The sequence below is a fragment of the Parabacteroides caecihominis genome (assembly GCF_023656785.1).
GTDB lineage: Bacteria > Bacteroidota > Bacteroidia > Bacteroidales > Tannerellaceae > Parabacteroides > Parabacteroides segnis.
In genome coordinates, this window is the sequence record NZ_JAMOKS010000039.1 from 1 (window position 1) to 57,671 (window position 57,671).

At 45.2% G+C, this 57,671-nt stretch carries 43 protein-coding genes and 1 tRNA gene (1 of these 44 running past the window's edge); 21 read left to right on the forward strand and 23 right to left on the reverse strand.

Annotated elements, in window-relative coordinates; translation table 11 throughout:
* From NBH14_RS23865 to NBH14_RS23890, 6 genes are all read right to left on the reverse strand, one after another.
* On the reverse strand, positions 1-1,324 hold a 1,324-nt coding region (locus NBH14_RS23865; RefSeq protein WP_250817804.1), incomplete at its 3' end, for a DUF3868 domain-containing protein.
* A gap of 13 nt (positions 1,325-1,337) precedes the next feature.
* The gene (locus NBH14_RS23870; RefSeq protein ID WP_284705607.1) at positions 1,338-1,904 is read right to left on the reverse strand and encodes a DUF3575 domain-containing protein; all 567 of its coding nucleotides are present in this window, start codon (positions 1,902-1,904) and stop codon (positions 1,338-1,340) included.
* Positions 1,905-2,427: 523 nt separating this feature from the next.
* Positions 2,428-3,666 carry a site-specific integrase gene (locus NBH14_RS23875; protein ID WP_250817806.1) on the reverse strand — a complete coding sequence of 413 codons (1,239 nt, stop codon included), beginning with the start codon at positions 3,664-3,666 and terminating at the stop codon, positions 2,428-2,430.
* A 65-nt stretch (positions 3,667-3,731) separates the two neighbouring features.
* Complete coding sequence (locus NBH14_RS23880; RefSeq protein ID WP_186958872.1) at positions 3,732-5,033, reverse strand: sensor histidine kinase; 1,302 nt, start codon at positions 5,031-5,033, stop codon at positions 3,732-3,734.
* 11 nt (positions 5,034-5,044) lie between these two features.
* Positions 5,045-6,424, reverse strand: a complete 1,380-nt coding sequence (locus NBH14_RS23885) for a sigma-54-dependent transcriptional regulator (protein ID WP_186958873.1) — start codon at positions 6,422-6,424, stop codon at positions 5,045-5,047.
* Between the two features lie 43 nt (positions 6,425-6,467).
* On the reverse strand, positions 6,468-7,952 hold the full coding sequence (locus tag NBH14_RS23890) for a TolC family protein (RefSeq protein WP_186958874.1): 1,485 nt from the start codon (positions 7,950-7,952) through the stop codon (positions 6,468-6,470).
* Positions 7,953-8,850: 898 nt separating this feature from the next.
* Between NBH14_RS23890 and NBH14_RS23895 the strand changes: the two genes are divergently transcribed.
* A complete protein-coding gene (locus tag NBH14_RS23895) occupies positions 8,851-9,126 on the forward strand; it encodes an HU family DNA-binding protein (RefSeq protein ID WP_186958875.1) in 276 nt (91 codons plus the stop codon).
* 103 nt (positions 9,127-9,229) lie between these two features.
* A complete protein-coding gene (locus tag NBH14_RS23900; protein ID WP_186958876.1) occupies positions 9,230-10,729 on the forward strand; it encodes a M20/M25/M40 family metallo-hydrolase in 1,500 nt (499 codons plus the stop codon).
* 136 nt (positions 10,730-10,865) lie between these two features.
* Here NBH14_RS23900 and NBH14_RS23905 read toward each other — a convergent pair whose 3' ends face one another.
* A complete protein-coding gene (locus NBH14_RS23905) occupies positions 10,866-13,634 on the reverse strand; it encodes a family 78 glycoside hydrolase catalytic domain (RefSeq protein ID WP_186958877.1) in 2,769 nt (922 codons plus the stop codon).
* A 37-nt stretch (positions 13,635-13,671) separates the two neighbouring features.
* Complete coding sequence (locus NBH14_RS23910; RefSeq protein WP_186958878.1) at positions 13,672-16,485, reverse strand: glycosyl hydrolase; 2,814 nt, start codon at positions 16,483-16,485, stop codon at positions 13,672-13,674.
* A gap of 232 nt (positions 16,486-16,717) precedes the next feature.
* Between NBH14_RS23910 and NBH14_RS23915 the strand changes: the two genes are divergently transcribed.
* The 11 genes from NBH14_RS23915 to NBH14_RS23965 all read left to right on the forward strand — a co-directional run bounded on the left by NBH14_RS23915 (position 16,718) and on the right by NBH14_RS23965 (position 29,656).
* Positions 16,718-18,364: an alpha-L-rhamnosidase-related protein gene (locus NBH14_RS23915; RefSeq protein ID WP_186958879.1), complete on the forward strand. Its 1,647-nt coding sequence runs from the start codon at positions 16,718-16,720 to the stop codon at positions 18,362-18,364.
* 41 nt (positions 18,365-18,405) lie between these two features.
* Complete coding sequence (locus tag NBH14_RS23920) at positions 18,406-18,915, forward strand: DUF2867 domain-containing protein (protein ID WP_186958880.1); 510 nt, start codon at positions 18,406-18,408, stop codon at positions 18,913-18,915.
* A gap of 163 nt (positions 18,916-19,078) precedes the next feature.
* The gene (locus NBH14_RS23925; RefSeq protein ID WP_186958881.1) at positions 19,079-20,128 is read left to right on the forward strand and encodes an SMP-30/gluconolactonase/LRE family protein; all 1,050 of its coding nucleotides are present in this window, start codon (positions 19,079-19,081) and stop codon (positions 20,126-20,128) included.
* Between the two features lie 21 nt (positions 20,129-20,149).
* Positions 20,150-20,533 carry a Lin0368 family putative glycerol transporter subunit gene (locus NBH14_RS23930; RefSeq protein WP_186958882.1) on the forward strand — a complete coding sequence of 128 codons (384 nt, stop codon included), beginning with the start codon at positions 20,150-20,152 and terminating at the stop codon, positions 20,531-20,533.
* Positions 20,530-21,009 carry a Lin0368 family putative glycerol transporter subunit gene (locus NBH14_RS23935; protein WP_186958883.1) on the forward strand — a complete coding sequence of 160 codons (480 nt, stop codon included), beginning with the start codon at positions 20,530-20,532 and terminating at the stop codon, positions 21,007-21,009. The genes NBH14_RS23930 and NBH14_RS23935 overlap by 4 nt, the downstream gene beginning before the upstream one ends.
* A gap of 16 nt (positions 21,010-21,025) precedes the next feature.
* Positions 21,026-22,549, forward strand: coding sequence for a xylulokinase (gene xylB, locus NBH14_RS23940; RefSeq protein WP_186958884.1), 1,524 nt, complete (start codon positions 21,026-21,028; stop codon positions 22,547-22,549).
* Between the two features lie 20 nt (positions 22,550-22,569).
* Positions 22,570-23,604, forward strand: a complete 1,035-nt coding sequence (locus tag NBH14_RS23945; RefSeq protein ID WP_186959013.1) for a zinc-dependent alcohol dehydrogenase — start codon at positions 22,570-22,572, stop codon at positions 23,602-23,604.
* 12 nt (positions 23,605-23,616) lie between these two features.
* On the forward strand, positions 23,617-24,312 hold the full coding sequence (gene deoC / locus NBH14_RS23950) for a deoxyribose-phosphate aldolase (RefSeq protein WP_128134319.1): 696 nt from the start codon (positions 23,617-23,619) through the stop codon (positions 24,310-24,312).
* Between the two features lie 157 nt (positions 24,313-24,469).
* Positions 24,470-26,959 carry an HzsA-related protein gene (locus tag NBH14_RS23955; protein ID WP_250817808.1) on the forward strand — a complete coding sequence of 830 codons (2,490 nt, stop codon included), beginning with the start codon at positions 24,470-24,472 and terminating at the stop codon, positions 26,957-26,959.
* Entirely contained in the window at positions 26,959-28,761 is a 1,803-nt protein-coding gene (locus NBH14_RS23960) for a c-type cytochrome (RefSeq protein WP_186958886.1), read from the forward strand. The genes NBH14_RS23955 and NBH14_RS23960 overlap by 1 nt, the downstream gene beginning before the upstream one ends.
* A gap of 13 nt (positions 28,762-28,774) precedes the next feature.
* Positions 28,775-29,656, forward strand: coding sequence for an aryl-sulfate sulfotransferase (locus NBH14_RS23965; RefSeq protein ID WP_186958887.1), 882 nt, complete (start codon positions 28,775-28,777; stop codon positions 29,654-29,656).
* Between the two features lie 87 nt (positions 29,657-29,743).
* Here NBH14_RS23965 and NBH14_RS23970 read toward each other — a convergent pair.
* The 8 genes from NBH14_RS23970 to NBH14_RS24005 form a co-directional block, all read right to left on the reverse strand.
* A tRNA-Arg gene (locus NBH14_RS23970) sits at positions 29,744-29,817 on the reverse strand.
* A 66-nt stretch (positions 29,818-29,883) separates the two neighbouring features.
* The gene (tamL, locus tag NBH14_RS23975) at positions 29,884-32,235 is read right to left on the reverse strand and encodes a translocation and assembly module lipoprotein TamL (RefSeq protein ID WP_222622088.1); all 2,352 of its coding nucleotides are present in this window, start codon (positions 32,233-32,235) and stop codon (positions 29,884-29,886) included.
* Between the two features lie 169 nt (positions 32,236-32,404).
* Positions 32,405-37,855 (reverse strand): T9SS type A sorting domain-containing protein, encoded by a 5,451-nt coding sequence (locus NBH14_RS23980; RefSeq protein ID WP_186958888.1) that lies wholly within the window; start codon positions 37,853-37,855, stop codon positions 32,405-32,407.
* A 193-nt stretch (positions 37,856-38,048) separates the two neighbouring features.
* Positions 38,049-39,419, reverse strand: coding sequence for a hypothetical protein (locus NBH14_RS23985; protein WP_250817810.1), 1,371 nt, complete (start codon positions 39,417-39,419; stop codon positions 38,049-38,051).
* Positions 39,416-40,438 (reverse strand): FimB/Mfa2 family fimbrial subunit, encoded by a 1,023-nt coding sequence (locus NBH14_RS23990; protein ID WP_186958890.1) that lies wholly within the window; start codon positions 40,436-40,438, stop codon positions 39,416-39,418. Before NBH14_RS23990 ends, NBH14_RS23985 begins: the two co-directional genes overlap by 4 nt.
* Positions 40,439-40,457: 19 nt before the next feature.
* A complete protein-coding gene (locus NBH14_RS23995) occupies positions 40,458-42,434 on the reverse strand; it encodes an Mfa1 family fimbria major subunit (RefSeq protein ID WP_186958891.1) in 1,977 nt (658 codons plus the stop codon).
* A 23-nt stretch (positions 42,435-42,457) separates the two neighbouring features.
* On the reverse strand, positions 42,458-43,888 hold the full coding sequence (locus NBH14_RS24000; RefSeq protein ID WP_186958892.1) for a DUF3868 domain-containing protein: 1,431 nt from the start codon (positions 43,886-43,888) through the stop codon (positions 42,458-42,460).
* 13 nt (positions 43,889-43,901) lie between these two features.
* A complete protein-coding gene (locus NBH14_RS24005) occupies positions 43,902-44,495 on the reverse strand; it encodes a DUF3575 domain-containing protein (RefSeq protein WP_044214758.1) in 594 nt (197 codons plus the stop codon).
* A 401-nt stretch (positions 44,496-44,896) separates the two neighbouring features.
* Here NBH14_RS24005 and NBH14_RS24010 point away from each other — a divergent pair, with 401 nt between their 5' ends.
* Entirely contained in the window at positions 44,897-45,664 is a 768-nt protein-coding gene (locus NBH14_RS24010) for a TrmH family RNA methyltransferase (RefSeq protein WP_122327208.1), read from the forward strand.
* Here NBH14_RS24010 and NBH14_RS24015 read toward each other — a convergent pair.
* The 5 genes from NBH14_RS24015 to ileS all read right to left on the reverse strand — a co-directional run bounded on the left by NBH14_RS24015 (position 45,587) and on the right by ileS (position 51,292).
* A complete protein-coding gene (locus tag NBH14_RS24015) occupies positions 45,587-45,919 on the reverse strand; it encodes a hypothetical protein (protein WP_186958893.1) in 333 nt (110 codons plus the stop codon). The genes NBH14_RS24010 and NBH14_RS24015 overlap by 78 nt on opposite strands.
* 8 nt (positions 45,920-45,927) lie before the next feature.
* Entirely contained in the window at positions 45,928-46,737 is an 810-nt protein-coding gene (locus NBH14_RS24020; protein WP_186958894.1) for a DUF4296 domain-containing protein, read from the reverse strand.
* Complete coding sequence (locus NBH14_RS24025) at positions 46,738-47,364, reverse strand: lipoprotein signal peptidase (RefSeq protein WP_122327205.1); 627 nt, start codon at positions 47,362-47,364, stop codon at positions 46,738-46,740.
* Positions 47,365-47,745, reverse strand: coding sequence for a TraR/DksA family transcriptional regulator (locus NBH14_RS24030; protein ID WP_007657507.1), 381 nt, complete (start codon positions 47,743-47,745; stop codon positions 47,365-47,367).
* Between the two features lie 118 nt (positions 47,746-47,863).
* The gene (gene ileS, locus NBH14_RS24035) at positions 47,864-51,292 is read right to left on the reverse strand and encodes an isoleucine--tRNA ligase (protein ID WP_186958895.1); all 3,429 of its coding nucleotides are present in this window, start codon (positions 51,290-51,292) and stop codon (positions 47,864-47,866) included.
* A 163-nt stretch (positions 51,293-51,455) separates the two neighbouring features.
* Here ileS and NBH14_RS24040 point away from each other — a divergent pair, with 163 nt between their 5' ends.
* The 6 genes from NBH14_RS24040 to NBH14_RS24065 all read left to right on the forward strand — a co-directional run bounded on the left by NBH14_RS24040 (position 51,456) and on the right by NBH14_RS24065 (position 53,546).
* The gene (locus NBH14_RS24040) at positions 51,456-51,749 is read left to right on the forward strand and encodes a nucleotidyltransferase family protein (protein ID WP_186958896.1); all 294 of its coding nucleotides are present in this window, start codon (positions 51,456-51,458) and stop codon (positions 51,747-51,749) included.
* Positions 51,750-51,790: 41 nt separating this feature from the next.
* Positions 51,791-52,060, forward strand: a complete 270-nt coding sequence (locus tag NBH14_RS24045; RefSeq protein WP_186958897.1) for a DUF3791 domain-containing protein — start codon at positions 51,791-51,793, stop codon at positions 52,058-52,060.
* Entirely contained in the window at positions 52,057-52,548 is a 492-nt protein-coding gene (locus tag NBH14_RS24050; protein ID WP_186958898.1) for a DUF3990 domain-containing protein, read from the forward strand. The genes NBH14_RS24045 and NBH14_RS24050 overlap by 4 nt, the downstream gene beginning before the upstream one ends.
* 7 nt (positions 52,549-52,555) lie before the next feature.
* On the forward strand, positions 52,556-52,765 hold the full coding sequence (locus tag NBH14_RS24055) for a DUF3791 domain-containing protein (protein ID WP_046145136.1): 210 nt from the start codon (positions 52,556-52,558) through the stop codon (positions 52,763-52,765).
* Between the two features lie 110 nt (positions 52,766-52,875).
* A complete protein-coding gene (locus NBH14_RS24060; RefSeq protein WP_007657504.1) occupies positions 52,876-53,034 on the forward strand; it encodes a hypothetical protein in 159 nt (52 codons plus the stop codon).
* Between the two features lie 2 nt (positions 53,035-53,036).
* Positions 53,037-53,546 carry a GNAT family N-acetyltransferase gene (locus tag NBH14_RS24065; protein ID WP_186958899.1) on the forward strand — a complete coding sequence of 170 codons (510 nt, stop codon included), beginning with the start codon at positions 53,037-53,039 and terminating at the stop codon, positions 53,544-53,546.
* 75 nt (positions 53,547-53,621) lie between these two features.
* Here NBH14_RS24065 and NBH14_RS24070 read toward each other — a convergent pair whose 3' ends face one another.
* On the reverse strand, positions 53,622-54,512 hold the full coding sequence (locus NBH14_RS24070) for a HEPN domain-containing protein (protein WP_186958900.1): 891 nt from the start codon (positions 54,510-54,512) through the stop codon (positions 53,622-53,624).
* Positions 54,513-54,748: 236 nt separating this feature from the next.
* Complete coding sequence (locus NBH14_RS24075; RefSeq protein ID WP_186958901.1) at positions 54,749-56,824, reverse strand: BT4734/BF3469 family protein; 2,076 nt, start codon at positions 56,822-56,824, stop codon at positions 54,749-54,751.
* Positions 56,825-57,078: 254 nt separating this feature from the next.
* Here NBH14_RS24075 and NBH14_RS24080 point away from each other — a divergent pair, with 254 nt between their 5' ends.
* A protein-coding gene (locus NBH14_RS24080; protein WP_186958902.1) for an HU family DNA-binding protein crosses the window boundary here: on the forward strand, positions 57,079-57,671 show its 5' portion. Its footprint extends 13 nt past the window's final position; only the first 593 of its 606 coding nucleotides appear in the window; it begins with the start codon at positions 57,079-57,081; its stop codon lies beyond the right edge, outside the window.

Below are 57,671 nucleotides of genomic sequence, written 5' to 3' on the forward strand. Positions count from 1 at the left end.
CTTCACGGTATTGATCCGTCCCGGGACGGTAATAGCGTGCCACGGCATATATCTCCTCCAGGCTCAGCAGGTCAGGATGCGTATAGATCAGTTCTGCCGCTTCGTCGCCCTCCACTTTGCGGACATCGTATTGCACGACAACCTCTATGCGCCGCAGCTTCGGAAAGTAATGGCGCATCATCTCCCTGTAGGGCGTCCCGCCCTCTAAATCCATCAATTGCTTTTCACGCCCGTTGAAGATACCGTAACGGCGGATCACCCGGAGTACGGCATCCTGCCACGAAGTTTTTTCCCGCCTCATAAGATCGGACAGTCCTTCCCAGTCCTCTGCCACCGAAGAGACTTCCACCAGGTCGCGGGGAATGCCGTATGCATTCCGCAGGTAATAGGCAAAAAGCCCTGAACGCGCTTTTGCCAGCCGTTCATTGTCGCCGTAAGGACCGTCGGGGGAAGAATAGCCGCAGATACGGATACGCTCCACCGAGGTAAAGCGCTTATCCTGCAAGGGCACCATGATACGGTTGATCTTATCGATCTCTTCACGGTTGTTTTTATAATCAGGATAAATATCGTCCTTGCCGATCGGGTAATCAAAATAGAGCACGGCACTCTCGGTATGGCGTTTGCCCGACCTCCCGGTTTCAGGACGCAGATAGGATACCATCGACTCGTAAGCGGTCACATCGACGGCCCGTTCCCTCACCCGATGCGGGATCGCAGGGGCAACGGCCCGATCCTTCGTATTTTTTGTCATATTCGCACGGGAAAGAGGGTGCTTCTTCTGCGATCCCGTGTCAGGCACGGGAACGGGATTGTGCTCCGGATAGTCTTTCAGTGCTATATGCCGTACCAGCGTATCGACTCCCAGCAGTTGGAGGTCACAGCAGTCTTTCACCTCCTGGCAGAGTAATAAAGAAGCCTGCTGTATCCACGAGGTGTAAGGGACGGACATCCGGTAAGTTATTTTCTTTGATCCCGTATGCCGGGTATCGCGGATGCGGAGATAAGGGGCGGAAGATTCTTTGCCGGCAGACAGGTACCGTTCGCGGCGGTCCTGACGCTCACGGATACCTCCGCTGATAATGACAGGGGGCAAAGAAAGAAGTTGTTTGGACGGTCCCAGCAATTGAGGGGTAAAAATAACGGCTGTGCTTGCGGACACATTCACCGCCTCCAGGTCCATATCAAGCAGCAGTTGCAGGCTGTCGTTACGCACAGAGACCTGCTGCGGCACGACACGGATATGCTGCGCGCCGGCAGGCAACGCAAAAAGAACCAGGCAAACGGCCCATACATATATATTATAGAAGAAGGTATGTTTCATCGGACAAGTTGTTTTAGCGTAGAAAATAGATGACTGAAAAACCGATACGCGTCGGACCGAAATAGCTACGGCTGTAAGAGCCGGATGCCTCCGCGCATTCGGCGCATTTATATTTGGTGTATTTCATCGAAACATAACCGCCGCCGATCATCGCCTCCAATCCCCAGCGGCTGCCGACCGCCCAGTGGTAGCCATAGGTTACGCCGCCGCCGTAAAGGTCGCCTCTCAACACATGGTCTTTCAGACCGGAGATAAACGGGATCATGCCGATATTGAAATACCCGTAATGACCGTGCACCCCGAAGAAATGCCCTTCAAACTTGCGGCACGGCCAGAAGCGGACTTCCGGCTGTATCAGGTACAGGTTTAGACGCATATCATCCGGAAACTTCCAGGCGTTATAGGCACCCCAGATATCCATGGTGAATTGACGTCCCATCCCGAACTCCACTCCGGCATTCGGGGTCGTGGTCGCCCAGAACAGGAGATTCGTTTTCAGTGCGGTTTGTTGTCCATACATATTTGTTGTCAGCAACAAACAACCGATATACAGCAGCGATAAGTAAAGAACCCTATACATTATATTAATACTAGATTTGGTAACTATCAGTGGGGTTCTGTCTCTTAGGAAGAGACGGAACGGGGATAAACAAAAGGCACAAGAATCAGGGATTTCAGCTGCTTTTATGATACCATCCTGCAAGGAAAGAACACTCCGGGGCAACATCCGGAAAACAAAAAAGGATGATATGATACGGGAACAGTTGAAAAGTGCTTGTTTTTCAAGTTATATCATTTAGCATCCTTGCCGGGAAAGAGAGAAACAGCAGGAAAACAAAACGTAAACAACAGATAATCAATAGGTAACAGACAGAAACAGAAGCAGAAAGACAGACATAAAGAGACCCGAGAGAGGCATGAACAACAGGCCTTCTTTCTTAAAAGATGTAACAATATTCAGTAAATACATGAATATTAAGGCTAGTCATGTGGAAAAACACCGTACTAAATGGTGCAAGTATAAAAAAGAGTTAGTACATTTGCCAAGTTTTAACACTGACTGTCACCGACGGACCGTCTCTTCCTAAGAGACAGAACACACCTCACAATACCACTTTATAAACAGGCTTTGATTTACAATTCTTCTTATGTATCACGATTTCATTGGCACGGTCCACCCGCGAGGTATCAAGGAACGCCATATAGATACGGGTCGTTTTAACAGACTCATGTCCCATGCCCTGTGAGATGAGTTCTTCCGGTATCCCTTTCTGTGCGGCAACGCTGGCCCAGGTATGACGGGCGATATAGGTCGAAAGGTCGGCTCCGACCATCTTCCCCAGCTTCTTCAAACGCTTGTTCTGAACACGCAGCGCACTCTGATAGCCGATATAGTCCGGGCGGGAACCCGTAAGGACAGGAAACAGGAAAGGGCCGGATGCATATTGGTAACGGGCAATCAGTTTCCTCATTTCAGGCAGCAGGCGTATCTGCAACTCCTGCCCGGTCTTGCGCCGGATATAGACGATCTTATCCCCCACGATATTCTTTTGCGTCAGATGGGCCAGATCCACAAAGGCCATTCCACGGGCATAATAGGAAAACAGGAACAGGTCGCGTGCCAGCTGCAACGCAGGCGACAGGAGTTGCAAAGCGACAAGACCCAGGATCACATTTTCCTGCACCGCACGTTTGCGGGTCTTTTCGATACTGGTATGGACATTGCTGAAAAGCAGCGGGCTGGGTTCGACCAGGTTATCCCTTACCGCCCGGTTACGGATAGCCCGGAGCACGCGGAGATAGAAAGAAACGGTATTGGCACAAACTCCGGAGTTGAACAGGTAGGTCTCAAACTCTTTCAGAAGCGGCGCGTCGATCTCGTCCAACCTGAGTTCGCAGCCACCCCGGAAAAGCATAAAGGCATTCAAGGTACTCTGGTAATGCCGGGCCGTTTCATCCTTGCCCTCCCCTTGCAGCACACAGATCTGTTTCTCCACATACTTTGTCAGGTTGGCCACCGCAAAACGTTCCTTACACGCCTCCACTATTTCATCCGGAGTAAAGGAACTCTTTTTCTCCTTCAAATAGATCACAGACCGGACTGTCCGGCAATCGCGGGAAAACTGCTCACGGATGGCATACAATTCTTTTGACCGTTCGGAAGTGCTTTCACCCGGGATATTGATTTCCTCCCTGGCCCCGTCCCACTCTTCTTCGGATAACTGGTACGGCAAAGCCATCTTCCGGACCTCACGACGATAGATTATCTGCACATAGAGCGGCATCTGCTTCCCCGCCTCTATCGACTTACGCCTTTTTACTTTTACTGATACGTTATACATACTGGTTTCATTTTGTTACACAATATAACAAAATGAGAACAACTATAGCCTACTGTATTTCAGACTTATTCAAACAATATACGGAACCTTGTCAAACCGTCCGTATAAGTACGCAGGGAAAAAGAGCAGTTCTGTTTCTGCAATACTTCGCGTATAAAGATCAGGCCGATCCCCTGCCCGTTCGGTTTGGTGGAGAAGAAAGGACTGAACAATTTCTTTTCAGTTTCTTTGTCTATTCCTTTGCCGGTATCTGCTATTTCCAGGCAGACAGGGTTACGTGAAGTACGTATGTAAATCTTGCCGTCGCGCCCGATCGACTCGGCGGCATTCTTTATAATATTGACTAGCACCTGTTCAAAAAGCGAACTATCCAGCCGCACGACAGGAGACACTTCATCCAGCTCCATAATGATTTGGATGTTGCGGTTCTGGCAGACTGTCTCCATAAACCGCTTGCAGGAAGTCACCACCGTATTTAATTCATAGTTACGCATTTGCGGTTCAGGGATGCGCACCACATCGGCAAAGTTTGTAATGAAATGACTCATGCTGTAACAGCGTTCGATGGAAACACGCAACACGTCGCATATATCTTCCGTATTTTCCATCTCGCTGAAAGTGGATTCCAGCGTATCCAATGTAGATGTAATACCGGCAGTTGTATTATTCACCTCATGGGCAATCATGCGGATCACCTTTTCATAGGCTTTCTTTTCTGCCTTAAAGACTTCCTGCGTCAGTATTTCCACCAGATAGAACGAGTGATGGAATCCCCGGTCGACAAAAGAAGAATGCGTACATTTATATATATTGGCATCATTCAGGCGAACAGTCTGCGATTCATACAAAGGAATACGCGCCAACTCCACTGCCAACGGGGAATCTATCTCTGTAAAGGATTTTCCGGCGAAATCGACCGACAAAGGTTGTCCGAACATCTTGCGGGCAGCGGGATTCAACGATATGATCTCGTTATCCAGATTCAGCATAATCACTCCCATAGGAGAAGCATTGATCAGCAAATCCAGGAAATGATTCTGTTCCCTCAGATGCAGACGTTCGTTTTTCAACTGTTCCATCATCTTATTGAAGATGTCCACGATACGGTCGGCCTCCTTCTGCCCGACACGGCTCAGGCGGGAACTGAAGTCCTGCTCTTTCAGCAACTCCATACCATTGCCGATAATATCCAACGGCTTGATGATACGCCGGTAAAAAAGGAAAAGGTACAAGATAGTGACCAGGACAACACCTTCCACAATAAAGAACATGAAGGAAGAATAATTATAGAAGACATGGTAAGTGATAACTGCCAGAATAGTCAGCAGCAACCCGGTCAAGATCCAGAACAATCCTTTTATCCTCATTCGAATATCATTTATTTATCGGTAGGTATTCCGTATTTCTCCAACCGGCGGTATAAGGCTGCCCGGCTGATTCCTAAAGCGGATGCGACATGCGAGAGATTTCCCTCATGTGTATCCAAAGCCTGAAGGATGGTCTGTCTTTCAATCTCGTCCAGCGTCATACCCTCAAAACTGACGGCTCCGCCTTTTCTCACGACCTGTTTGTTCCCCAGATTCAGGCATTGTCCTTCAAAATCGGACACATCCAACAACGACTTACCGGATACCAGCATCGTTCTTTCCACCAGGTTTTTCAATTCACGGATATTTCCGGGATACGGAAGACGTTGCAGGTAACTTACAGCATCCGAAGAGAAAGTGACTTTAGGCAAACCGTTGATTTCCGACTGCTTATCAGCAAAATAACGGACCAACAGAGGAATATCGTCTTTCCGCTCGCGAAGAGCGGGCAGATGGATCGTGATCAAATTGATACGGTAGAACAGGTCTTCGCGAAACGTACGTGCGGCAACCATTTCCGGAAGGTTGCAGTTGGTAGCACTCACCACCCGGATATCCACTTTCCGGGGACGGCTGTCACCCAGCACTTCAAATGTCTGGTCCTGCAATACACGCAATAGTTTTACCTGGCAGGATAACTCCAGGTCACCTATCTCATCCAGGAAGATGGTCCCTTTGTTTGCCATTTCGAAACGTCCGGTACGGTCTATATAGGCATCCGTAAATGCACCTTTCTTATGACCGAACATCTCGCTCTCAAAAAGGCTCTGTGACAATCCTCCCAGGTTGACCTTGACGAAAGCCTCTTTCATACGGGGGCTATTGGCATGGATCGCTTCCGCAATCAGTTCCTTGCCTGTCCCGCTTTCACCGGTAATCAGCACCGAAGCATTAGTCGGTGCTATGCGGGAAACGGTTCCCAGCACATCCATCAGCGCATCACTCTGTCCGACAATCTTCTCAAAATGGAATTTACTGTCCGCATCGTTCCGGTTCAACGGAGATTTCTGCATCTTCTTCTGCTCATTCAGTTCCAGAGCCGTACGGATCGACTTCAGCAACACCAGGTTGTTCCAGGGTTTGGTCACAAAATCGAAAGCGCCGGCCTGCATACCCTGCACAGCCAGCGAAATGGAACCCCAGGCGGTCATTAAGATCACCGGGACATCCGGCTGAAATATCTTTACTTGTTTTAATAGCTGTATCCCTTCTTCTCCCGTCGTAGTCAAGGTAAAGTTCATATCCATCAGAATCAGTTGGGGCGCTTCCCGGCGCACAATACCCAACGCTTCTTCAGGCCCCGGAACAGCTTCCGGTTCAAAGCCTGCCCGCTTCAACAAAAAAGTAAGCGAAGAACGGACAGCTGCGTCATCATCAATAATTAATATCATATAGGTTTCTTTAATTGGGTTTGTAAAGATACGAATAAGTTACCTACTTTCTGACAATTTCCTCAAAATCGGCATCCAGATTACGGTCGTTCAGAAAATCGTAAAGCGTCACGCTGCGGACATTATAGAAATAACTCCAGAAACCGTACAATTCCTGTATATGCTTCTGTTTGGCATCATCTTTCGATTGCTGGGCATCATTCAGGTCGAGAATATTGATCTTGCCGATCATAAATGTTTCGATAGATGTCTGATAGCGTTTCTGGGCGATCTCATCGGCTTCTTCCGCGATTTCCAACTGGGCAGCCTGGTTGTTGAAGTTCTCCACCAGCAAGAAGATATTCTGGTTGAAAGTCATCTGGTCCTGACGGTTTTTAGAGAGTACCACTTCGCGGTTGGATTCGGCGACCTTAACCTTTCCCTTCCGTTTTCCCCAGTCCAGCAAAGGGATGCTGAAACCGACTTCCACCACCTGGTTATCTTTCAGCGGATTGTAAGCACCACTGAAATCACGGTCTTTTCCCGTATATCCCACGGAAGCAAACAGGTTGATATCGCGGCGTTTCCCTTTGGCCGTCGCTACTGCATAATCGGCCTCGAGTTGTTCGCGCAGTATGCGTTTCGCAAACGAGTTGTTTTCCTGGGCTTTCCCCAGTACTTCCTGATAGACCAACCGCATGTCGGGGACAGATTCGGGGATGACCGGTTCTATCACATCATCTTCGCTCAATCCCAGGAAAGAACGTAGCTGGAACATTTTGGCGTTCAGGTTCGACTGCGCTTCCGTCAACTTACCTTTCGCCTGTAAAGCGGATAATTTCAATTGCATCAGTTCACTTTCAGAGATATGACCGATCTTGCGTTTCGCGATAGCGATATCATACAGTTTATTTGCGTTATCCAGATTCTGCACAGACGTTGCCAGGTTTTCTTTCGCCAGCAGAAGATTGAAGAAGTAAGCGATCGTTGAGATGGTTACCCCCTCTACGCTTTCAATATAAGCGGCTTTTGCTTCCTGATAGCGGACTGGTTCGATCCGGCGGTTCCATTTCTGGTCGTTCACGCCGAAGATAGGTTGCGTCAGGGTCAGGCCGACCGGGACACTCATATATTCATTGAAGGCGCCATGTCCCAACTGGCGGGAGAAATTAAGAGAAGAGTTCAACGAGATCTTACCACCTGTCAGAGCGATATTCTGGTCGATAGAGATCGCTCCGTCCATCGACAGGTTATTGTCCTGCACAAAAGCATAGGTTCCGTCCGATTGCTGGTAACGCGAATATTGCTTGCTGTAGCTGGGGAGCGTTCCTTTAAAATTAACCTCCGGCAACTGGTCGGCGACATGGGTACGGTATTCCCAGTAAGACGTCTTTAATTCGTTCAGGGCCACAGCCGCATCGACCGACTGGTGTTGTGCCAGCGTAATGGCATCTTTCAAGGTCAGACGGACTACATTATCTTGTTCTTCGGCCTGTAAACCAAAGCATGTCAGCAATAAATAAGTAATGGCTATATAGATCTTTTTCATCGTAATATATGTTTTGCCATGCTACAGGCAAAAGCTATGCCAAAAACATATATCATTGATTTTCTGAGTATAACACAAAAGAATAGTGTCCGATAATGAACAGTATGTCCGATAATGGAGTTGTGAAGGGAAAATGGACAGAGTTCGTTAAGAACTTTGTTATTAATGGAGGCAAAGATAATAAATACAAAGGATACGCAATCAAACATGCGATAAAATTCATCTTTTGTCCTCTTTTTCTCCTCTTTCACCAAGGATAATGCGATAAAGCCGGGTTCCGTAAAAGTACCACAAGAGAATTGGCTGGGGAGGAAACAGAGGGAAATCTGGCCGGAAATAAGCAGTTTTTAATCAAGTGGCTTGGCTGTTACAGGTTTATTTGCCGTCTGCTTTAGCTGACGGATTAGTAAAGGATGTATATCTTTGGACTTTAGTCTCATTTTATATCTTTCTATTTAAGAGAAATGTGGCTAAAGCCAAAAGAGAGAAATGCCTTGTAAACCGTCAGCTAAAGCAGACGGCAAATTAACCTGCAACAATTAAATCTTTCTGTTTCATGGATAACTCCATTATTTCTATAGCAACATTCATTTTCCTGAGTTCTTAACGAACTCCATTAAATCAGAGGAAATGGCCTCCTACAAATTATCGAATACGCTGTATTTCCGGTAATACGGTAGTTAATCCACTGATTGAGGGTGAAGAACAGAGAGTGAACAATTTATATTAACTAATATCAGAGAACAAAAAGAAGTAAACCATACTCCCGAAAACGGAGTATTTATACCGATTTAAAGGATATTATGCTGAAAAGTTATACCCTGCTTCTACCGCAGAACTACGTCTCCGGCCAAGTATCCCGAACACTTGTTTTAAAAACGATTTAAACCTGTAGTATATGAATAAAAGTAAATTGATCGGACAAATAGCCGTAGACACCGGCATGACGAGAGCAGCGATAAAGGCGGTACTCAACTCCTTCATCAACAATACCACCGAAGCCCTGCAAGAGGGAGATACGGTCGTATTCCAGGGATTCGGCACCTTCCTGCCCTGGGAGCAGACCGAACGCCCCGCCCGGAATCCACAGACCGGAGAGCCTGTGATGATCAAGCCGCGTACCTCCGTCAAGTTCCGCGCCGGCTCAGACCTGATAAAGGCGCTGAACAAATAATTTTGCACATTCTCAGGCAATCAGCTTCCCTGAAACACAGATTTACTATCTTTGAAGAGCTTATCGGCAGATAATACTTATGTGAAACTTTAAAGAGATAGAAATGAGAAGCTTATTGATTGTTTTGATGATCGGGGCGTCATCCGTTATGGCTCAGAATGAAAAAATCGACCTGTCCATCGCCCAAAAGATCAAACAGGAAGAACGGTTGAACTCCGATATAGAGCGGCTTTCCTACCGTTTGCTGGACTATGCCGGTCCACGCCTGACCGGTTCCGACGGAATGGAAAGAGGCTATAAAGTGGCAAAAGAAATGATGGAGGAATACGGGTTATCCAACCCCCGCATTGAATTTGCCCGCGACTGGCCCCGGGGTGGCTGGGACATACTAAAGGCTTATGCCGCCATGACCGTCCCCTACTATATCCCGATCTTCCCCGCCCCCGTTGCCTGGACCAACGGCACCAATGGCCCTGCCAAAGGCGAAGTGACGCTGATCACAGCCAAAGACCGACAGGAGTTGCAGGCTTTGAAAGGAACACTAAAAGGCAAAATCGTATTGATGCCTTCCGTCACGGAATACCAAATCAGCTTCGAACCGATGGCACGCCGCCACACCGAAGAATCCCTGAAACAAACCGCCGAGTATCCGATCACCCAGGTACAACCACGCCGGCGACGTCCTGCCCCAGCCATCGAAGGCAGCGAACTGTCTTATGCAGAAATACTCAGTTTCGTCCATCAGGAAGAACCGGCTGTTATCATTCATGAATCGGGTAGTTACAGCGTACCGGGACTGAATTTCCACAAACTGGAAGAAGTCGGTCCCGTCCCCTGCGAACTGAATATCTCCTGCGAGAACCACGGCCTGATGGAACGCCTGATCAAAAACGGCGAAAAGGTGGAAATGGAAGTCGACATTGCCGTCAAATTCGAATCCGACCGCAAAATATATAACGTCATAGCCGAACTACCCGGTACCGACCCCAAACTGAAAGACCAGTTGGTCATTATCGGAGGCCACCTCGACTGCTTCCACATGAGCCCGGGAGCCGGCGATAATGGTGCGGGCTTTATCGCCATGCTTGAAGCCATGCGTATCCTCAAAACAATCGGTGTCCAGCCCCGCCGGACCATCCGGGTTGTTTTCTGGGGTGGCGAAGAAGTCGGATTGCACGGTTCTACCGGATATGTGGAGCAATTCGTACAAGACCCGAAAACATTGGAGAAAAAGAAAGAATATGACAAAATATCGGTCTACTTCAATTCAGATTACGGTCCCGGTAAGTTTCGCGGGATATTCACCCAGGACAACCTGATGGCTCACCCGATCTTTATCGACTGGATGCAACCTTTCCTGGATACAGGTTTCACCACCGTCTCAAACCGGAGCGTGGGAAGCACCGACCATGTGCCTTTCGACAATGCCGGAATCCCTGCTTTCCAATTCATCCAGGACCCTATGGAATGGGGACGCCATTCCCACCGCACACAGGATTTCTCCGACCGTCTGGTGTTGGACGATATACGTCATAATGCGGTGATCGTAGCCTGGTTTGCCTATAATGCAGCGATGAGGGATGAGAGGATGCCGAGGAAATAAGTGAATATAGAAATAATTGAGCTATCTGCTAATTATAAGATGAACCAATTAGTGACGGTGCCTTCAGCCTGTAAGGGCGGTTCGCGAACCGCCCTTACCAACGACGCTACATTCAAATTTGACAAATTCTGTACTATCACTTATCCCCTACTACAAATGTATAATCACCCGATCCGACCTCTAAACAGGTAAAGCCATCGACATAGCCGAGATTTTTTATATCCTGTATAACATTCAACGAACAACCGCTTTCCATTATCTTTGAACCGGTCGACGAGGGAAGGCATATCTGCGCTGTTGTATTGGCCGGAATTTTTACCCGAAGTTCAAAGGTATCTCCCTCCTTCTTCCAGTTACTTACGATTGTCCCGTTTACAGATTCATAGCTGCAATTCACCCAGTTCAGATCGCCAGCCGGCTGCGGCTTGATGATGATTTTACTGAAACCGGGGGCCGCCGGGGTGATTCCGCCTAAAGACTGGTACATCCACTCGCCCACACTACCGAACATCGGATGGTTTTGTGAAAAGACATTATCCGAATACCTCCAGGTTTCCCACAATGTAGTTGCACCGGATTCCAACATATGGCCCCAACCCGGAAAGTCTTTCTTGGTTACCATTTCATAGGCTATATCATTCCGGTTGTTCAGACGCAGGACTTCAAGGACAGCGGGAACTCCGAAGATGCCCGAAGCGACATGCCCGTCCCACTTATCAATTGCCTGCAACAGGACATCGAAAGCTGCCGCCCTTTCATTTTCCGGAATCAGGTCATAGAACAAGGCGAAAGCCTGTGCTGCCTGGGTACAATTACCTACTTTCCCGGTTCCGGCTTTTAGGAACTCTTTTATGAAAGCCTCTTTTATCTCTGAAGCCAGTTGAGTATATATCCGTACATCTTTTGTCTGTTTCGTCAGGGAGGCAAACTCTGCCAGTAAAATCACATGATGATAATAATGGGCCGTTGCGAACAGGGCCGGAATACGTTCCTCCAGACTTTCATGGTCATTGATACACATCCCTATCCTGTTCCCTTCCGCTTTCGAACGGAGAAACTCCACCTGTTTACGTAAAGCCGGGTAAAAGGCCCTAATAGTTCGCAGGTCACCGTAATATTCGTATAACTGCTTCTGCATGAAAGCAAAAGCCAATTGCCAACCGACCGGACCGGAATCGTCACCCAATCCCTCAGCAGCAATCCCGTTATAAGGAGCTGTTTCCGTCATTCCGCCTTCGGGACGCTGATCGTTCGCAAAATCCTGAATGGCTTTCCGATAGAAATTCTCCATATCATAGAACCAGCAGAATGTCCTGGCAGTACCGACGATATCACCGCCATAACCAAACTTTTCACGTGCCGGACAATCGGACTGCACACTGAACAGATTACTGTGAAATGTATAATCGAGCACTTTGTCCAAACGGTTCAACATCGGATTGGAACATTCGAAACGCCCTGCCTTCTGCAAATCCGCACTCAAACGAACTCCTTCAATATCTGCCAGAGACGGCCGGCCGGGCCACCCGGTTACTTCAATATACCGGAAACCGTGGAATGTAAAGCGGGGCGACCATATTTCCTCGCCTTCGCCTTTCAAAGTATAGACATCTTCCTGCCAGGCCGTCTGAGGCTGTCCGGGCATGCTCCAGTCGGCATTCCAGACTTTCTTCTGTTGCCCGGCAACCGAGGTCATGACATTCAGGCTACCATCCGAATAGACATCTTCCCCGTAACGGATTTTCACGGTTGTTCCTTTCGGACCTCTTACTTTGATACGTGCTACACCGGCAAAGTTCTGTCCCATATCGAATATAAACTCTCCCGGACGACACTCCGTCATCCTGACCGGTTTAATGACTTCAAGAACCCGGACAGGCGGCTGCATCTGGGCACTCAGTTGCCCGGCCGGTATTTTCGGTACCAGTACAACCTGTTTCCAGCGGCTGTCGTCGAATGTTCCGGTATCCCAACCGGGAATCTCGCTACGGGCATCGTAATGTTCCCCCAAATAAACATTATTGCGCATAACCGGACCGGTAGCCGTCTTCCAGCTTTCATCGGTACAGACAGTCTCTACCGAACCATCCGTATATAGAACACGAAGCTGCGCCTTCACACAAGGCCGGCCAATAGTCAGGTATTCTCTTAACGGCTGAAAAATGCGGATAGGCAGTGGGTTATAGAATCCGTTTCCCAACATAACGCCGACTGTATTCTTTCCGGAGGCGATCAACGGGGTAATATCATATGTACTATATAATATTTGTTTCCCGTAATTGGTCCAACCCGGATCGAGAACATGGTCACCGACACGTTTTCCGTTCACACTGGCCTCGTAATATCCGATACCGGCTATATATAAACGGGCTTCGCGTACCGGTTTACGCAATTGGAAATCCCTGCGGAAGAGCGGGGCGGGATCATCCTTATAGAAATCCTCTTCCTTTTCCGGCGCATTCGAGCCGTCTGCGATCCATTCGGCTTTCCAGTCTGCCGGAGACAACATAGCTGTCTCCCACCAGGCTGTCCGGCTCCAACCGGAAACTTCGCCGTCCTGATTATAGACACGAACCCGCCAGTAGTAACGGGTGAAAGGTTTCAACTTCTTACCGGCATAAGTGATATTCACATTCTGCCGGCTATTAACCTTTCCACTTTTCCAAACCAGTCCTTTTCCATTCAGAAGGTCGTCTTCATTCAAAGAGACCTGTATCTCATAAGCCGATTGCAGCTGATTACGGGCTTGCGACTCCAACTGCCATCCAAGCACCGGGGTAAGAGCATCCGTTCCCAGCGGGTTTTCCGCATACTCGCAGGTCAGTTTCTTCAACTGTAAAGGCTCGGCACCTGCAAGCCATGCAAAACCGGCCAGAAGACAGATCAAAAGTCCTGTTCTTCTCATTATAGAGTTGTTATTCATTATTCGTTTATTCCTGATGTTACATTAATTTAACGGGGCCCAACATACCTGTCGGTGCCCATTTCTGATGATGGGTCCATGCCTGCCCTATTTTGTTTTCGGGCGTAGCTTTCAGATAATTACCGACGGTTGTCGTGATCTTTATTTGTAATGATTTGACCGGTGCCTTAGCCAAATGTTCCGGCAGCTGATACACACGGTTTCCATACCATTTGCATCCCAGGTTCTCCCCATTCAGGGTTACTTCCGAAACGCCATATACTTTCCCTAAATCCAGGTAATTGAATCCTGCAGCATTATCGACCGTCTTTTCATAATACAGGTCGCCGGAAAACGATTGTGTTTCCGGGTTTGCAGAGAAGTCCACCAACGTATCCAGCTCACGTTTGGCCGACTCGCCATTGATATGTGCCATTCTGACCGTCCATCCGTTCAGTTCGACCGGAGACGAACTCTGAAGCGGCAAAGCCGGAATGGAGATCTTCGCGCCTTTCGTTTCCTCAAAAACAATCAGTTTGGATGCGGCCGGCCCCAGGTCGATCTGTAAAGTGGAGCCGGAAGAGACCGGATAAGGTGTCCGTTCGCCTGTTTCCGGATTCCATAACCAAGGTGTTCTGCCATTCGCTTCAAATGTTGCCTGTATCCGTATTTCATCCTCCGGATTACAATTTGTAATAAAGTAAATGTCTTTATCTTTCGTCTGGTGACGAATCTGGCTGATGTAAGGGCTCGGTGCATCGATCTTCATATAAGGGACAATGCCGCATTGCTGCTGTACTTGACGGAACCACGGGATCATCTCTACCGGAGCCTCTACGGAAAATACCTGCGAAGGATTAGATTCCCTGATCCTACCGATCGCCTGTCTGACTCTTTCATCGTTTGCCTGATGATCTTTAAACCCGGGAGATTTATAAGGTTCTTTACCGACAAAGATCAGTTTACCTCCGGCTTTAACGAATTCAACCAGTGTTTCTGCTGTCGTCGGCATCATCGACTCAACTTCCAGCAGCATCAATGTATTATATTTCCTGTTATTGAAAACAAGATTGCCTTTCTTGAAACTACTTTGCTGAATGATATTCTCACTTATGTAGTCACAACTATTTCCGTTCTGATGAATTGCTTCCCACACATGATATTGATAAGACGGATAATGCAGGCTGGGGAACGGATCACGCTGTGGTCCGTGTATCGTCCACATATCAGCCAGCGGATGCATCACGGCAATATCAGCAAAGAAATCGGATTCCTGAAGGACAGTCGATACACGGCTTTTATAGGTTGCCCACAAATTGAAATAAGGCCACCAGCTATTCCGTTCGTTCAGAAATGCACCGTACATGATCCAACCGGGGAACGGCACTTCCAGCGGACTATAATTAAAACCGTGCAGGATCGAATGGGTCACACCGGAAAGGTTACTCTGGTCGCCCGTCATCTTTATTTTTTCCAGCGAGGCATTAAATGCATTGTTGGTATTGGTTATCTCCTCGCAGCTGACCAGTCTCTTACCGGAATAATGTGCCGCCGATGCCACAAATTTATTCACATTCGTATTTGTCGGTGACTTCACAAAAGCATCCTTATCACAACTGTCCGCATTCCAGAACCAAGTCTCGCATTCGGGAATATCGACTTCCAGAGAGGCTTCCAGAGGATGGAATTCACGGCCGTAAGCCTGAACCCTGGATTTAAAATTATATTTATTACACCATTGCGTATAAGGTTTCAGGAAACGGTCCCTGACAATATCCATACAGGTGACAAAAAAGTCATAACGAACGCGATCGACTTCTTCTTTCGCCTCTCCGGAGAGGGCTGTTGCAGCCGCTCCTTCGATCGCATGTCCCATATGCCCGACTTTATACAAGATAAAAGGCAGATAAGGAGTTACATCGTATCCCCTACGCCGTTGAAATTCTTCTGCAAAGTCATGACACCAGTTCGCTCCTTCCAGTTCCATACTGTCACAGAACATAGCCCTGAATCCTTTCAGACCCTGAATCGCCGGGAACAGATGATCCGACATACGATTCAGAAATTTCTCTACCGCAACCTGGTTATAATGGTTCAGAACAGGTCCGGCGGCACCGGGAGCCCCATTAATCACAGCCTGGAAACCAGTGACCTTGACCAGGGCATACAGAATATGTTCGCCTTCCGGCAATTCGACAGTGATCACTTCCGCTCCTTTTTCAAAAGGAATGTCTTTACCCGGAGAGAATGTATTCATTTCCACAGGGGCCAGGCACAATGAATGTAATTCACTGGTCGATCCTTCATACTTGGAACCGACTTGCGGAGAAGCATCTTTCAGCAAATCGGCTGTCTTCAACTGAATTTTACCAGGGCCTTTTACTTTCTGGGCCGTCTGTGTCATTAATTGGGTTTGCTCCTCCGGTTGCAGAAATTCTCCACCAAATGGCCAGCCGGATCCCACGATAATATCGCAGATCATCCCACGCTCTTCAGCCCCTTTCAGAGCTGTTTTCACCATTTCTATCCATTCGGGACTCAGCCATTCCAATGACGGGATCCCCAGGTCGTCTCCGCCAGGAAACCTGATCGGATTGATCTCGACACCACCGATACCGGCAGCTTTCATTATATCCAGTTCACGGAGAATCTCTTTAGCTGTTACTTTATCCCCGTTCCACCACCAGCGGACAAACGGCTTGGAAGTAACAGGAGGGTTCCGGAACAGCATAAACAAACTGTCATCTTCATTTTCTCCACTGTCAATAAACCGGCATCCTTGCATAAAAGGAATTCCCAACACTGATATCACACTCGACTTGATAAAGGTTCTTCTTGAAAGGCTCATATTCATCTGTATATTGATTAGCAAAAAGTTAGATTTGTAAATGTAGAAAAAAACTTTATTATAAATACATAATCCCAACACGAAAAAGATAAAATAATTCAAACCTTACCATTGTGTCATTTTTGTAACATTTAATATCAATAATACAACATACATCCACCCGGTAAATAGTAATTTTACCAACTATTTATAAGAAAGAATACTTTTGATAAAACACTTATTCATATTTTATAGAAACATGAAAACGACCTTAAAAACACTTATATTAAACTGTTTACTTGCCAGTTGTTTTATAACAGTCCACGGACAAGATTTTTATGCCAGCCAGCGGGCATCCTGGTTACAAAAAGCAAAAGAAAGCATTCCTCAACTGACCGTTACAGAAAAAAAGCCGATCGGTTTAGTACATATCATAAAAGATGAAAATGCTTTCCAGCAATACAAAGCAGAGCAAACAGCACCTATAAATACACTCTACGATAACTCTTTTAAGGAGACAAAAGCCGTCATTGTCGATTTCGGAGAGCACATAACAGGTAGTTTCAGTTTCAGCACGGAGTTGCTAAAAGCCGAAGCAGACGCACCGGCACGCTTCAAACTTACATTCGGAGAAGTTCCTTCTGAACTGGTAACACCTTTCGATCCTTATCAGGGAGGACTCAGCCGTGCGTGGTTACAAGATGAAATAGTCACCATGATGACAATGCCGTCAACGATCACCATTCCACGCCGTGTATCCTTCAGATATGTAAAAATAGAACTTATCGCGACTCCTCCCGGATATGACTTCTGTATTTCCGGAATGAAATGCGATGCTGTTACTTCTGCCGTCAATACGCCCGGAAAATTATCAGCCGCCACACCACAGATATTTAAAGATATAGACCGGGTTAGTTTAAATACCCTGAAAGAATGTATGCAAACCGTTTACGAAGACGGTCCCAAAAGGGATCAGCGTCTGTGGTTAGGCGACTTGTATCTGGAAGCATTGGCTAACAACTATTCCTTCAAACAATACAATCTGACCAAACGCTGCCTCTACCTGCTGGCCGGACTAAGCGAGTATAACGGAAAATTAAACGCAACTGTTTTTGAAACCCGGGAGCCCAAGCCCCAGGCAAAACAACATTTATATGATTATTCTTTCCTGTTTGGCGTTACCCTCAAAGACTATTTGCAGGAAACGGGAGACAGAGAGACAGCTGAGGACCTTTGGCCCGTTGCAAAAAAACAATTAGAATCAGCTTACCAATACCTACAAGATGACGGAACAATGGATTACGAACGGGCATCCCGTGAATGGTGGATATTCTTCGACTGGAAAGACGGATTACACAGAGAAGTCGCTTTTCATGGCATTACTGCTTTTGCTTTCAAAGAGACCTACGAACTGGCTAAATTACTGAACAAAGAAAATGAAGTCGCCCAACTTCCGGGACTCATCAAAAAGATGAAAAAAGCTGCCCGAAAGCATTTCTATAATCCTAAAACGGGTTTATTCACAGGCAAATTGAATGATCAGGTTTCTTATGCTTCCCAGATATGGATGATACTGGGAGAAATACCTACACAAAAAGAAGCTCAACGATCTTTAAAAGCCTTGAAAACAACAGAGAATGTCTGCACTCCAGGAGCACCTTACCTGTTCCACTATTACATTGAGGCCCTGATCAAAAGCGGAATGTCGCAAGAAGCCCGAGATGAAGTAGCGGAATACTGGGGAGGAATGATCCACAAAGGCGCTGATACATTCTGGGAAGTTTATGATCCTAAAAATGAGTTTTTATCTCCATACAACTTTTTCCCGGTCAATAGCTATTGCCATGCCTGGAGTTGTACGCCAACGTATTTCATCCGGAAATACCCTGAGATATTCCAGAAATAAACTTATATTTGTCTCTGTTCTAACTGAAAAACAGAGACATTATGAAAGTAAAAGATTCTACTATTCCTCCTGGCAGCCTGATAAACAAATATCTCCCGGCAAATTATTCGGACTCATTCGAATGCGAAATAGACTCGGATAAAAAGATCACACCGGACGATATTCAGATATCATTCTGGACAGATATGCCTGATTGGGTTAATCAGCTTTTCAAACTACGCAATCTCTTGGTAAAACCATTCGGTCTGAAAGGCGGAGAAGGGAAGATACAGGAGTTTAAAGAATGTATCCGGTCAGGAGGTAGCTGTAGTTTTGCCCGTGTTACGGATAAGTCGCCGCAAGAAACAATCGTTTTTCTAGACGATAAACATCTGTGTGCTTATCTATCTGTCCATATAGAAGACCTTGAAGGGAATCGTAAAAAGGTCAGAAGTATTACAGTTGTGCATTTCCATTACTGGCTGGGATATATTTATTTCTATACAATATGCCCGTTTCATTATCTGGTGGTCAGGAATATTCTCAAATACACGTTGAAAAAGTTCATCTAGATTTATTCCAGCATATAAAAGCCAGATTTTATCACCTACTAAATATCAACACCTTACAAGAACACGAATCATTCACTGACCGAATTTTGAAAGATTTTGACCGATAGCTGAAACTCTTTCAGGGCAGGATTATATTTCTTTGCCAATGAAAAATCTATATATCATGAAGAACGTGTTTTTAATATCTGTTTTATTATCTGCATTACTGGGAGCCTGTACACCAGCAATGCAAAAAAGTGAACTATTCATGGAATTGCCGGATGATTGTCCGACACCCGACGGAATGGCAATTGCCCCGGACGGTGACCTGATCCTGGCCTGTCCGAACTTTGCCGATTTATCGAAACCCGCCTGCCTGATGCGGATCACTAAAGACGGGAAAATCAGCAAATGGATGAATGTACCCGTATTAGAAGAAACAGGTTGGGCTGCTCCCATGGGAATCACCTTCGATGATGAAGGGGACTTATTTATTTGTGACAACCAGGGATGGAGCGGAGCTGAAAAGGCCAGGAACAAAGGCCGAATCTTATGCTTAAAATTAGATGGCTACGAACTGAAAGAAGTTATCGAAGTAGCCACCGGTATGGAACACCCCAACGGCATCCGCTTCAGAAATGGGAAATTATATGTAACACAAAGCTCCCTCTCCTCCATCCAGGACCCGTCCGGATTACTGGTAAGCGGAGTCTATTGCTTCGACAAGAACGATATGAATATAAAAGTAACCAATACAAAAGCAGATAAGAACCTGCTCACAACCGTCATTACGAAAAACAAAGCAGTTCAGTACGGACTGGACGGAATCGTATTCGATAAAGAAGACAATTTATATGTAGGAAATTTTGGAGACGGCACCATTCACCGAATAACCATGAATCCCGATGGCAACGTGATCGGAAATGAGATATGGGCACAAGACCCGTCACAACTACGCACCACCGACGGAATGTGCATGGATGACGACGGAAATATCTGGGTAGCCGACTTTTCTGAAAATGCAGTAGCCCGTATAGACAAAAACGGCCGCATTCAGCGTATTGCCCAAAGTCCGGACTGCGACGGCAGCGACGGCGGTCTGGACCAGCCGGGAGAACCGATCGTCTGGAACGGCCAGGTGATCGTTTCCTGCTTCGACATCGTGACAGGTCCCGACAAAGTAAATACCAAACACGACAAGCCTTTTACACTGGCTAAATTACAATTGAACTAACAGATCATAAACCTAAATAACATGAAACACTACTTATCTACATTTGCAGGTTCGGCAATATGCGGAGGATTTGCTTTCGGCATCTGGCCGGAACTCTGGAAAACATACGGTTTAATGGGAGGATGGCTGGCAGCTACCCTTATTATCGGGATCATGTGGTACATGAACCATTATAACGGAGCCATATTGAACCCGGAAGGAAAAATATGGCTGGATCAGGGATGGTGTATCGGCTCTGCCGGCATAGCCTGGGGAATCGTCCGTTTCCAGGGCGATTTCACTCTGTTTTTCCTGGCTGCCCCCACTTTGCTTTGTTGTCTGATCGGAGGTGCTTTAGCCGGAATAACCATCTGGATGATGCGCTCATGCGGTAATCGCCTGTCAAAAGAGGAGGATGCAGTATGAGCGAATGGTTACAAACTTACAATGAATTGTTCGGCATGTACAATGCCGGTATCATAACCAGTATATTCGGTTCTTTCGCCGTCACTTTTACAGTTATATTCTGTTGGCCCAAACTGGTGAAAGATTTTGGAGCAAAAGGCGGATTTATTGCGGCTGCCTTAATTATAGGAACATTCTGGCTGGTGAATCACAAATTGCCCGGTTTCGGTTTCTCTACCGGTTTAGCTACCGATGTAAACGGATTACCCATGCAATTCAGCCTCATCCATCAGGGAGCCCGCGGAAGTGCTCCCTGGGTGGATATGGGATGGGCTATCGCTATGGGATTTGTCGTATGTGATACACTCTGCGCTCCCAAAGGGAAACGTTTGGGATTATTGAAAGAGGCTTTCCCACGTTGGGCCGTCATTATTGCCGGCGGGATAGCAGGAGGCATTCTGGTCGGACTGACCGGATATACGAATGCTGCATTATAAATAAAATTCAAAGACCATGGCAAAATACGTCATTGCACACGATTTAGGAACAAGTGGCAACAAAGCCACTTTATTCAATGAAGAGGGCATGCTGGTTGCATCCCGTGTCGCCTCTTACCAGACCGTTTATGCCGCCGGTAACCGGGCGGAACAAGATCCGTCCGACTGGTGGAAAGCCATAACAGAAACAACAAATGCATTACTCCAACTCGTATCACCCGAAGAGATCGCCGGAGTTGCCCTGAGCGGCCAGATGATGGGATGCTTATGTATCGATAAAAAAGGGAATCCGCTTTCTCCCCACCTGTTGTACTGCGACCAGCGTTCACAGGAGGAAGAAGTTTTCCTATGCGAAAAAATAGACCCGCTTCATTTCTATGAAATAACAGGACACCGTATCAGCGCCTCCTATTCAATAGAAAAATTAATGTGGATACGGAAACATATGCCGGAAGTTTTTGCAAAAACGTACAAAATGCTGAATGCAAAAGACTACATCAACTTCCGCCTTTGCGGTACGATCGCCACCGACCCGTCAGATGCTTCCGGAACAAATGCCTACGATCTGAACAGATGGTCATGGAGCGAAGAGATCATAGAGGCAGCCGGACTGGATATCTCCCTCTTCCCGGAAGTCCGTTCTTCTATTGATGTTATAGGAGAAGTAACGGAGGAAGCAGCCAAAACCACCGGACTCCGTAAAGGTACACCGGTTATCTGCGGAGGAGGCGACGGCAGTTGTGCCGGAGTCGGCGTAGGTTGCGTAGCCCCGGGGACATCCTACAATTATCTGGGGTCTTCCTCATGGGTTGCCCTGACGGTGGAAAAGCCGGTTGTAGACGAACAACGCCGTACTATGAACTGGGCGCATGTCGTGCCGGGCATGCTGCATCCGTCGGGAACTATGCAGACGGCAGGCGCTTCCTATAACTGGATGGTGCAACAACTCTGCCTGTTTGAACAGGAAGAGGCCAGAATCAGGAAAGGGAATGTGTACGAACTGATCGACGAACAGATACGGAAATCTCCGGTAGGCTCCAACAAACTATTGTTCCTGCCTTACCTGATGGGCGAACGTTCTCCCCGCTGGAACGTAAATGCCAAAGGCGCTTTTATCGGACTAACGGTAGGACACACGCATGGCGATATGCTTCGTTCCGTCATGGAAGGCATCACCCTGAACTTGGGACTTATCGTCAATATATTTCGCAACCACGTCCCCGTAGAAAATATGACGGTAATAGGAGGCTGTGCCAAAAATCCGATCTGGCAGCAGATGATGGCCGATATTTATCAGACTGAAATAAAAATCCCGAACTATCTGGAAGAAGCGACCTCCATGGGCGCCGCCATCTTGGCAGGGATCGGAGCCGGCTTATTCAAAGATTTCAGTGTAACCGACCGGTTTATCCATATCGACAAAAAGATCAGCCCTATCCCCGCCAATGTTGAGAAATACAAAGAATTAATTGCTGTTTTCGACCGGACGTACAATCATTTGAAAGATGTTTATACAGATCTGTCGGATTTAAATCTATAAGAATGAATATGAAAGGAAAAATGAAAAGCGTAATCGCAACAGCTCCCGGCGTAGTAGAAATCCGGGAAATAGATATACCTGTTATCACTCCGTACCAAGCCCTGGTAAAAACAGAAATGGTCGCTTTGTGCAATGCCACCGATAGCAAACTGATAGCCGGGCATTTCCCGGGGGCAGATCGGTTCCCGATGGCTTTAGGCCATGAAAATGTCGGCATTGTAATAGAAGTCGGAAGTAAAGTTCGAAATTTCAAGGTAGGCGACAGGGCGATCGGCGGATTGAATGCCACCTTTACGACACCGGGGCTGAACAGTGCCTGGGGCGGTTTCAGTGAATATGTCATAGTAAACGATTTCGAAGTTTTGCAGGAAGAAGGCCTTGCCACTCCGGAACAAGGCTGCTGGGACAGCTTCGAAATACAGAATGCAATACCGGCCGATATACAGCCGGAAGAAGCGGTCATTGCCTGTACCTGGCGTGAAATAGTGGGTGCATTCAAAGACTTCCGCCTGGAACCGGGAAAGAAAGTGATGGTATTCGGTGCCGGTCCTGTCGGGTTGAGTTTTGTGAAACTCGGCAAACTATTCGGTCTCGGACAAGTGGATATTGTCGACATGCTACCAGACAAACTGGAACTAGCCAGACAAATGGGTGCTGATAATGGCTATACGCCGGCCGAGATCGCGACACCCGAATTTATCGCTACCGCAAATCGTTCATACGATACGGTCATCGACGCTGTCGGCCTGCCTTCCATCGTCCATTCGGCCCTGCCCCTTATAAAAATGGCCGGAGATATTTGTGTATATGGGGTAATGACAAAGAATCCGACGATCGACCTGGACCAGGCTCCTTACAATTTCAACCTGTTCATCCACCGCTGGCCGACCCGTTCGGAAGAGAAACGGGCAATGATAGCGCTGACCGAATGGATACGCGAAGGCCGGCTGTCCGCATCCGATTTCATCTCCCACCGCTTTAAGATAGAACAAATAAACGAGGCCTTGGAAGCCATAAAACGTAACGAAGTTATAAAAACAGTTTTAACATTCTAAACATCATTTATCATGAACGAAATAATAGCGAACTTATCAGTAAAACAATTGGCAGGAATGATCGACCATACTTTCCTGAAACCTTTCGGCACAGCAGAAAACATTGAGAAACTATGTGCCGAAGCACGCAAATACGAATTCGCCATGGTTGCCATCAATCCGGCGGAAGTAGAAACCTGCGTCAAACTGCTGGAAGGTTCGCCCGTCCGTGTCGGTGCAGCCATCGGCTTTCCGTTAGGACAGACCACGACCGAATGCAAGGCTTTCGAAACACGCGACGCTATCGCTAAAGGAGCAACAGAAATAGATACAGTAATAAATGTACGCGCGTTACAAAAAGGCTGCCTGGATATTGTAAAGAAAGAAATCGAAGAGATGGTTGCCATCTGTAGACCGGCAGGCGTTATCTGCAAAGTAATTCTGGAAACCTGCTATCTGTCGGATACCGAAAAGGAAACAGTCTGCCGGATAGCCAAAGAGGCTGGAGTTGATTTTGTTAAGACCTCGACAGGTTTTGGAACAGCCGGTGCGACAGTAGAAGATGTAGCCCTGATGCGCCGTGTAGTTGGTCCGGAAATCGGAGTAAAAGCGGCTGGCGGTATCCGCGACCTCGATACTGCTTTAGCCATGATCAAGGCAGGAGCAACCCGCATCGGTACATCCAGCGGAGTTACTATTGTGGAGGCTTATAAAAGTGCTATTAAGTGAAAATCCCCACTAGCATGGGGATAATTCCCCATTGCAAAGGGGATTATTCCCCACTCTAGTGGGACTTTTTCCCCACAAATAAAAAATAAGTGGGGAAAAATGACTTCCGTTTGCCAATTCCGGCAAACCAATAATAACAAAGAAGGGAGTAATAGATATGAATAACTTACACAAAATAGGATTAGGACTTATGCTTCTCATTCTGGCTGCTTGCCAGAATAAGGAAAAGGCATGTAAGGACCATCACCCTGCCGACAAGCAGGAATTTATAACAGACATACAAGACCGGTTTAATAAAATAAAGGCAACCGAAAGTCTTGTTTCAAAAGACAGCACTGCCACCCTGATCCGGGAGGCACATCTGCATTTCTATCACCACTATCCGGTTTACTACGACTGGTGGTTACAGGATGGAAGCGATGTAAAATGGTTTGACAAAACATTGCCCGAACAAATTTCAGAGCGCTTACAAAAATTGCAGCAGGAAAGCCAAGTCACCGACACGCCGGAAAGTATAACACAGGCTTTATCCGCCTATCTGGATGCCTGTAAAACAAGAAGGGAACAGCGGCTGGCATCCTTTATTAAAAACACTCCCGAAATCGTGTTTACCAAATTCCGCACACTTCGCCCTTCCTTTTTCGCTTATACGGAAGGTCTGTCGGATGCCCGTGCAGAATGCAACTTCTTTGCTGGTGGCGAGCTGGCTTATTTCAAAATGGACGGGATCTGGGCAAAGGAAGAAACTTTATTGAAAGATACAGCCGGCGTCTTCCGGGATCCGGATGTTCATTTCGACGGTAAACATATTCTCTTTGCCTGGAAGAAATCCCAAAAGGAGGATGACTTTCACCTCTATGAAATGGAAATGCCGTCGCGGAAACTGAAACAGATCACTTCCGGTCTGGGATTTGCCGATATAGAGCCGATCTATCTGCCCGACGAAAATATCCTGTTCAATTCGACCCGCAACGGAAGTGCAGTGGATTGCTGGACTGTAGAAGTCAGCAACCTCTATCTCTGCGACCGCGAAGGACGTTACATGCGCCAGGTTGGTTTCGACCAGGTACATACATCAAACCCGACACTGCTCGATGACGGACGGGTGGTCTATACCCGCTGGGAATACAATGACCGTGGCCAGGTATTCATGCAACCGCTTTGCCAGATGAATCCGGACGGTACCGGACAAGCGGAATACTATGGCGGGAACAGTTTTTTCCCAACCACACTCACCCACACCCGGCAAATCCCCGGAACACGGAAAGTGATGGCGACAATCCTGGGACATCACACTCCCCAGCATGGCAAACTATGTATCATCGACCCGGAAGCCGGACGTGACGAGAATGAAGGCGTCATGCTGGTTGCCCCTCTCCGGAAACCGGAAGCCGTAAAAATCGACGCTTACGGGCAGTTCGCCGAGCAGTTCCAGCATCCTTACCCATTGAATGAAAAGGAGTTTTTAATATCCTATACCCCATTAGGTTACCATGTAGGTCATCCGATGGAATTCAGTATTTACTGGATGACACCGTCTGGTGAACGGGAGCTGCTGGTTTCAGACGCCAGCATATCCTGTAACCAACCGGTCTTGCTGTCCGAACGTGAACGTCCTTTCCAGCGCGTAGACAATGTGGACTATACAAAATATGAAGGTGTCTATTATATGCAAAATATCTACGAAGGCAACGGCTTGAAAGGTGTTCAGCCCGGAACAATCAAAAAACTAAGAATTGTAGAACCCATCTACCGGGTAGCCAGTATCGGTGCAGCTTACGGTTTTGATGCGGGTGGCGGCGGACATGCCTTCTCCCCGGTAGGTGTCGGCAACGCCAGCTGGGATGTAAAACGTATATTGGGAACTGTCGATGTTAATCCCGACGGTTCGGCTTTCTTTAAAGTACCTTGCCGTACTCCGTTGTATTTCCAGGCATTAGACGAAAACAACCGGGTTGTGCAAACCATGCGTAGCTGGTCGACGCTGCAACCGGGAGAAACGCAAAGTTGCGTAGGCTGCCATGAACATAAAAACACCGTTCCGATAGCCTCGCATCCGGTATCTATGGCAATGAACACAGGTATCCGTGAAATCGAACCGGAAGGTATCGGCGACCGCTGTTTCAGTTATATCAAAGAAGTGCAGCCCATCTGGGACGCTCATTGCATTTCCTGCCACGACGGGGTAAAAAGCAAGCTAAGCCTGAAAGGTGAGTTAAAGGTAGTAGACCAGCAGACGAAGCGTAAATTCTCAGACTCCTACCTGAACCTGACTCATGCCCGTCAAATGACCAGAGATAACGACTCCTGGCAGGGAGACGCCCATCATCCGGAAGTGAACTGGATCAGCAATTTATCGGAGCCGACTTTACTTGCCCCTTATTTTGCCGGTTCCAATACAAGTAATCTGATCAAGCGACTTGAAAACGGGCATGGCGGCTGCAAACTGAGCAAGGAGGAAATGGAAACGATCGCTTTATGGATCGACCTGTGTGTTCCGTTCATCGGAGATTACCGGGAAGCGAATAACTGGACACAGGAAGAAAAAGAGTATTATACTTATTATGAGAAGAAACGGGAAACATCCCGTGCTGCGGAAAAAGAAAATATCCGCCAGTATCTTCAATCGTTAAAAGCTAAGAAGTAATGATCATGAAAATAAACTGGACCTATATAGCCTGTCTCTCCCTGACCATTCTGATCGGATGCAGCGGAGATGATATTTTTGCTCCGGACCATATCTGGAATGCCGGAAAGCAAGGTGGACTCCTGGTGACAAACCGGGATAAAAAAGAAATATACCTCATCGACGCCAATTTCAATAAAACCGGGACAAAAGCGGTATTACCTGCCCCGGCAAACGATCTGGCGGAAACACCCGACCAGCATATCTGGGTGGTGTGTGACGGTGCAGACGGCTCTCTGTGCGAATTGAACGGAAAAGATTTATCCGTCATATCGGATACCCGATTGGGACATACGCCCTCCGCCCTGTTATTCAATAAACAAACCGCATCCTTGTGGACTACGCAGCGTTTCAATAATGAACTTTGGGAAGTTTCTCCGAAAACAAAAGAAGTACTGAACCGGATTCCCGTTGGACGTGAACCGGTAGACCTGGTCTCATTTGCAAACGACAGCATGCTGCTGGTAGCCAATAACCTGCCGGAAATGTCGTCGCTTGCTTATCCGGTCGCCTGTCAGTTGGATATTGTGGATGTGAACCATAAAAAGGTTGTGAAACGATTACAACTCCCAAACGGTTCGACTGATGTAAAAGCCCTGGCTACAGACAGTAAAGGCGACTATGCATATGCCGTCCATTTGCTGGCACGCTACCAGCTCCCGACCAATCAGGTGGACCGGGGATGGATGAGTACCAACGTTTTATCTGTCATCAACCTGCATTCACAGGAAGTGGAAAACACGGTTTTACTGGATACTCCCCAGAAAGGAGCCTCAAATCCCTGGAATGTCGTTGTTTCACCGGACGACAGCAAAATATGGGTAGCAATTTCCGGCACCCACGAACTGGCCTGTATAGACAGAGCGATGTTGCATAACCGTCTGGCACAGGTAAAAGAAGGAGGAAAAGCAACGCCTTCGACAAAAGATTATGCACATATCCGGGATGATGCCGGCTTCTTATACGGTATCCGCGATTTTTACAAGACACAAGGTAAAGGTCCCCGAGCCTTACACGTCACTCCGGATAAAGTATATACGGCAAATTACTACACCGGTGAACTGGTAGCTTTCAACCAAAGTGGGAAAGAGATGGTTTCTTCTTCATTGGGAACTCCTCTCGTTTCCACTCAAAAAGGCAAAGGCGACATGTATTTCCATGACGCATCGATTGGTTTCCAGGGATGGCAGAGTTGCGCCAGTTGTCATCCGAATGATGCCCGGATGGACGGACTGAATTGGGATCTGCTGAATGACGGAATGGGGAATCCTAAGAACACCAAGACGTTAGTCCTCTCCCACCAGACACCGCCCTGTATGGTTTCCGGAATCCGTAAAGATGCAGAGACCGCAGTTATTTCGGGAATCAAATATATTTTATTCTCGACTTCAACCGAAGAAGTGGCTCCGGCTATCGATGCCTATCTGAAATCGTTATCCCCGGTTCCCAGTCCCCGACTGGTGAACGGCAACCTGTCGGAAGCGGCAAAGAGAGGCAAAGCTCATTTTGAAAAAGATTGTTCTTCCTGCCATTCCGGAACCTACTACACAGATATGAAGCAATATAAAGTGAACTGGACCAACGGACCGGACGAGCATGTCAAAATGGATGTTCCCGCCCTGAACGAAGTATGGAGAACAGCCCCCTATTTATATGACGGACGTGCTTACACAATGCAGGATATGCTGAAAATACATGCTCCGGCAGAAACATTATCCGAAAGCGAACTGAATGACCTGGCAGAATACGTATTATCTTTATAATCAATAAAAGATCATGAGAACCATTATTTATACACTCATTCTTTCCTGTATCTGTTGCCTGGCAACCGTGGCCCAGTGCGGGAATTTTGCCGGAGCAGACTATTCACAGGGGATAGTGTTCATTATGGAAAACAACCGGATCGTCTGGCAGCATAAAGCCCCGGAATCGAATGACATCTGGGTATTACCCAACGGTAACCTGTTATTTTCTACCGGTAAAGGTGTACTGGAAGTCACCCGTCAGAACGACACTGTTTTCCATTATGCTTCCGAAAGTCCGATCTTTGCCTGCCAGCGGTTGAAGAATGGAAATACATTTATCGGAGAATGTAATGCCGGACGTTTGCTGGAAGTATCTCCCGAAGGAAATATTGTCAGTGATATATGTATTTTACCGGAAGGCATTTCAGACGGAACATTTGCTTTTATGCGCAATGCCCGGAAACTGGATAACGGACATTATCTGGTCGCTCATTACGGCGATGAATGTGTCAAAGAATATGACCAGGCTGGCAAAGTTGTATGGCAGGTAAAAATACCCGGTGGCCCTCATTCCGTAATCCGGCTGCGGGATGGACACACATTGGTCGCTGTTGCCGATAAGACACAAAATCCCCGCATCGTGGAGCTGGACAAACAAGGTAAAACCGTTTGGGAAATATCCAACAAGGATATTCCCGGTAAACCGTTGAAGTTTCTGGGAGGTATGCAATATTTCCCGGACGGACGCTTGTTGTTTACCAATTGGGTAGGACATGTCAACCCTGAACAACGGAACCACCTGTTTCTTGTAGACAGGGAGAAAAATATTCTTTGTACAGTAGAGAACCGGGAAGGAATACAAACCATGTCATCTGTATTCAGCCTCGATGAAAACGGGAAATCGTACCATTAAAGCATATCTTGTTCCAAATACGTTCCAACAAAAAATAAAAAAGTCTTATAAACATTTAGTTTACAAGACTTTTTTATTTTTACTAAGTGATTCCGGAGCGATTCGAACGCTCGACCCACGCCTTAGAAGGGCGTTGCTCTATCCAGCTGAGCTACGGAACCATCCTTATTTGCGGTGCAAAGGTAATATTATTTTTTATATCTGCAAACTGTAACGCCTTTTTTTCATCAGAAGGGATATCCTACTGCAAAATGCCAAGCAAAATTATTCTTTAAATTAGGATTCAGAATAGCCCACCGGTCTTTTCCACGTACCTGTGGATTATAGGCTTTCATACCTGTATCAAAACGAATCAGGAAGAAATCGAAATCCAGACGCAATCCCAAACCGTAAGACACAGCTATCTCCTTATAGAAACGGGAAAAATCGAAGTTTCCATCTTCACGCCCCTTAATCGGCCTCATCGTCCAGATATTTCCGGCATCGACATACGCTGCCAACTCAAACTTCCAAAACATCTTTGTCCGGTATTCCAAGTTCAGATCCAGCCGGATATCCCCGATCTGGTCAGCAAACGATTTGACAGAATCGGCTAACATTCCCCCCGGCCCCAATGTCCGGACAGACCATCCGCGAAGACTATTTGCTCCACCAGAGAAATAGCTTCGTTCAAACGGCAATATTTTAACATTTCCGTAAGGATAACCGACACCTACCCCCACATGAAAAGCAATCTTATTACGGCTATCCAATACATAACTTTTACTGAAATCAACATCTCCCTTTACAAACTGTGAATAATTGATCCCAAACAGGTTATACATTCCGTCCTTATCTTTCTTTGCATCCGTTATCTTTGAAAACGCATACAACAGATTTCCGGCCATCTCAAAGGATACACGCAAAGAATGTGTATTCCTCAAACGGTTCTGAGGATTATAATTCGTAAATGAATATGTATAACCGGAACCAACAACAAACTGGTCCGTAAAATTATATATCCGGGTAGAATTAGGCAAACTCTCTTCAAAATCATGATCGATCTTCGGCAAATGCACATAATCGATATCCAGTAATTTAAATACATGCCGTGCCTGTGTATTCGAGCGTTCCTGCCAGATATAACTCCATCCGCCGGAAAGGATCGCACGTCTGTACTCCGGACGTGTCTGAATACCGTAACTGACCTTCAACTCCGTAGAAGCACGCACCCTTCGTTTGAAACTTTCATTGACAAAAGGAAACAGAAAACGGGGAAACAAAACAGACGCTTCCGCTCCAACTTCCCAATAGCTGCCGCCCGCCGAACTCTTGGATAAGGCCTCATAGGCTCCACGCACTTTCGTTGATAAAATTTCCGAACCTCTGAACAGATTCCTGTGCTGATAATTCACACTGGAGGCAAAACCGAAATCTCCGGCCGAGTTCGTTCCTTCCAGATCAACACCAAAACCTTGTAGCTTTGCCGGAGAAGTCAGGATGGTACAATTCAACATCATCGTGTCGCGTTCTTCCACTTCCGTAAAACGTATATTTACATTCCTCAATGCGCGGAGAGCGGCAAACGAAGAGTAAGTTTGTTCAACAGCCCGTTCATTGAATAACCTGCCGGGAGTTATATAAGTACTTCTACGTAAAACATTTGGGCGGATAGTTCTACCATTCTCTCCGTAGAGAATCTGTAAATCTCCTGCTTTCACCGTATCGGCAGAAGCAAACGATAAATCACTCTGCGTCTGATTCAGCGGATCATAATCTGTCACAATCGTTACATCTTTGATATAATATTGACGATGCAGGGTATCGACAACAGAGCCGTCCGGCTTTAATTTACGGTAAGGTTTAAGCACCATATCCAAATCTACAATATTCTTATTGTAGGAACTATCTGCCAGATAAGCCAGGTAATCACGGTTAAACGCATAATATCCTCTTCTACGGAGCAATGTCGTGATGCGTTGCCGCTCTTTATCCAGTATATCCCTGTCAAACAGGGAACTGTCTTTCACCAAAGAGGTATAGTCTTCCGGATATACCCGAAAAGCCGAAGAGGCAGCCGAACGCTTGGGCGCTTTCAGATGGGCAATACTGTCAATTTTCGAATCATCCAGTTCCATCGTATAATTATGTATCCGGTAAGGCTCATTCGAATCAATCTTATAAATGACAACCGCCTTCTTCTGCCGCGAAGTATCTATCTCGGCCGAGACCTCCGCATTCACGTATCCTTTATTGATAAAGAACCGCCTCAACTCATCCGTCGATTGCTCCACCAATGTAGTATCCAGAATGACAGGCGGCTCCCCAATCCGACGGAGCTGCTTGCTAAGCCAACGTTTTTCATTCCGGCCCGACCAGTCATAAACAAAAAGCTGCCATTTCATCAACCCGAACACTTTAAAGTTCGGTTGCTGTCTGAGATATGGCTTCAGCTCATTTGTTTTATATGATTTATTATCGGAGACAATCTCTACTTTATCCAGCAGATATTCACCGTCACCGACATATTTCGTCGTACTACAGGCGGCCAGTATCCAAACAAGGCATATGAAATATAATATATGGAGGATTCCCTTCATTATTCGAGCTTTTACGCAGGCAAATGTAGCTGAAATTATTCAGAAAGCCAACTAGTCGATACAAGATACAATAAAGGGGATGCCTTTTTGAATAAAAAAATGGCGGCCATTAATAATATGACCGCCATTCAGTTACAAATATCTATGAAGATTTATATTGTATCCACAATTACTTAACCTCCATTTTTTCCGAATATACCTGTGTTACACTTTCGGCTTTGACGATATAAATGCCGGGAGCCAAGTCTTTGACATAGACCGTCTGCATATTCAGATTATCCAAATAACGCAAACGTTGTCCGGAGACGCTATAGACGGAGATCCGGGTAAGCGGATCAACCGATGAAACCACAATCTGACCGTTTCCATTGGCATAACATACAATCTCGTTGCGAGCGATCACCTCGTTCGACGTAGCGATCGAGCCATTCAGAAAGTAGCGTCCGGAAGTATTGCCGGAGACAGTCAGGGTCAAACCGTCAGTCACCGGATAGACCTTGCCACTCTGCTTGTCTACTAATGTAACATTCTGCATATCTCCCGACAGCTTGAAACTCAGCTCTACCGGAGAAGCATCTTTACCATAGATGCCGACCGGAATATCTTTCAGTTCCGGAGTCACGTTGATAGCTGTCATCTGATTACCGGCAAGTGTATAAACTTGCGGAGCGGCAACTTCCTCATTGATCAGCAAGGCTGCATCTTCACCTTCTATATAGCTATCTGATGCTGTAACAAGACCTGCCACAAGCGCAGTGTTATGTACACCGCCACGGCTGGCAGTGATACGCAATTGAGGCAATGTCTTTTCTGATGCCGCAGCAGTAGCGGAACGCAAGCCGACTTTCTTTCCTGAAGTGGGGGCCTTGGCTATCATAGCAGTAGTAAATACAGCATTTTTCAAATCATTTTTAATAAATGATTGAAGAGGAGCTACATAGTTTGGATCGTCACTTTCTGTGGATAATTTATACTCGTCACCTGCAATATTGGTTATCGTAGTATTGCCACTCATAATATAATATGTATTATTTGTTGAATGGTTAGCATCGAAGAACTTTTTCATATCCAAATGCGACATAAACGGATTACCCAACATACCAGTTGTTGTAACATTCAAACTTGTTGTATCGGGACTAAAATAAAAACGTCCATTACCCTGTCGATTTTCACTAGTTATATACTTTTCATCTTTGCTTGTCTCATTGTCGTCTTTATAATAACTATATGATACATCAGCTTTAGGTAAACGGAATAATACACTCTCCTTTTCAGGCTTCAATGGCGTCTTTGTTCCGATAGAAAATCCGGAACCCGAAACAAACGGAACATCTACATCATTATACAAATTCGACCAATTGATTAATTCTCCATAATTAGCTACATCATTCGGATAAATAACTTTTACAGAAGTACTATTCCACCCACGCATATAAACAGCAGGTTCCCAACGAGTATAATCTGTTGTATTATATTTGATATCTTCAAATGCAGGAGTCTCTTGCCGTGCATATTTACCGATACCATTATTACCTGTCGGCAAATACATATCTCCCGAAACAACACCTTTCAAAGGTGAAGCAAGCATATACCAACGGTTCGGAGCCATTTCGTAGTCTACATGAGCTTTGTTGTAAGTCAGGTATTCCGTATGCAGGATTTCCGATTCGGGTTTGATATAAATTTCATCGCAAGTGTTACCGTAGAAACGGACGCAGGCGTAATGATGTTCTCTCAATTCATTGACCGGATTGCGACCTAATTCCACTTCATAATCCGGATCGGCCAACAAGTCATATTCGATGTTTTTGGTGGCGGCACCGATTTCATCTGATAAGTTTGTACCCGGATCCATATTCAACAAGACGTTTTCAGGATCTTTTTCCAAATTACCTGTATTCTTCTCCAGTTTGTACAGATGAGGATAAGCAGCATAGGAAGTACCTGTTGCTTCATCTAATGTAGCCTTTCCGTGAATTGTCACTTTCGTGAAACGCATCGGGGTGTAGGCTTCTGGATGTGTGCCATTGGCCTCGGCTCCTACCTTATCGCCCGACATATAAAGTTCTGCATTTGTAGAACGTCTCCAATGGTTCAAATCGTCGTTGTTCCAGTTGTGCATTTTCTCTTCACGACCTACCCAAGTCACGTATTCAGGTACGATTTTAAGGGTGAGTTTAAAAGAATTTTCGTAAGCTATTCTGTCTTTATTATTCTTATAAACTACAGCGTATGGTATATCAACCATATACCAGAAACCTTCACGGAAGTTATTGGCAGCCTCTTTTTCAAATTTAATCTCAAAATAATTCTTCTTCCAATTAGCTGTAGTGTTTTCATCTACAAGTTTATTCAATCTCGCAATTACAAGACTCGGATCATTTTCAAACTCCTTATCAGTAGTTTGGACTACTTTTATATCCACATTGTTTTTATTTTCTGAGAATATTCTATCCTCCTTTCCTGAATTCCGGATATGAATAGGAATACGCAATGTCCCATCATTTTTCACCATCTCCTGAATCTGGATCAAACCGACACGGACCGAACGGACATACGAACCGGTCTCCGGATCTTTATCAGGTTGAGGATCATCCGGATTTTCTGGATCTTTAGGATCGATTTCCGGTACATCCGGATCGCCCGGCGTAATTGTCGGAGGATTTCCACCCAATTTGATCACTACGGGATCTGGACAATATAATTCTTCATCAATTTCCTCACCGGTAGTTAGATCTTTTTGTTTAGCTCGTACCAAACCAACTACAGATTGGTATCCTCCAACCATCTCGTAGTCAAATGAAGAAACTTCTAAAACAAACAAACCGGAAGGGGTATCCTTGCTATAGAAACCATATTGATCTCGTAAAGCATTTTCCAAAAGTCCTCTATTATTCTCATCACCAGTTGCAATCTCATTTAAAGCTTCCTTTATCGAATAAATTTTTCCTTCTACTTCCACCGTCAATTTCTCAGCCTCTTCAGGAGTCCCTATAAACCAATCGAACAGGGCATTCTCCAATGTGTTCCATTTGTCGTCTTTGAAATATTGGAAATTGCCGGTAATATGATACACATTATCTTGTTCAACTTCTTCTTCCGAAATTTCAGTTTTTGTATCATCCGAACCATATATTTTAAAACGATCCTCCGCTACCGATATTTCAAAAGGATCTCCGGTCAAAGCACAAGCATCACATTTAAGTGGCAGTTCATTGGGACCATTTCCTATCGGTTGTGTTGAAATTCTGGCTATATATTTCTTGCTCTGGAAATATTTCCCAATCTCTAAAGGCATGGAATAGATTTTATCTGTTTTGTCTTTTTGTTCAGTAGCAAAGGATGAATAATCAACCCATCCCATGTCTTCCCTACGTGTGGAAAGATAAGAGACACGGCAATATTCCAATTCTCCATCACCGTCATAATCTATTTGAAGAGGCTCATTCGTATTTTCAGAATCGTAAATAGAATAATAAATCTTTGTAAAGTAATTTTCTACAGCACTTTTAGGATCATCGTAGTGTGCTTTTATGTATTCAACTAACGCCTTCGGCAATGATTCTTCATCCCATACGACATCTCGATTCACACCCGATACTGGTTCACCTTTCGTCAGTCCCATTACATCTATTATATTGCTATAACTTGTCACAAACCGGACCTCTTTTAACTCCGTATCACACAAATCCCCAGCTTGAACAATTCCCACTTCCGGTTTTCTTTTGAAGATACGGATATCGTCGATAGCATAGTCTGCCCCATCAGTATGAGGCTCGTTGTTCTGAACTTCCAAACGAAAATCAGAGCATCCAGCGATCTTCTCTTCTGAAACAACGAACTTATAATGAAATTGCTGCCATTCCATCAGGTACTCATTTACCTCAGTTTCTTTGTTATTAGAACCTGTGCTTGAGACATAGTGATCTAATGCATCACCTGTTGTAAATCGATGAAGTACAACTTCTTCCCCATCTTTAGTTGCCTTAAAAAGCAAATTCAAATTAGGACGTAAAGGTCTATTCCCATCTGCATTACAAGGACGCGTCATATCCGCAAGCCACCCCGTCACTGTCAACTCCGTATTTCCGCAAATAGTGCCATCTATCGGTACAGCCACCAATGTTCCCGGTTCATCCGTTGCATCAATATAATAAAAAAAGCCATATTTTTCATCATTTGTACCTTTCGTTATTTCATATGTTCGATCATACAAAGGCTTTTCTTGATACATCTGAACAGTATGATTATGCGCTTTTTCGATATAAGGAGTTATCCACTTATAAACTCTATTCACACCGGCTTCTGTCGAACATTCATTGTCATTTCGGGAATGTCCAAGAGCATTTGCACTTCTGAACAAGCCATATATACCCGGAGCTGAAGTAAAACACTTCCCATCTTTATCCAATAAAGACTTACCGTTTTTTGCTAAAAATCCGTAAGTCGTATAAGAGTCATTAAATGAGCCTAATGGTTCATCTGACATATTATCTCCCACTCCAATTTCTTTTGTTGCTCTATCTTGGTCAAAATCAACCAATCCGATCAGCTCATATTTTTTTGTATTACCTCTAGGCCACCTTACACTTTGTTCAGTTTTATCTATATCTTTTTCTAGCAAAAAATTTGCATTTTCAATCGGACGAAAAGTAAATCGGTTGATAATAGGACTTTCACCCGTATGCCCTTGCGTTTCACATACAGCCCGAACCTCCACCGTGAAATCTTCAGTTACATTTTTCACATCTAGTTTCTGATTTTGCTGCAAAGTAAGAGAAGCTGTTTTCGTTATCAGTTTAAAATCTTCAAACGTACTACTTTCTCCTACTATCCTGTACTGAAATTTCGCACCTTGATGTGTGAGGTCTCCCTCTTTCCAAAAATAATTATCCGGAGCATAAGGCATCGAGAAATTTATAAACTCAGAACCCTTTGGAAAATATATTGAATCTGGATCCGGATTACCATTAATTTGAGAAATACATTCTTCTGCCGTTTTGATTTCATAAATATATCGCTTCAACAATGTTGGTTCCTGATAATTATTATTTGATATTTTTTTCCCATCTTTATAAATACTCACATCACAATAGACTATATCATTCCCGGTATAACCATTGGGTAATTCATAAGTTATAGTAGAAGCATCAATACCCAATCCGCCAGTCACTACATTATCTTCTTTTAATCTATTTGACCAAATCAAACCTTCTGTTTCTTTTACTTTTGCAAAGTAATCTTTTGTAACATAGGTGTTATCAGTTTTTACCCCCAGAAATCCTCCACGTGCTTGAGCCTGATCATTGGTAACAGTTATTACCTCATGTCGAATAGTTCCTTCGCCTTTTACATACCAATGAACAAACCAGTTATAAGAGACATCACTACCAGATCTGGTGTTGATATTCAATTCAGGAAGAGATAACTTACGAGGTTTTAGAGGATCGACATAAATTGTCTTTACTTCATAATGAACATTGTCATGATTTTCTGAAGGAACCAAACTAATTTCAGGTCGCTGCTGCCCCCATGCAGTCATTCCCCCCGCCATCAGCAAGGCGAATGACAAAGCCAGCGTTCGGAGCCACCTGTCATATTTTATTTTATTTCGTTTCATCGTATTCTAATTTTGTTGTTACATCTGTTGTTTTTATATTTTTAACTACTTAGTAAGTAAGCCGAAATCTACTTAGTAAGTAGACCCTACCTCTACTTATTAAGCAGACGAGCGTCTACTTATCGAGTAGATGAACCTCTACTTAATAAGTAGATTTTGCCGGCCTCGATAACCAGTAAAATCCAGCTTAAGGTTACAGATTGGCCTGCTCGAATATCTCCGCAAATTTCAACGTAACGGGGAAAACGGATATCGTCCGACCACCGCTTGTCGCTTTCAACTTAAAGGTAAGTGGGCCTGCTACACTTATGGCATAACCGGCCATACGTCCTGTTATTGTTGTACTTGTTAATTCCAAATCACCTATCAGCCAATCTGAATTCTCAATATCTTCAATAGACCATTCAACATTTTCCGGTACAGGTGTCCCTTCATTCAACGATTGCAATTTTCCAATTTCTATCGTAAACGGACCGCCACCATACAGCGTACCGTTCAAACCATCCATCTCCTCCAATGTCATCACAGGATAACCACCGATCGGCGGATTTTCACCTTTTAATGCCAAAGTCAAAGTGTAACCACAAACCCACAAGTTCAGACTCCAAATATGATTTCGTTTGACTTCCGTGTTTTTAGTATATCTTGTTCCACTATGCATATTGGCTGCATGAAATATCTCTCCCTTACTTATCGTGTTAAAATCAAGCAAAAAACCTTTTGCCTGAGTTGTCTCAAAAACATACATCCAGTCGGAGATATATTCTTCCGGCTCATTCTCCATCGGTTGCAGTGTTTTTGTCTCCGCAGCAGGTAAAAAATTCACATAACTTTTTTCAGACCAATCCTTGATAGAGCCTCCAAACAAAAGCGTTCTATTATTAAAAGAACCAAATGTAAGAACATCCAACTGCAAACTATGATTTGTGGCATTAGCCACCTTCACCTGCAAACGACTCACTAAACGGGTAAGTTCGATTCTTTTCTTTACCGAAGAAACCTCCCACGTCTCAGCGTAACTCATCGGAAGATAAACTCCTTTCTCCGGGTCAAAACCACTTTCAGGCCAAGAGACCTCTTCCGGAAGCTTCGGCATCTCGTTACCCTCTTCTGCTGCGATAACAGCATTTAGCATCTCATCTTGTAACGACTCCCAATTGGCAAAAGCATAAATCCGTTTCGTACCTTTAGGCAACCGGAACTCTTCGGAAGTCCAACTTGTCAGTTCACCCTCTTTAGCCTTCTCATCATTCGTTAAATCGGGCAAAAACTTCTTCTCAATCTTTTGGGTAGAATTATTGACAATCAGCACGGCCAGTGAATGAATCTGTTCACCCGGCAAAGCATTATCGTCTTTCTTTTCTACCTCCTCGCCTTCGTCAGCTTTCGTTTGCAGCGGGGACATAACATCTGCTATGCCCACTTGCAAATCCACCTCCACCATTTCGGGAAGGTCCAGGTCGCCGGAGCCACCCTTCTCGCCACTCACACAACCGAAGGCGAGAAAAGCAAGCAGGCAGACAACCGCTGACAGGTTCCTATATGGATTCAATCGACCTTTCATAATGCCATCTCCTCATTTCCAAGTGTCAAGTCTTCCAAACGAACAATCCAGTCATCAACAATCACCTCAAGACAGTGTGCCCGTCCGCCGACAATGTCGACGTATGCTGTGATGACATACTCGTCTTGCCGATCCAGATACTCCTGCCCCGGTAGTTTATGAGATGCGATCTGTGTTAATTTCAGGAGTTCCGTGAGACTGACGTTGATAAACGGCGTCTTCTCGCTCGCATAACGGATACGAAGCGTACCGGTGTTGTTGTCGATCAAACGAAGCATATTCAATTCAGTGCAAACAGCCTCATACTTAGTCGTTTCGTTACCGGAGGCTTTCACTTCCTCTACTTGTTGCAGATAAGGCAACCAGGTGATCCGCGTAGGAGAAACCGGTTCATTGTGCGCATCAAGATCGCCGTTTGTAGTAGTAACAGCAAAGTCGAATGCATCCGACGTCAGTTTCGTTCCCCGGTTGGCATCAATCAGTATAAAACGGATCTTATTGGTATTCTTTACCAATGGGAACTCGGTATCGGTAGTACCTCCGACAGGTATCGTATATTCCAATTCCCCTTGAAAAAGACCGGACAATTCGCGGTCGACACGATTTTCCACCATTTGTACCGACATACGGAAGTCATCGATAGAAGAACCGGGGGCCGGTTCCGTCCACGTATAATCCTGAGCGTTCAAACCGGCCCAAGCCAACAGGCGGTAATCGCCCGGGTCAAGTTCGCTCAGATCCACTTCGTTCTTTTTTAACTCTTCCCCCTCGATCAGGCGAGATGAAAGAAACTTGCCTTCAGCACTATAAATATACAAACGAACATTTTTTGCAGCCTCCTGATTCTCCATTTCATAGGCAAATGCATCGGCATGTTTGATATTATGCCGGTAAACAAAACGGAGTGTATGCCGACAAAGAGGCAATTCGTCATGGATATAATCGCATGAGGCCAACCCGGCCAGGCACAACAATACCAGTACCGGGAAAAAGATATATTTTGTTGTTATTGATTTCATCGTTCTCTTATTTTAACGGTTAGAAATAAAACGTTTCAGGGTCGATTATCAACCAAGGCTTCACAACCACCTCGATCTGGATAAGCGGATCGGTATCGGGATCATCCGGATCATCTGGTCCGGGTGGCGTTGGATCGTCTGGGTCATCAGGTCCAGGAGGTGTTGGATCGTCAGGATCGTCAGGGTCGTCAGGACCAGGAGGCGTCGGATCGTCAGGATCGTCAGGATCATCCGGGCCAGGAGGAGTCGGATCGACAGGTTCCGGATCAAACGGTGGTTCGTAAGGAATATCCTTTCCCAAACCGTAAATATCACTGATGCGCAGCTTATAAACATTGTTGCGCACAATAGCATACTCCATAATCCCCTTTGAAGGGTCGTTGTTGTTAGAATGACGAATCCAATGAGTATAATAGCAAACTCCGTCAGCATACGTATGTAGTCCGTAACGCGCCAACAATCGGCGAGTGTCCTTACCATTCAGATTTATAGTCGGTATGCTGTTCGTACCCAGCGAGTACCCAAAAGTGACATACATATAATTATTCCAGGACAACAGGGAGGCTTCAGCTTCGGTCAAACGATCGGTTGCCGTTTTACCTTTTGCCTTCCGGGTAAGAAAACGACAGTAACCCACCGGATCGTTTTCCTTTAACACCTTTGTCAACTTCTCGACATCGCCCCAAGTCTTACCGGCAAAATCATAGCCGACCACATTTGTACCGTTGCCTGCAAAGGCAGCCATTGCAGCTTCCGCTGAACCATATATCACGCCATTGAATGCAAAGAAAGTAAAAGGCGCACCATCCAAGCCCGTCCGTTCGACCGCTTTACCGGAAACCGGATCATAAACAATGCATTTCTTAGGTCCATAGGAAGCTTTAAATACGACTCCCGTATTGATATAAGGCGATTGTTCCGCCTTGGCCACCGCATTTTCTTTCGTGTACCCCACCCGGTACCAGTCACCCACACGTTCACCCAAACCAGGAGCAAACTTCCAGTTGGATACTGATGTACCGTAGCTCGTAAAATAATTTTCGTAAAGCGAAGCAAGCGGTTGTCCGGAACCGGAAGGCTGTTCCGGATTAAAAACACGACGATCCACATTTGCCAGCGTCTTCTTGCGACTCCACGGATCCAGCACGTAGTTGGTCTGGTGATCGCCCCATTCAGGCAATTCCAAGCCGAGGTATTTAAGCGTGTTTTCCGCACCGTACGAGCCATCCGATGCCGCACCTATCACTCGTTTGAGCATATAGGAACCGGCATCCAGCTTGTTTACAATCAAGGCTCCGGTAATGGAAACCTGGGCCTCGCCAGCTGTCTTGTCCGTCACATCATAATATTTGTGTACCAATTGATAATCGATACGTGCCGCATGACGTTCCACCTCGACTGTGGCCGAAGCCGGATTATCGATCGTATTCTCACCACAGATATATACTTGTGTGTCCAAGTGACCATCCGAAGCCATCACAAAACGAGAATATTTTCCTCCATTCTCCGTCCAGGCGCGCTTTTGCAAATAGTCACGCACACCGCCAAGCGTCATTCCCTGAAGCTGCGAACGTATGTTGCCGGTGTTAGTAATAACCAGCAGGTCATACCAACCACCCGGAAGCCCCACTAGTACCGGTTCGGTGCGATTGTCACCCTCCATGGCATTACGGTCCAGATACATAATTTTATCTATCGGGGTCGATGCAGGAGAATTCACCCCGTCTGTCCCTTGATAAAAGAGCAGCATCAAATCGTCGATGCGCGTCTCGTAGTCTTGTCCCGGCTCATAGCCGTCACCATTCTCGCCACCGGTGGGGTTTGAACGGGTAAGAAGTTTGGCTTCCGGACTGCTGATAGTCAGACGAAGGTAGTTTTTCACCACCACATCCTCCTCTCCGTCATCACGGATCAAATGAACTTCGTCAGTACAGCCAACCTGCATAAAACAGGTTGCCATACAGGCGTATAAAAGATATTTATAGGCTATGTTCATAATCAATCATTTTTTGAAGTTCTTTATTCTTCACGTTTTGCTTTGATCTGTTCGAGGTTTGCCTGGGCCGATTTACCTGTCACCGGGCTATTCTGCAACGTATTCAAGATCTTTTCCGCACCGTCCAAATCACCGCGAAGCATCAGAATAGATGCACGTGCCAACTGTTTCTCATCTCCTTCGGCTGCTTTCTGAAGGTAACGTTCGGCTTGTTCCAACTGGCCTCTTTGAATAGCTGTGTTAGCGGCATTCAGATTCGACACAGGATCATCAGGGAACATGCGGACAGCAATTTCGAACACTTCGTTATATTTCTCGCTTCCAGCCTCATAGCTTTGAGCCACCATAAACATTTCATTCAGACTCAACTGCTTCGGATCAGTATAGATAAGCGACCGGGCTTCTTCGGCTGTGAAATTGCGGATGTTATACTTCACCACATAGTCCGAATGGCGTAACGCCGGATAAACATCCCTGAGTAGAATTCTATAAGAGTTACCACCATTCAATACTTTCAACTTCTGCTCCTTCTTATCGAGGTCGCGTGGTTCCTGATCACGAATAATAGCCAGCAACTCAGCTTTGTCCGGTAAATTCATTTCTTCCAGACGTTTTTCCAATCCTTCCCAGTCTTCCGGTTCGAAATCTACACTGAATGTGGCATGCTCGAAACGATAGAGGCTTTTCACGTAGTCGCGCAAGGCCTTGGCACGATTTTCCGCTAAATATGTATTATTGGCGTATGAGCCTTCGGGAGACGCAAAACCTTTGATCCATACTTCCGTGATGGTGGCATACGGATCGTCTTTTACAGACTCAATCGTCGCACGAATAGCAGCCAGCTCACGCGGATTGTTACGGTAGTCGGGATAAATCGTTATTTTGTTAACCGGGAAATCCAAAAACGCTTTTCCCTCGATCGAACGCGCCTTGACCGCCTCAGCTTCAGGTGTACGGTAAGCGAGCAACGGTCTCAAAACAACCGGATCTGACAAATTGATCGGAAAGAGTGGAGAACGGTCGTTCTGCAACGCTTCCCAACCACAACCGCAGAGGTCGGTTACGAGAGCCACTTCCGACTTCTTCATCCAAGGCGCCATTGGTGTGCGAGTGGTGTATTCAAAGAATTGCTCCTCACCATTATTACGACGCAGTTCATATTCCCCGTGTGTTGAATAAGTACGTCCTGTGCGATCGTACAAAATATGGCGATCGCGACCATTGAGAATAACCGGTGTCAAAGGGCGGATACTATCACCCGAAACAACCACCGGTGTACATACCAGACTACGATCAGAAGGAACTTTCACTTCACCAAAATCGAACGTCACACCAATAATCAACGCACTGTCCGATTTCTCTACAATCTTATCCTTTACTTTAATCTCCTGTGCCTGCAAAGCAGTTGCCGCCAGCAGACTTGTTACTATAAGTATATGTTTGTTCATTTTCATAAGGCGGCGAAAATTAAAATTGATAAATCAGATTAATTGCTGCTTGTGTTGGACCGAAATAATGTTTCTTGACGTATTCCTGACGACGACCGCAGTTTGTACAGGGATATTTCTCCGATTCGAGATAGAGATATCCCACACCGACCGTCGCTTCCAGATTCCAGTGCTTGGAAAGCAACCATGAATAACCGTAGCTAACGCCTACTCCTGCTCCCCAACCTTGATGGCGCTCATTCTCGGTACCCAATATTTTGATGTCCGATACATTATATAATATGTAAGGGACATGCAGACCAATGAAATGTTTGTAGGAAGTTTCACAAAACCAATAACGCAACTCCGGATGAAGTCGCCAATGCTTAAGAGATTTACCATAGCTACCATCTTCTTTCTTTCCGTCGAACGGGTTCAGACCGGTCTCTATATCCAATGACCAATGACGTGCCAGACGGAATTCAACTCCGGCATTGAAAGTCGCCATCGCTCCCCAATACGGGATATTCGTTTTCAGACCGACGACTGATCCTTTCTGACCACTCAATCTATCCTGTGCATAAAACGACAATGGAATCACAAACAGGAAGATCATGATAATAAGTTTTCTCATCATACTTTTTGTTTTTTAGTTATTTTGTTTTATTCATATCAAGACTACACGCACTAGATTTACATGTAAGTACCAAAAAAATTTTATATAAATAAATTTGTTTGCTGTATATACAGCAAACAACCCTCATGAGGGTTGTTTGATTTACCGACTAATACTCGTTTTTCGAAAACTTCGCCCTAAAATTAGATATTATTAAAGAAGATTATTCCAGATACCGCTCAAATCAAGACATATGGTATAATAATAGAGAAATTTGTTCCTCCATTACTTCACAAAGGTAATAGGCACAATCCTCATAAAAGGAGAATTGTAATGTATTTACCTTATATCCACTTTTCAATGAAATGTAACTGAAATTAAATAAATTCCTGTACTTTTGCTTTGTAAAAAGAGTAAAGATGCTGAGTAAGTCTAAAGTAAAACAGATCCGTTCACTGGAATTAAAGAAGTTTCGTAACGAGTTAAATGCATTTGTTGCCGAAGGAAATAAGTTGGTGGCAGACATGTTACATGCATTCGAATGCGACCTGCTGATAGCCAAACCGTCATGGATGGCAACACAAGGCGACATTCCCGCTAAAGAATTGCTGGAAGCCGATGATGACGATATACGGAAAGCCAGTTTCCTGAAAAACCCGCAGGATGTACTGGCCGTCTTCAAACGTCCGGCCTGGTCATTGGAAGATGCCGACCCGAAGACCCAGTTAATCCTTGCCCTCGACGGGATACAAGATCCGGGCAATCTCGGTACGATCATACGGCTGGCAGACTGGTTCGGCATCGAACATATTGTTTGTAGCCAGGACACCGCCGACGTATTCAGTCCCAAAACGGTACAAGCCACCATGGGAGCCCTCGTCCATGTAAAAGTACATTATACGGATTTACATGGCTACCTGAAAAAACAGGCAGAACAACAAATCCCGTTATACGGAACGTTTCTTGACGGAGAGAACATGTACACGAAAGAATTATCGGAAACAGGTATCATCATCATGGGAAATGAAGGAAACGGTATCCGTCCCGAAATAGAAACACTTGTCAATGAAAAGTTGTATATACCTAATTACCCTCAGGACAGGGAAACATCAGAGTCGCTGAACGTAGCAATCGCCACTGCTGTAGTCTGCGCCGAGTTCAGGCGTCGCCGGGGAAATGCGGGGTAAATGACAGACTTGTACCAGAGAGTCTACGGTTACTGAATCCGTAACAGCCAGCCATTCCGCTAAAGAAGAAACTCCAACCGGAGGAAAAGTAAGGTCTGACGGTACCGGCAATAAAGTACCGTCATAAAATTCTGTATTCGCAATCTCCTGTTCCAAAGGATACGCACCGGTCAAACGTCCCTCCGCATCTAATTCGAGATAATGCATACGGTACCATTTACGCCAGTATATATAATGCGAAGCAATCCTGCGCATATTTTGATCTAATTCTTTATGGAATCCTTACGTGCTACTTGTATGGAGTCGTTTTCCGGTAACCGACCGTAGTTATACCGCATCAGATTCAAACTATCCACATAAACTTTTAAATAAGAGGTGGAATCATCTTTTCCGTTCAGGCGGATAAAACCATACACGCTCTTTACCTGTTTGGTAGGCAAAGTCCTTAACGTTGTTTCATGATAACCGTCGCGAAGAATTTTGTCGTTTACGGTAATAATCGTATCTCCCTGATTAGCGCTCAGACGGATCTCCGGACGATTCTTCATCGCATCGTTCAATCCCCAGACGCGCATTCCCAATACAAACGTACTGCCGGACGGATAGTTGGTTTCCGGTTTAATATCGACCGCTATCCCGTTAAACAAGGCATTCGGTTCTAAGGTAAGATAAGTAAGACGCGGCCAGATATCTACCGAATCCTGTTTAGATACAGGGGCGGCATTTGCCTGCACATCTCCCAGCGCCTTTTGCCGTTCATTCAGTTCGGCCAATACCAGATCGTACACCTGCATGTACACATCCAGGTTGCGCCCATACCAGACCAGCGAACTGTCATAAACAGCCTGTTCTATTTTATGCTTGCGGAATACAGACTGGTAAAGCGCATCTTTCTCAGCATCGTCGCTATACTTTTTATAATCCGTGCTGATCATAGCTTCAGCCAGTTGCATATCGATCAGGACAGCCTTCATTTCCTTTTCCGACAAAATACCATCAGGCACCTTACTACAGGAAACCAACAAAGCTGCCGTCAACAATGCGACACCATATCTGCGCAATTTATTCCGCATTTATTTATTACTTTCTTTTTCTTTAGAGAGACTGGCCGACAAGGTATGCCGGTAAAATATCAATAATAAGAAAACACCCACGCAGATTGCTGAATCCGCCAGGTTGAAGATAGGACGGAAAAAGACAAACTCCTCCCCTCCCCAGATAGGAAGCCAGTCAGGCAATACCGTCTGAATCAACGGGAAGTAAAACATATCCACTACTTTCCCGTGCAGCCATCCCGCATACCCTCCGCCCGCAGGCATAAAAGATGCGATCTGACCAAAACTATGATCAAATACCACTCCATAAAATATAGAGTCGATAATATTACCGATTGCTCCTGCAAATATCAACGAGACACAAGCAATAAAACCGAAGTTATATTTGTCTTTTACAAGCTTATACAGGTAATAACCGATAAAGCCGACCGCCACAATACGGAATATCGACAAAAACAACTTACCTATTACTTCTATACCGAAAGCCATTCCCGGATTCTCGGTAAAATAGAGATAAAACCACGGGGTAATCTCTATACTCTCATGCAACTGCATGTGTGTCTTGATCCAAATTTTGAGAGCCTGGTCAAGAATAAGGAGCAGCATTATAATCAACACTGCTCCCCAACCTTTAGAAAATTTCATTTATCTCTTACCTCCTTGTTTTGCTTCGATACTCAAAGTAGCATGAGGAACGGCACGCAGTCTTTCCTTTGGGATCAGTTTACCCGTTTCACGACAAATGCCATACGTTTTATTTTCTATACGGATCAAAGCAGCCTGTAAGTTCTGTATGAACTTCATCTGGCGTTGTGCCAAACGTCCGGCCTCTTCCTTCGACAAAGTTGCGGCACCTTCTTCCAACACCTTAAATGTTGGTGATGTATCAGCCACATCGTTACCATCAGAATTGGTTACACCCGATCTCAACAACTCGTAATCCTTCTTGGCTACCTCCAACTTCTCTAAAATAATGGCGCGGAACTCCTCGAGTTCAGCATCCGAATATCTAGTCTTTTCTGCCATGGTTCATTTAATTTTAGGTTCCACAATTCATAATATATATCAGGCGACCAAGTCGCAGTCCAAATATACGATAATATTTATATGCGGCAAGGGACGCCTTTCTTTTTTATAGAAAAAATCACTCTTTTTCGATTCGTACCGACAGATTGAAATCTTCGAAATCAAGGACAGTCGCATCGCTTATGGCATGTTCCGTTATTTCAACAGATACAGCCAGCACTTGGTTCGCAATGTACTCATTAAATTCCTTAATTGCGTCATCCATTTCATCGGTCGAAAGAATAGTCACATTGATTTTATCCGTTATATCGTAACCGTTGCTCTTACGCAAGTTCTGGATACGGTTTACCAATTCGCGTGCCAAACCTTCCTTACGCAGGCTTTCGGTAACTGTAATATCAAGAGCTACAGTCAGACGGCCTTCATTGGCAACCAGCCAGCCCGGGATATCTTCCGAGATAATTTCAACATCCGTACGTTCAACGGTTGCATCCTGTCCTTCCACTTTCAGCGTGAATGTTCCGGCAGCTTCGAATGCAAGGATATCCTCCTGACTCATGCTTTGAATAGCGGCAGCCAGACTCTTCATGATCTTACCGTAACGCGGGCCTAACTTCTTAAAGTCCGGCTTGATACGTTTTACCAGGATTCCGGCAGCGTTATCGACAAACTTCAGTTCCTTCACATTCACTTCGTTCAGGATCAGATTCTTCACAGCTTCGATACTTTCCTGCTGATGGGCATCCATAACCGGCACCATTATGGTCTGAAGCGGCTGACGAACTTTGATATTCACTTTACGACGCAAAGCCAGCACCATGGACGAAACATCCTGAGCCATCTTCATACGTTCTTCCAGATCTTTATCGATCAATGCTTCATCATATTTCGGGAAATCGGATAAGTGAACAGACTCAACCGTCTCACGTCCGGTTACGGCAATCAAGTCACAGAACAACTGATCGGCATAGAACGGAGCAATCGGAGCCATCAACTTGGCTATCGTTTCCAGGCAAGTATATAAAGTCTGGTAAGCCGACAACTTATCGGTTGTCATACCACCACCCCAGAAACGGCGACGGTTCAGGCGTACATACCAGTTACTCAGGTTATCGTTTACAAATTCGGAGATAGCACGTCCCGCACGGGTCGGTTCGTAGGTATCATAGAATCCGTCCACATCTTTCACCAATGTATTCAGCAAAGAAAGAATCCAGCGGTCGATCTCCGGGCGTTCGTTCAGAGGAACATCCGGTTCCGAATAATCGAAGCCGTCCACATTGGCATAGAGCGAGAAGAATGAATAGGTATTATATAATGTACCGAAGAACTTACGGCGTACTTCATCCATTCCGTCGATATCGAACTTGATGTTATCCCACGGAGATGCATTCGTAATCATATACCAACGCAACGGGTCGGAACCATATTGCTCGATCGTAGAGAACGGATCAACCGCATTTCCCAGACGTTTAGACATCTTATTTCCATTCTTGTCCAATACCAAACCGTTGGAAACAACCGCTTTGTAAGCCACACTGTCAAACACCATCGTTGCCAGTGCATGCAGGGTAAAGAACCAACCGCGTGTCTGGTCGACACCTTCCGCGATAAAGTCGGCCGGATAAACCGTACGGTTATCCAATATTTCCTTATTCTCGAACGGATAATGGATCTGGGCATAAGGCATCGCACCCGAGTCGAACCAAACATCAATCAGGTCGGTTTCCCGTTTCATCGGCTTACCGCTTTCAGAAACCAGGATTACCTCATCCACATACGGACGGTGCAAGTCGATCTTTTCGTAATTATCCTTATTATATTCACCCGGATTGAAGCCTTTATCCTTATAAGGATTGCTTTCCATGAATCCGGCTTTAACAGCCTTTTCTATTTCGTTGTATAGTTCTTCCACCGAACCGATACATTTTTCTTCCGTTCCGTCTTCCGTACGCCAGATTGGTAACGGAGTACCCCAATAACGGCTACGGCTCAAGTTCCAGTCCTGCAGGTTTTCCAACCATTTACCGAAACGTCCCGTACCGGTGCTCTGCGGCTTCCAGTTGATCGTATTATTCAGTTCGATCATACGATCACGGCAGGCTGTTGTGCGGATAAACCAGCTATCCAGCGGATAATACAACACCGGTTTGTCGGTACGCCAGCAGTGCGGGTAGTTGTGTACATGCTTTTCGATGCGGAACACGCGGTTCTGCACTTTCAGCATCATACATATTTCGATATCCAATGTTTCGTCTTTATCGGTTTTCTCCGGATCGTACGCATTCTTTACGAACTTACCCTGGAACGGATCATAGTCGGCCGCATTCATACAGGTCTGTACGAATTCAGGATCCAGGTCTTCCAGCAGATAGAACTTACCGGTCATATCCACCATCGGACGTCTGTTGCCATCCTTGTCGATCATCATCAACGGCGGCACACCGGCCACCTTAGCCACACGGTCGTCATCCGCACCGAAAGTCGGAGCGATATGTACGATACCCGTACCGTCTTCGGTTGTCACAAAGTCACCATTGATTACGCGGAAAGCACCTTCGCCCGGATTTACCCACGGAATCAGCTGCTCGTAATGCATACCGGCCAGTTCGGAACCTTTCCATTCGCCAACCACCTTAAACGGTATCAGCTTATCGCCTATCTTATAATCAGATAATTCCAGGTCGGCAGCTTTCGGATTGAAATGCGCACCCATCAAATCCTTCGCCAATACCACCGTCATCGGCATACCGGTATACGGGTTATAAGTCTGAACAGCCACATAAGAGATGTTCGGTCCCATACAAAGAGCCGTATTTGAAGGCAATGTCCACGGAGTAGTCGTCCATGCCAGGAAGAATGCATCACCGAACTGTGCCATTTCGGGCTTCGGATCGAGGATATGGAATTGTGCCGTACAAGTCGTATCTTTCACATCTTTATAGCATCCCGGCTGGTTCAACTCATGTGAGCTAAGACCTGTTCCGGCTGCCGGCGAATACGGTTGGATCGTATATCCTTTGTACAGCAAACCTTTCTTATATAATTCTTTCAGCAGATACCACAGCGTTTCGATGTAACGGTTATCGTAGGTGATATACGGATTTTCCATATCCACCCAGTAACCCATCTTATCGGTGAGGTCTTCCCATTCTTTGGTAAACTTCATCACATCGCGGCGGCAAGCTGCATTATAGTCAGCGACAGAAATCTTCTTGCCGATATCTTCCTTGGTTATACCCATGGATTTCTCCACGCCCAACTCAACCGGCAGGCCGTGTGTATCCCATCCTGCCTTACGGTTGACCAGGAATCCTTTCATGGTCTTGTAACGGCAGAAAATGTCCTTAATCGAACGGGCAATAACGTGGTGAATACCCGGCATACCATTTGCAGAAGGCGGTCCTTCGTAAAATACAAATGAGGGGTATCCTTCGCGGATTTCAAGACTCTTGTGGAAGATGTCGCCATCCTGCCACTTCTTCAGCACCTCTTTATTGACATTCGATAAGTCAAACTTAGAATATTCGGCAAATTTCTTACTCATTTCGCGTTATATTTATCTTTCTTCTAAAAATGCCGCAAAGTTAGTGATTTAATTCTAATTAGGCAATAAAGAAATTCGTAGAACCTGATTGGATTTTACAAAGCTAAGTAATCTCCCTTTCAAAAAAATATAACTATCTTTGACCTCATAAAAGGTAACTGCTATGAAATCGACAAATGAATACTTGACACTATTACGGCAATATATGGATTCCCATGCCGGAAAATATGGTATTGTCCGTATGGGGATTTTCGGCAGTGTTGCCCGTGGTGAGCAAACAGAAAATAGCGATGTGGATATTTGTTTTGAAGCCCCCGCTCCCAATCTACTCACATTAGCCCGCATCAAATTTGATCTTGAAGCTTTGCTAGGATCCCGGGTCGACTTGGTAAGATTGCGTGATCGTATGGATGAGTATCTGAAACGAAATATCGAAAAGGAAGCTTTATATGTTTGACAAAAACAAAAGATATTGAAGCTGAATAAATAGAAAGAAATATGCAACAAGCAACAACACATATTTCCCGGTCGATTGACGATAAACTCATGGAGTTTGTGGTTTTTGCCATCGAAAGTGCAGCACAAAAAACAGGTATTCCTGCCCCAGTCCTTTATAATCGATTAGAAAAAGTCGATCTCATCACCCGCTACCTTATCGAGGGATATGATGTGCTTCATACTCAAAGCCGGGAATACATTGCGGACACATTGATAGAAGCTCTGGATAATTGGGAAAGATATTATAAAGAAAAAGAGAAACAATCATGAAAGTCTTTCACGGAAGTACAGCGGAAATACAGTATCCTTTGGCCAATATCGGAAGAGAGAATCTTGATTTCGGAAAAGGATTTTATGTTACAGACATTTATAATCAGGCAGAACGATGGGCTTCTGTTATGATGTTACGTCGCCCCGGTACTATTGCAACAATTAATATATACGAATTAAATATTGAAAAAATATCTTCTGCAAATTATAGATCATTGCATTTCGATGGATATGGCAATGACTGGCTTGACTTTATCGTTGATAGTCGGCGAGGGAAAAAACCTTGGTTAGGATATGATTTAATAGAAGGAGGTGTAGCTAATGACCGAATATTTGATACAATAGAAAATTATATTGAAGGACAAATTACAAAAGAAGTTGCATTAGGACGTCTGCAATACGAGCAACCGAATAACCAAATTTGTTTGCTAAACCAACAACTTATAGACGAATGCCTTTCTTTTGAACAATCGATAACGCTTAAATAAACAAACTATGATAGATGTTTTAGTATGGAATAAATACAGTCGGATTGTGATGCAACTAGCTAAACAACTAAAAGTTTCTCCCGTAAAAGCATTGCATCTATTCTATAACAGTAATATATATGCTCTCTTACTTAATAAAGAATATCCTTTAATAACGATGAGCGATGCATATATTACCGATGAAATCATAATCGAATTGCAGCAACAACAAACTTGAGAGTCTCAATTTGCTCGTATATAATTGATCTTTCCTAGACTAAATAGGAGAAAAATCAGGAATAATATTTACCTTTGTATCGGATTTATAAACTATAAACAATTATTACGATGGCCAAACCGATAAAAGAGACTCCAATCATATTTGGAGAAGACGCAAAGCGTTTTAATCAATCCATTAAGGATGTGAAACCAGCTTCTGACGATGAAAAAAGACGTATAAAGGAAGCTTACGAGAATATAAAGAAAATAGCAACCTTTATGATGTGAACATGAAATTAGCAAAGTTGGAAGAATTAGAAAAGATAAAACCGTTTGATTGCGGCGACGCGGATTTAAACGGTTTTCTTTTTGATGATGCGTCTTATTATAAAGAACAAATGATTGCCAATACCTTTGTCCTGGAAGAAGAAAACGAAACGATTGCTTATTTCAGCCTTCTGAACGACAAAATATCTCAAACAACCATTTCCAAGAACTTATGGCGTAAACTTAGACGAGTATTCCCCCATAGGAAACATTTAGGAAGTTACCCCGCTGTAAAAATAGGGCGATTTGCAGTATCACAAAATCATAAAAAAGAAGGTTGGGGTACAGAGTTAATCTCCGCCATCAAACAAATGTTAATTAATAATCAATCTATATCTGCGAATAGATTTCTAACTGTAGACGCATATATTACTGCAGTTCCTTTCTATGAAAAAAATGGATTTAAACAATTAGTTAACGATGCCGAAGACGATACAATTCCAATGTACTATGATTTGAAAGAACTGATTTAAAAATATCCTTTAATAACGATGAGCGATGCCTATATTACATAATCGAATTGCAGCAACAACAAACCTGACAAAGTTTCACAAAACTTTCTCCGCATACTCCTTGATCTTCGATTCACAAATCCGTTTCGTTATATCCCTTAGCAATTCTACTTTCGGAGTTAGTTGATTGATATCCTCTTTGGTTACGACAAAATGCGGATTGTACCGGGCATCCACATAAGCAGCCTTTAATAAAGTAAAAAGCCGTTTCTCTTCGAGTGTATCTTGCGGAAATACCATTTTTAGATCTTCAGAATAGCCTCTGACTGATGAAGACAATTTTGATAGATTGTGCTGTTTGTTATTTCGCAAAGTATATGTCAATCGAATTGCATAGTAATAATTCTCACAGGCTTGATGAAGATAAAAGGAAGCTCTTTTGTAATTTCCTCTATTAAACGCATTGATTGTATCTACTAAAAATTCATTCGCTTCATTTAATTTCTCATCAAAATATTCCTGCGCCTGTTCCTTTATCTCTGCATAGTTTAGTTTCCGGCGGCGAGCCAGTTTGTATTTACCACTATTATACAGAACAATACCTTCCTGTTTAATCTGTGTATAAAAATATCGTCCCTCCTCCAGGTATTTATTCACTATCTTAATATCATCATTGATAAACTGGACAGGAGTATCCCGGTCAAAATCCTTTCCGGAAAAAAATATATCTTCCACATTATCCAAAACAGTCTCGGCCTTTTTACTATTGATACCACTGGTTATCACATAGATATCATAATCGGATATTTTGACGGTAGGAATACCGCCATCTTCAATCCGTATGCTACGGCGTACATAATTTCCTCTTGCATAGCTACCATACAGAATAATAAACTCCACCTGAGGTAGCCTTTTCAGTATCTCATTAACCAGAAAGTTTAAATCTTCCTGCTTGTCCTTGGGTAAATAAGCTATCGAGTCTTTCATTATGCCTTTATTATTATGTACGATAATATCTACAAAAGTACAAAAAGTTTACTGCCGTAACTAATCAAACTTACATACATTCATTTTTTCTAAAACTACAATACAGTTATAAACCATCCGCTTGCTCTATGCTATATATGCCGAATAAAAGTTTTCCCATTTTTTCCTTCATTTATTCATCCGCAAAGCTATAACACTAAGAATAAACGCCTTGCAGATGAACAAAATGAAGAATATCATCCAATCTCCTCTACATGATACAAATTTCCACGCAAAGCGTGGCGAGAAGGATAGTTATTTCGGCGTAGTAAACGGCCAAAGCCATTGATCGTTGTGTTACTGAAACTAAGGCGGCTGCGCTTACGGATATGTTGCATGATCTCAGCTACTGATAACCAATCGCCTCCATCTTCCCCTACAGGAACGGCACGAAAATATTGCAACAACAACTGCTCTTCCACCGGCACTTGCTCGAATGCCTCATTCTGCCGGATAACAGCCAGCTCCTCTTCATGCGTAAACCAATAACGTTCGCCTGCCCGCAACAAATAAATGGCCTGAGCATATAGCTGGTCATGGTCAACCAGATAGCGGCGGTCGATCTCCCCTTTAATTTCAACACAAAGGAAACGACGGCTACCGGTCGGATCGGATAACAGGTCCATATTATTACAAGTCCCGACAAATCCGGCATACCGTTTCAACGCCCGAACACTCGATTTATAAGGCTTGCGGGCATTCACCTCCGGTTTCTGAAGCAGGTGTTTCAGGAAAGACTGGCGGGAAGCCCCCACCGAATCGAACTCATCGATATTGATCAGGGCAAATCGATGCAGCATCAGTTCGGCGTCACGGCGATTCCCAAAATCAATGCTATCCGTATAAAAGTCGCGCAAGACAGGCGGCAACAGATTACGGCACCAGGTAGACTTTCCACATCCCTGCTCACCCACCAGCAAAGGCAAGACACTGTTGGCATACACGCTACTCATCTGTTTCCATTGGGCAACCAGCCCCAAAAACCAGCGATAAAAATGATTGCGCCACAGTTTCGACGATGTCGGCACGGTATCCGCCAATGCACGGATATGATCTTTCCCATCCCATTCCGGCAAATGATCCAAATAATCATCCAGCGGATTGAACAGCGGTATCTTATTGGAATAGATATAGCGTTTCACATCGCGATCCCATAAATCAAGTCCTTCGGCTTGCGCATGCAAAGAGATCGTATTGAGCACCTCCTCTGTGACCGGGAAAAAATCATAATAATAGGAACGCCGCTCGCGATACTCCACCTCCCCTTTCAACTCATTCCGTCGCAATTCATACCGTCGTTTCATAAACTCTTCCATCCGGAGCACCAGATTCTGGCAAGCCGGCATCACCGGACCAACACCATAATATTTATCCAGCAGATAGGCATTATGCACAGCCGCCCGCAATTCCGTTTCACTACGCCGGAAGTGCATGTTCGCATACGACCATTTCAGCACATCTTCCTCCGGTATGCCTGCCCGCAGGCAATTCTCTGCCAAACGGACCAACAACGTGTCCTCTTCCGCATCCCCCAGTTCCTTTTTCACCTCCTCTATCGCCTTTTTCAGAGCCACCTGATAGAGCAGATAAACAGAACTACTGCGTTCGTGCCCCGCCTCCATCCGCTGAAGCGGCAACGGTTCCTGCTGTTTCACGTCGCGAAAAGTCGGTTCGCCAGGCATTTGCAAAGGCTGTTCGAGTGTTGCCGGAACAGCCGCCGGATTATAATAAAGATCGGGATCATAGGAGATACGGCAAGACTGCTCTATAACCGGTTGCCGGAAAGCGATATCCCGCTGCAATTGCATCCGGTAATAATTGAGTGCCAATTGATAAGCATGTGCATGAAACCACCCCGCCAGTTCACTGTTACGAGGCAAAGAACCGTCCGGCAATGTAAAAGGTACGACAATCTTCACACTTTTACGGCTTGAGCCGATAAAAGCAAGCAGTGTTTGCAGCGAACCGGCTGCCTTCCGTCGCACCTCCGTCGCCTCCGTATACCCTGACAGATTACCGACTTCGAGAAGGACAAGACCATTGCAGGCTGCCATTTTCATCTCTCCGTTCTTCTTCCGGTATTCGGCACCAAAAACAATCCGGGGCAGTTTACTTGCCGCCGGACAAGGACAACCCGGAGGACACTCCTCCAGTTTTTCCCGGAATTCTTCTACTGCACGACCGGACGCACGGTCCTTCATCGTATCGACTAATTCACTAAGCGAAAAGGTTTTAACGGACTTACTTCCGTCTTTATACTGTGTTATATTCATTTGCTTGTGATCCAAGGTGTATTTTCTGCTTAAAGATAAGAAAAAAAGCTATGGATAACAAGGCTTCTGTCGATTATTATTTATATCTTTAGTGCGTTATTCTTTCTTGTTTGTCAATTGTCAAACGCTTATTCAACAGTAGTCTTACAAGCGTTTGTCAGCTATCAAACAAGCGTATGACAGTTGGCTGATAAATTAAAAGAAAGCACTCCGGCATTACCGGATGCCTGGTTACACCTTAAACAATAACTGATATGTGTGCAAGATATCGAATGGTTCGCAATCCGAACCCTACTGGAGAGAAGAAAAAACAGGCGTTGCATCCGCGTGTAGTACCTTACGGAACAATCCGTACGAACGATCTGATAGAAGAGGCGGAAGCTCGCTCCGGAATGTCGGGAGCCGATCTAAAAGGGGCGTTGCGGGTCATTGCCGATGTGATGGCCAGCCGTCTGGATCAGGGATATAATGTCGAACTGGAGGAATTGGGCTTTTTCAGCGTCTCGCTTTCTTCGCGTCCGGTCATGGATAAGAAGGAGATCCGAAGCGAGTCGATCCACTTCAAGAATGTGAATTTCCGCTGTGGCAAATACTTGAAAAGCAAACTAAAGACAATGGATCTGGAACGCATGCCGGAAGGAAAAGGTGTGTTGCCCCCTTTTGGGGAACGGGTCCGCAGGCTGACGGAATACCTGGAAAAGCACCATTATATCACTTGCGGCGATTATCGGGAACTGACGGGTTGCTCCAAGTATCGTGCTTTAGAAGACCTGAAAAAGCTGATCAATGAAGGTAAATTGGAGAAAAACGGGTATAGGAGCACTAGGGTTTATTCATTGTCTTCATC

What these genes read in the sequence shown, in the direction of transcription:
- NBH14_RS23870 (WP_284705607.1), bottom strand. Translation starts at nt 1,904, where the DNA reads ATGTATAGGGTTCTTTACTTATCGCTGCTGTATATCGGTTGTTTGTTG.
- NBH14_RS23875 (WP_250817806.1), bottom strand. Translation starts at nt 3,666, where the DNA reads ATGTATAACGTATCAGTAAAAGTAAAAAGGCGTAAGTCGATAGAGGCG.
- NBH14_RS23880 (WP_186958872.1), bottom strand. Translation starts at nt 5,033, where the DNA reads ATGAGGATAAAAGGATTGTTCTGGATCTTGACCGGGTTGCTGCTGACT.
- NBH14_RS23885 (WP_186958873.1), bottom strand. Translation starts at nt 6,424, where the DNA reads ATGATATTAATTATTGATGATGACGCAGCTGTCCGTTCTTCGCTTACT.
- NBH14_RS23890 (WP_186958874.1), bottom strand. Translation starts at nt 7,952, where the DNA reads ATGAAAAAGATCTATATAGCCATTACTTATTTATTGCTGACATGCTTT.
- NBH14_RS23895 (WP_186958875.1), top strand. Translation starts at nt 8,851, where the DNA reads ATGAATAAAAGTAAATTGATCGGACAAATAGCCGTAGACACCGGCATG.
- NBH14_RS23900 (WP_186958876.1), top strand. Translation starts at nt 9,230, where the DNA reads ATGAGAAGCTTATTGATTGTTTTGATGATCGGGGCGTCATCCGTTATG.
- NBH14_RS23905 (WP_186958877.1), bottom strand. Translation starts at nt 13,634, where the DNA reads ATGAGAAGAACAGGACTTTTGATCTGTCTTCTGGCCGGTTTTGCATGG.
- NBH14_RS23910 (WP_186958878.1), bottom strand. Translation starts at nt 16,485, where the DNA reads ATGAATATGAGCCTTTCAAGAAGAACCTTTATCAAGTCGAGTGTGATA.
- NBH14_RS23915 (WP_186958879.1), top strand. Translation starts at nt 16,718, where the DNA reads ATGAAAACGACCTTAAAAACACTTATATTAAACTGTTTACTTGCCAGT.
- NBH14_RS23920 (WP_186958880.1), top strand. Translation starts at nt 18,406, where the DNA reads ATGAAAGTAAAAGATTCTACTATTCCTCCTGGCAGCCTGATAAACAAA.
- NBH14_RS23925 (WP_186958881.1), top strand. Translation starts at nt 19,079, where the DNA reads ATGAAGAACGTGTTTTTAATATCTGTTTTATTATCTGCATTACTGGGA.
- NBH14_RS23930 (WP_186958882.1), top strand. Translation starts at nt 20,150, where the DNA reads ATGAAACACTACTTATCTACATTTGCAGGTTCGGCAATATGCGGAGGA.
- NBH14_RS23935 (WP_186958883.1), top strand. Translation starts at nt 20,530, where the DNA reads ATGAGCGAATGGTTACAAACTTACAATGAATTGTTCGGCATGTACAAT.
- xylB (WP_186958884.1), top strand. Translation starts at nt 21,026, where the DNA reads ATGGCAAAATACGTCATTGCACACGATTTAGGAACAAGTGGCAACAAA.
- NBH14_RS23945 (WP_186959013.1), top strand. Translation starts at nt 22,570, where the DNA reads ATGAAAAGCGTAATCGCAACAGCTCCCGGCGTAGTAGAAATCCGGGAA.
- deoC (WP_128134319.1), top strand. Translation starts at nt 23,617, where the DNA reads ATGAACGAAATAATAGCGAACTTATCAGTAAAACAATTGGCAGGAATG.
- NBH14_RS23955 (WP_250817808.1), top strand. Translation starts at nt 24,470, where the DNA reads ATGAATAACTTACACAAAATAGGATTAGGACTTATGCTTCTCATTCTG.
- NBH14_RS23960 (WP_186958886.1), top strand. Translation starts at nt 26,959, where the DNA reads ATGATCATGAAAATAAACTGGACCTATATAGCCTGTCTCTCCCTGACC.
- NBH14_RS23965 (WP_186958887.1), top strand. Translation starts at nt 28,775, where the DNA reads ATGAGAACCATTATTTATACACTCATTCTTTCCTGTATCTGTTGCCTG.
- tamL (WP_222622088.1), bottom strand. Translation starts at nt 32,235, where the DNA reads ATGAAGGGAATCCTCCATATATTATATTTCATATGCCTTGTTTGGATA.
- NBH14_RS23980 (WP_186958888.1), bottom strand. Translation starts at nt 37,855, where the DNA reads ATGAAACGAAATAAAATAAAATATGACAGGTGGCTCCGAACGCTGGCT.
- NBH14_RS23985 (WP_250817810.1), bottom strand. Translation starts at nt 39,419, where the DNA reads ATGAAAGGTCGATTGAATCCATATAGGAACCTGTCAGCGGTTGTCTGC.
- NBH14_RS23990 (WP_186958890.1), bottom strand. Translation starts at nt 40,438, where the DNA reads ATGAAATCAATAACAACAAAATATATCTTTTTCCCGGTACTGGTATTG.
- NBH14_RS23995 (WP_186958891.1), bottom strand. Translation starts at nt 42,434, where the DNA reads ATGAACATAGCCTATAAATATCTTTTATACGCCTGTATGGCAACCTGT.
- NBH14_RS24000 (WP_186958892.1), bottom strand. Translation starts at nt 43,888, where the DNA reads ATGAAAATGAACAAACATATACTTATAGTAACAAGTCTGCTGGCGGCA.
- NBH14_RS24005 (WP_044214758.1), bottom strand. Translation starts at nt 44,495, where the DNA reads ATGAGAAAACTTATTATCATGATCTTCCTGTTTGTGATTCCATTGTCG.
- NBH14_RS24010 (WP_122327208.1), top strand. Translation starts at nt 44,897, where the DNA reads ATGCTGAGTAAGTCTAAAGTAAAACAGATCCGTTCACTGGAATTAAAG.
- NBH14_RS24015 (WP_186958893.1), bottom strand. Translation starts at nt 45,919, where the DNA reads ATGCGCAGGATTGCTTCGCATTATATATACTGGCGTAAATGGTACCGT.
- NBH14_RS24020 (WP_186958894.1), bottom strand. Translation starts at nt 46,737, where the DNA reads ATGCGGAATAAATTGCGCAGATATGGTGTCGCATTGTTGACGGCAGCT.
- NBH14_RS24025 (WP_122327205.1), bottom strand. Translation starts at nt 47,364, where the DNA reads ATGAAATTTTCTAAAGGTTGGGGAGCAGTGTTGATTATAATGCTGCTC.
- NBH14_RS24030 (WP_007657507.1), bottom strand. Translation starts at nt 47,745, where the DNA reads ATGGCAGAAAAGACTAGATATTCGGATGCTGAACTCGAGGAGTTCCGC.
- ileS (WP_186958895.1), bottom strand. Translation starts at nt 51,292, where the DNA reads ATGAGTAAGAAATTTGCCGAATATTCTAAGTTTGACTTATCGAATGTC.
- NBH14_RS24040 (WP_186958896.1), top strand. Translation starts at nt 51,456, where the DNA reads ATGAAATCGACAAATGAATACTTGACACTATTACGGCAATATATGGAT.
- NBH14_RS24045 (WP_186958897.1), top strand. Translation starts at nt 51,791, where the DNA reads ATGCAACAAGCAACAACACATATTTCCCGGTCGATTGACGATAAACTC.
- NBH14_RS24050 (WP_186958898.1), top strand. Translation starts at nt 52,057, where the DNA reads ATGAAAGTCTTTCACGGAAGTACAGCGGAAATACAGTATCCTTTGGCC.
- NBH14_RS24055 (WP_046145136.1), top strand. Translation starts at nt 52,556, where the DNA reads ATGATAGATGTTTTAGTATGGAATAAATACAGTCGGATTGTGATGCAA.
- NBH14_RS24060 (WP_007657504.1), top strand. Translation starts at nt 52,876, where the DNA reads ATGGCCAAACCGATAAAAGAGACTCCAATCATATTTGGAGAAGACGCA.
- NBH14_RS24065 (WP_186958899.1), top strand. Translation starts at nt 53,037, where the DNA reads ATGAAATTAGCAAAGTTGGAAGAATTAGAAAAGATAAAACCGTTTGAT.
- NBH14_RS24070 (WP_186958900.1), bottom strand. Translation starts at nt 54,512, where the DNA reads ATGAAAGACTCGATAGCTTATTTACCCAAGGACAAGCAGGAAGATTTA.
- NBH14_RS24075 (WP_186958901.1), bottom strand. Translation starts at nt 56,824, where the DNA reads ATGAATATAACACAGTATAAAGACGGAAGTAAGTCCGTTAAAACCTTT.